General features: G+C 63.4%; 59 protein-coding genes and 2 tRNA genes (2 of these 61 cut by a window edge). 24 read left to right on the forward strand and 37 right to left on the reverse strand.

The features are described from left to right. A tRNA-Arg gene (locus ACT535_RS07815) sits at window positions 1–2 on the forward strand (it extends 75 nt beyond the left edge of the window). Between the two features lie 190 nt (window positions 3–192). Here the strand turns inward: ACT535_RS07815 and ACT535_RS07820 are convergent. The 5 genes from ACT535_RS07820 to ACT535_RS07840 form a co-directional block, all read right to left on the reverse strand. Continuing rightward, window positions 193–759 carry a terminase small subunit gene (locus ACT535_RS07820; protein ID WP_476363909.1) on the reverse strand — a complete coding sequence of 189 codons (567 nt, stop codon included), beginning with the start codon at window positions 757–759 and terminating at the stop codon, window positions 193–195. A gap of 138 nt (window positions 760–897) precedes the next feature. Then, complete coding sequence (locus ACT535_RS07825) at window positions 898–3,414, reverse strand: DUF3987 domain-containing protein (protein ID WP_476363910.1); 2,517 nt, start codon at window positions 3,412–3,414, stop codon at window positions 898–900. A 362-nt stretch (window positions 3,415–3,776) separates the two neighbouring features. Then, entirely contained in the window at window positions 3,777–3,998 is a 222-nt protein-coding gene (locus tag ACT535_RS07830; RefSeq protein WP_476363911.1) for a helix-turn-helix domain-containing protein, read from the reverse strand. A 43-nt stretch (window positions 3,999–4,041) separates the two neighbouring features. After that, entirely contained in the window at window positions 4,042–4,821 is a 780-nt protein-coding gene (locus tag ACT535_RS07835) for a hypothetical protein (protein ID WP_476363912.1), read from the reverse strand. Window positions 4,822–4,944: 123 nt separating this feature from the next. Then, window positions 4,945–5,340, reverse strand: a complete 396-nt coding sequence (locus ACT535_RS07840) for a hypothetical protein (RefSeq protein ID WP_476363913.1) — start codon at window positions 5,338–5,340, stop codon at window positions 4,945–4,947. A gap of 259 nt (window positions 5,341–5,599) precedes the next feature. On the opposite strand from ACT535_RS07840, the gene ACT535_RS07845 reads away from it, so the two are divergent. From ACT535_RS07845 to ACT535_RS07870, 6 genes are all read left to right on the forward strand, one after another. Then, window positions 5,600–5,842 (forward strand): helix-turn-helix transcriptional regulator, encoded by a 243-nt coding sequence (locus tag ACT535_RS07845; RefSeq protein WP_476363914.1) that lies wholly within the window; start codon window positions 5,600–5,602, stop codon window positions 5,840–5,842. A gap of 295 nt (window positions 5,843–6,137) precedes the next feature. Next, entirely contained in the window at window positions 6,138–6,437 is a 300-nt protein-coding gene (locus ACT535_RS07850; protein WP_476363915.1) for a helix-turn-helix transcriptional regulator, read from the forward strand. A 72-nt stretch (window positions 6,438–6,509) separates the two neighbouring features. After that, a complete protein-coding gene (locus ACT535_RS07855) occupies window positions 6,510–6,764 on the forward strand; it encodes a helix-turn-helix transcriptional regulator (RefSeq protein WP_476363916.1) in 255 nt (84 codons plus the stop codon). 155 nt (window positions 6,765–6,919) lie between these two features. After that, complete coding sequence (locus ACT535_RS07860; protein ID WP_476363917.1) at window positions 6,920–7,180, forward strand: hypothetical protein; 261 nt, start codon at window positions 6,920–6,922, stop codon at window positions 7,178–7,180. A gap of 29 nt (window positions 7,181–7,209) precedes the next feature. Further along, entirely contained in the window at window positions 7,210–8,274 is a 1,065-nt protein-coding gene (locus tag ACT535_RS07865) for a radical SAM protein (protein WP_476363918.1), read from the forward strand. A gap of 13 nt (window positions 8,275–8,287) precedes the next feature. Beyond that, complete coding sequence (locus tag ACT535_RS07870) at window positions 8,288–8,470, forward strand: hypothetical protein (RefSeq protein ID WP_476363919.1); 183 nt, start codon at window positions 8,288–8,290, stop codon at window positions 8,468–8,470. 589 nt (window positions 8,471–9,059) lie between these two features. Here the strand turns inward: ACT535_RS07870 and ACT535_RS07875 are convergent. The 3 genes from ACT535_RS07875 to ACT535_RS07885 all read right to left on the reverse strand — a co-directional run bounded on the left by ACT535_RS07875 (window position 9,060) and on the right by ACT535_RS07885 (window position 10,907). After that, window positions 9,060–9,833, reverse strand: coding sequence for a hypothetical protein (locus ACT535_RS07875; protein WP_476363920.1), 774 nt, complete (start codon window positions 9,831–9,833; stop codon window positions 9,060–9,062). Between the two features lie 140 nt (window positions 9,834–9,973). Further along, window positions 9,974–10,216 (reverse strand): hypothetical protein, encoded by a 243-nt coding sequence (locus tag ACT535_RS07880; RefSeq protein WP_394027113.1) that lies wholly within the window; start codon window positions 10,214–10,216, stop codon window positions 9,974–9,976. 214 nt (window positions 10,217–10,430) lie between these two features. Beyond that, window positions 10,431–10,907, reverse strand: a complete 477-nt coding sequence (locus ACT535_RS07885) for a thermonuclease family protein (RefSeq protein WP_476363921.1) — start codon at window positions 10,905–10,907, stop codon at window positions 10,431–10,433. A 584-nt stretch (window positions 10,908–11,491) separates the two neighbouring features. Between ACT535_RS07885 and ACT535_RS07890 the strand changes: the two genes are divergently transcribed. The 6 genes from ACT535_RS07890 (at window position 11,492) to ACT535_RS07915 (ending at window position 17,558) form a co-directional block, all read left to right on the forward strand. Then, window positions 11,492–11,773, forward strand: a complete 282-nt coding sequence (locus tag ACT535_RS07890) for a hypothetical protein (RefSeq protein ID WP_476363922.1) — start codon at window positions 11,492–11,494, stop codon at window positions 11,771–11,773. A gap of 302 nt (window positions 11,774–12,075) precedes the next feature. Next, window positions 12,076–13,920, forward strand: coding sequence for an AAA family ATPase (locus ACT535_RS07895; RefSeq protein ID WP_476363923.1), 1,845 nt, complete (start codon window positions 12,076–12,078; stop codon window positions 13,918–13,920). Between the two features lie 94 nt (window positions 13,921–14,014). Continuing rightward, complete coding sequence (locus tag ACT535_RS07900) at window positions 14,015–14,800, forward strand: ATP-binding protein (protein ID WP_476363924.1); 786 nt, start codon at window positions 14,015–14,017, stop codon at window positions 14,798–14,800. Next, complete coding sequence (locus ACT535_RS07905) at window positions 14,800–16,239, forward strand: response regulator (RefSeq protein ID WP_476363925.1); 1,440 nt, start codon at window positions 14,800–14,802, stop codon at window positions 16,237–16,239. The genes ACT535_RS07900 and ACT535_RS07905 overlap by 1 nt, the downstream gene beginning before the upstream one ends. Next, complete coding sequence (locus ACT535_RS07910; protein WP_476363926.1) at window positions 16,240–16,761, forward strand: hypothetical protein; 522 nt, start codon at window positions 16,240–16,242, stop codon at window positions 16,759–16,761. Continuing rightward, a complete protein-coding gene (locus tag ACT535_RS07915) occupies window positions 16,758–17,558 on the forward strand; it encodes a hypothetical protein (RefSeq protein WP_476363927.1) in 801 nt (266 codons plus the stop codon). The genes ACT535_RS07910 and ACT535_RS07915 overlap by 4 nt, the downstream gene beginning before the upstream one ends. Window positions 17,559–18,238: 680 nt before the next feature. Here ACT535_RS07915 and ACT535_RS07920 read toward each other — a convergent pair. Genes ACT535_RS07920 through ACT535_RS07935 form a run of 4 tightly spaced genes read right to left on the reverse strand, consistent with a single transcriptional unit; the run spans window position 18,239 to window position 21,788 of the window. Further along, window positions 18,239–19,381 carry a tail fiber domain-containing protein gene (locus ACT535_RS07920; RefSeq protein ID WP_476363928.1) on the reverse strand — a complete coding sequence of 381 codons (1,143 nt, stop codon included), beginning with the start codon at window positions 19,379–19,381 and terminating at the stop codon, window positions 18,239–18,241. Between the two features lie 13 nt (window positions 19,382–19,394). After that, the gene (locus ACT535_RS07925; protein ID WP_476363929.1) at window positions 19,395–21,203 is read right to left on the reverse strand and encodes a hypothetical protein; all 1,809 of its coding nucleotides are present in this window, start codon (window positions 21,201–21,203) and stop codon (window positions 19,395–19,397) included. Window positions 21,204–21,205: 2 nt separating this feature from the next. Continuing rightward, window positions 21,206–21,589 (reverse strand): hypothetical protein, encoded by a 384-nt coding sequence (locus ACT535_RS07930; protein ID WP_476363930.1) that lies wholly within the window; start codon window positions 21,587–21,589, stop codon window positions 21,206–21,208. Then, window positions 21,558–21,788 (reverse strand): carbon storage regulator, encoded by a 231-nt coding sequence (locus tag ACT535_RS07935; protein WP_476363931.1) that lies wholly within the window; start codon window positions 21,786–21,788, stop codon window positions 21,558–21,560. Before ACT535_RS07935 ends, ACT535_RS07930 begins: the two co-directional genes overlap by 32 nt. A gap of 370 nt (window positions 21,789–22,158) precedes the next feature. On the opposite strand from ACT535_RS07935, the gene ACT535_RS07940 reads away from it, so the two are divergent. From ACT535_RS07940 to ACT535_RS07955, 4 genes are all read left to right on the forward strand, one after another. Further along, the gene (locus ACT535_RS07940) at window positions 22,159–25,500 is read left to right on the forward strand and encodes a type ISP restriction/modification enzyme (RefSeq protein WP_476363932.1); all 3,342 of its coding nucleotides are present in this window, start codon (window positions 22,159–22,161) and stop codon (window positions 25,498–25,500) included. Continuing rightward, entirely contained in the window at window positions 25,487–25,729 is a 243-nt protein-coding gene (locus ACT535_RS07945) for a hypothetical protein (protein ID WP_476363933.1), read from the forward strand. The genes ACT535_RS07940 and ACT535_RS07945 overlap by 14 nt, the downstream gene beginning before the upstream one ends. 416 nt (window positions 25,730–26,145) lie before the next feature. After that, window positions 26,146–27,003, forward strand: coding sequence for a HipA family kinase (locus tag ACT535_RS07950; RefSeq protein WP_476363934.1), 858 nt, complete (start codon window positions 26,146–26,148; stop codon window positions 27,001–27,003). A gap of 1 nt (window position 27,004) precedes the next feature. Then, window positions 27,005–27,922 carry a hypothetical protein gene (locus ACT535_RS07955; protein WP_476363935.1) on the forward strand — a complete coding sequence of 306 codons (918 nt, stop codon included), beginning with the start codon at window positions 27,005–27,007 and terminating at the stop codon, window positions 27,920–27,922. A gap of 27 nt (window positions 27,923–27,949) precedes the next feature. Here ACT535_RS07955 and ACT535_RS07960 read toward each other — a convergent pair whose 3' ends face one another. After that, entirely contained in the window at window positions 27,950–28,192 is a 243-nt protein-coding gene (locus ACT535_RS07960; RefSeq protein WP_476364012.1) for a hypothetical protein, read from the reverse strand. Between ACT535_RS07960 and ACT535_RS07965 the strand changes: the two genes are divergently transcribed. Next, window positions 28,160–28,378, forward strand: a complete 219-nt coding sequence (locus ACT535_RS07965; protein ID WP_476364010.1) for a type I restriction enzyme endonuclease domain-containing protein — start codon at window positions 28,160–28,162, stop codon at window positions 28,376–28,378. The genes ACT535_RS07960 and ACT535_RS07965 overlap by 33 nt on opposite strands. A 73-nt stretch (window positions 28,379–28,451) precedes the next feature. Here the strand turns inward: ACT535_RS07965 and ACT535_RS07970 are convergent, their stop codons facing one another. The 11 genes from ACT535_RS07970 to hisB all read right to left on the reverse strand — a co-directional run bounded on the left by ACT535_RS07970 (window position 28,452) and on the right by hisB (window position 37,129). Further along, on the reverse strand, window positions 28,452–29,261 hold the full coding sequence (locus ACT535_RS07970) for a hypothetical protein (RefSeq protein ID WP_476363936.1): 810 nt from the start codon (window positions 29,259–29,261) through the stop codon (window positions 28,452–28,454). After that, window positions 29,248–30,437, reverse strand: a protein-coding gene (locus ACT535_RS07975; protein WP_476363937.1) for an IS3 family transposase whose coding sequence is annotated in 2 segments (ribosomal slippage) — window positions 29,248–30,188 and window positions 30,188–30,437 — 1,191 coding nt in all. Because the reading frame shifts where the segments join, the coding sequence is not laid out codon by codon here. The genes ACT535_RS07970 and ACT535_RS07975 overlap by 14 nt, the downstream gene beginning before the upstream one ends. A 61-nt stretch (window positions 30,438–30,498) precedes the next feature. Next, on the reverse strand, window positions 30,499–30,729 hold the full coding sequence (locus ACT535_RS07980; protein ID WP_476363938.1) for a hypothetical protein: 231 nt from the start codon (window positions 30,727–30,729) through the stop codon (window positions 30,499–30,501). 221 nt (window positions 30,730–30,950) lie between these two features. Beyond that, window positions 30,951–32,162 (reverse strand): tyrosine-type recombinase/integrase, encoded by a 1,212-nt coding sequence (locus ACT535_RS07985; protein ID WP_476363939.1) that lies wholly within the window; start codon window positions 32,160–32,162, stop codon window positions 30,951–30,953. A 250-nt stretch (window positions 32,163–32,412) separates the two neighbouring features. Next, complete coding sequence (coaA, locus tag ACT535_RS07990) at window positions 32,413–33,384, reverse strand: type I pantothenate kinase (RefSeq protein WP_168460063.1); 972 nt, start codon at window positions 33,382–33,384, stop codon at window positions 32,413–32,415. Window positions 33,385–33,400: 16 nt separating this feature from the next. Continuing rightward, window positions 33,401–33,727: a phosphoribosyl-ATP diphosphatase gene (locus ACT535_RS07995; RefSeq protein WP_476363940.1), complete on the reverse strand. Its 327-nt coding sequence runs from the start codon at window positions 33,725–33,727 to the stop codon at window positions 33,401–33,403. Window positions 33,728–33,862: 135 nt separating this feature from the next. Further along, complete coding sequence (gene hisF, locus ACT535_RS08000; protein ID WP_476363941.1) at window positions 33,863–34,636, reverse strand: imidazole glycerol phosphate synthase subunit HisF; 774 nt, start codon at window positions 34,634–34,636, stop codon at window positions 33,863–33,865. Window positions 34,637–34,643: 7 nt separating this feature from the next. Further along, entirely contained in the window at window positions 34,644–35,381 is a 738-nt protein-coding gene (gene hisA, locus ACT535_RS08005; RefSeq protein WP_476363942.1) for a 1-(5-phosphoribosyl)-5-[(5-phosphoribosylamino)methylideneamino]imidazole-4-carboxamide isomerase, read from the reverse strand. Continuing rightward, window positions 35,369–35,968 carry an imidazole glycerol phosphate synthase subunit HisH gene (gene hisH / locus ACT535_RS08010; protein WP_476326387.1) on the reverse strand — a complete coding sequence of 200 codons (600 nt, stop codon included), beginning with the start codon at window positions 35,966–35,968 and terminating at the stop codon, window positions 35,369–35,371. Before hisH ends, hisA begins: the two co-directional genes overlap by 13 nt. A 60-nt stretch (window positions 35,969–36,028) precedes the next feature. Then, the gene (locus ACT535_RS08015; RefSeq protein WP_476363943.1) at window positions 36,029–36,514 is read right to left on the reverse strand and encodes a DUF2628 domain-containing protein; all 486 of its coding nucleotides are present in this window, start codon (window positions 36,512–36,514) and stop codon (window positions 36,029–36,031) included. A gap of 21 nt (window positions 36,515–36,535) precedes the next feature. Next, window positions 36,536–37,129: an imidazoleglycerol-phosphate dehydratase HisB gene (gene hisB, locus ACT535_RS08020; RefSeq protein ID WP_476363944.1), complete on the reverse strand. Its 594-nt coding sequence runs from the start codon at window positions 37,127–37,129 to the stop codon at window positions 36,536–36,538. A gap of 145 nt (window positions 37,130–37,274) precedes the next feature. Between hisB and ACT535_RS08025 the strand changes: the two genes are divergently transcribed. The 3 genes from ACT535_RS08025 to hslU are packed head-to-tail and all read left to right on the forward strand — an operon-like array spanning window position 37,275 to window position 40,024. Next, window positions 37,275–38,066 carry an alpha/beta fold hydrolase gene (locus ACT535_RS08025; RefSeq protein WP_168460090.1) on the forward strand — a complete coding sequence of 264 codons (792 nt, stop codon included), beginning with the start codon at window positions 37,275–37,277 and terminating at the stop codon, window positions 38,064–38,066. A gap of 60 nt (window positions 38,067–38,126) precedes the next feature. After that, entirely contained in the window at window positions 38,127–38,675 is a 549-nt protein-coding gene (gene hslV, locus ACT535_RS08030; protein WP_168460094.1) for an ATP-dependent protease subunit HslV, read from the forward strand. A gap of 41 nt (window positions 38,676–38,716) precedes the next feature. Continuing rightward, window positions 38,717–40,024, forward strand: a complete 1,308-nt coding sequence (gene hslU / locus ACT535_RS08035) for an ATP-dependent protease ATPase subunit HslU (RefSeq protein ID WP_476363945.1) — start codon at window positions 38,717–38,719, stop codon at window positions 40,022–40,024. Window positions 40,025–40,030: 6 nt separating this feature from the next. Here the strand turns inward: hslU and ACT535_RS08040 are convergent, their stop codons facing one another. Then, window positions 40,031–41,416 (reverse strand): sigma-54-dependent transcriptional regulator, encoded by a 1,386-nt coding sequence (locus ACT535_RS08040; protein ID WP_476363946.1) that lies wholly within the window; start codon window positions 41,414–41,416, stop codon window positions 40,031–40,033. 128 nt (window positions 41,417–41,544) lie between these two features. Then, on the reverse strand, window positions 41,545–43,419 hold the full coding sequence (locus tag ACT535_RS08045; RefSeq protein WP_476363947.1) for a tetratricopeptide repeat protein: 1,875 nt from the start codon (window positions 43,417–43,419) through the stop codon (window positions 41,545–41,547). Window positions 43,420–43,684: 265 nt separating this feature from the next. On the opposite strand from ACT535_RS08045, the gene aptA reads away from it, so the two are divergent. Beyond that, complete coding sequence (gene aptA, locus ACT535_RS08050; RefSeq protein ID WP_168460107.1) at window positions 43,685–45,040, forward strand: omega-aminotransferase AptA; 1,356 nt, start codon at window positions 43,685–43,687, stop codon at window positions 45,038–45,040. Between the two features lie 247 nt (window positions 45,041–45,287). On the opposite strand, the gene ACT535_RS08055 is transcribed toward aptA, so the two are convergent. Together ACT535_RS08055 and ACT535_RS08060 are read right to left on the reverse strand one after the other, a co-directional pair. After that, window positions 45,288–45,440: a DUF3309 family protein gene (locus ACT535_RS08055; RefSeq protein ID WP_168460109.1), complete on the reverse strand. Its 153-nt coding sequence runs from the start codon at window positions 45,438–45,440 to the stop codon at window positions 45,288–45,290. A gap of 127 nt (window positions 45,441–45,567) precedes the next feature. After that, window positions 45,568–47,469: an aminopeptidase P family protein gene (locus ACT535_RS08060; RefSeq protein ID WP_476363948.1), complete on the reverse strand. Its 1,902-nt coding sequence runs from the start codon at window positions 47,467–47,469 to the stop codon at window positions 45,568–45,570. Between the two features lie 130 nt (window positions 47,470–47,599). Between ACT535_RS08060 and ACT535_RS08065 the strand changes: the two genes are divergently transcribed. Continuing rightward, window positions 47,600–47,674: transfer RNA gene (locus ACT535_RS08065), tRNA-Gly, on the forward strand. Window positions 47,675–47,758: 84 nt separating this feature from the next. On the opposite strand, the gene ACT535_RS08070 is transcribed toward ACT535_RS08065, so the two are convergent. From ACT535_RS08070 to ACT535_RS08100, 7 genes are all read right to left on the reverse strand, one after another. Then, on the reverse strand, window positions 47,759–48,970 hold the full coding sequence (locus ACT535_RS08070; protein WP_476363949.1) for an integrase: 1,212 nt from the start codon (window positions 48,968–48,970) through the stop codon (window positions 47,759–47,761). Then, a complete protein-coding gene (locus tag ACT535_RS08075) occupies window positions 48,957–49,220 on the reverse strand; it encodes a hypothetical protein (RefSeq protein WP_476363950.1) in 264 nt (87 codons plus the stop codon). The genes ACT535_RS08070 and ACT535_RS08075 overlap by 14 nt, the downstream gene beginning before the upstream one ends. 4 nt (window positions 49,221–49,224) lie before the next feature. Beyond that, window positions 49,225–49,479: a hypothetical protein gene (locus ACT535_RS08080; RefSeq protein WP_476363951.1), complete on the reverse strand. Its 255-nt coding sequence runs from the start codon at window positions 49,477–49,479 to the stop codon at window positions 49,225–49,227. A gap of 1 nt (window position 49,480) precedes the next feature. Beyond that, a complete protein-coding gene (locus ACT535_RS08085) occupies window positions 49,481–49,669 on the reverse strand; it encodes a helix-turn-helix domain-containing protein (RefSeq protein WP_476363952.1) in 189 nt (62 codons plus the stop codon). Then, complete coding sequence (locus ACT535_RS08090; protein ID WP_476363953.1) at window positions 49,669–50,352, reverse strand: hypothetical protein; 684 nt, start codon at window positions 50,350–50,352, stop codon at window positions 49,669–49,671. The genes ACT535_RS08085 and ACT535_RS08090 overlap by 1 nt, the downstream gene beginning before the upstream one ends. Window positions 50,353–50,444: 92 nt before the next feature. Continuing rightward, complete coding sequence (locus ACT535_RS08095; RefSeq protein ID WP_476363954.1) at window positions 50,445–51,005, reverse strand: hypothetical protein; 561 nt, start codon at window positions 51,003–51,005, stop codon at window positions 50,445–50,447. Between the two features lie 22 nt (window positions 51,006–51,027). Next, the gene (locus tag ACT535_RS08100; RefSeq protein ID WP_476363955.1) at window positions 51,028–51,426 is read right to left on the reverse strand and encodes a hypothetical protein; all 399 of its coding nucleotides are present in this window, start codon (window positions 51,424–51,426) and stop codon (window positions 51,028–51,030) included. Between the two features lie 91 nt (window positions 51,427–51,517). Between ACT535_RS08100 and ACT535_RS08105 the strand changes: the two genes are divergently transcribed. Further along, a complete protein-coding gene (locus ACT535_RS08105) occupies window positions 51,518–51,754 on the forward strand; it encodes a helix-turn-helix domain-containing protein (RefSeq protein WP_476363956.1) in 237 nt (78 codons plus the stop codon). Between the two features lie 88 nt (window positions 51,755–51,842). Here the strand turns inward: ACT535_RS08105 and ACT535_RS08110 are convergent, their stop codons facing one another. Together ACT535_RS08110 and ACT535_RS08115 are read right to left on the reverse strand one after the other, a co-directional pair. Next, window positions 51,843–53,294, reverse strand: coding sequence for a P-loop ATPase, Sll1717 family (locus tag ACT535_RS08110; protein WP_476363957.1), 1,452 nt, complete (start codon window positions 53,292–53,294; stop codon window positions 51,843–51,845). Window positions 53,295–53,412: 118 nt separating this feature from the next. Next, window positions 53,413–54,676, reverse strand: partial view of a terminase large subunit gene (locus ACT535_RS08115; RefSeq protein ID WP_476363958.1) — the 3' portion only. The gene runs 347 nt beyond the window's last position; 1,264 of the gene's 1,611 nt are visible here — the last part of the coding sequence; its start codon lies beyond the right edge, outside the window; it ends in the stop codon at window positions 53,413–53,415.

Consider the following 54,676-nt stretch of genomic DNA (forward strand, 5'->3'; position numbering starts at 1 on the left):
CATGTAGACCAACTAAGCCACTGATTTACAAGGCGTCAGTCGGCGACGATCTGACTCAACCCCACGAATAACCCCACTTCTGGCGCTGGCTTCACTGGGACGCTGGTGGATGGTCTGGGATGGATGTGCCTCTGAATGAAGAAGGGGCCACCTTGCGGCAGCCCCCTCAGTCGGTGGTGGTGATGGTGGTGGTCAGTACGGTCCGTGGACGGCGACTGGCTCTTCCGCGGGCGCGATCTCGACCGGGCGGATCGCACTTCCTTGGAGTTGCTGCACAAGCAGCACCAGCGGGTTGTCGGGATCGCCTTTCAGCGTCAGTTTATCGTTCCACATCCCGAGATGGCGGCCGATCTTATCGAGTGCTGCCAGCTTGTCGGCCAGTTTCACCTTCTTGATGCGCCCCACCGGGTTTCCCTCGGCGTCGGACAGCTCGGTCACGTCGAGTGCGGCGATGACCGCTGCCGTGTCATCGTCCATCTCGTCGATGGGCTTCAGCGAGCCGTCCGGGTTCAGCGCGGACTTGATGTTAAAGAAGGCGACCTTCGCGAGCTCCTTCAACACGCGATCAGCCGTGATCTCGGTGCGGGCTGCCCGTTCGGCCATCGCCGCTTCGACGGCGGCCTTTACGTCAGGTTTAGTCAGGTTCTCCTCTCCGATCTGTCGGGCCGTCCGAGGGCTATACCCCGCCCGGATCGCGGCGCGCGTGGCGTTGAGGTCGATGAGGTACTCGGCGACGAACCGCTGCTGCTTGGGTGTCATGATCTCTTCCTTTCTCTATTTCCCTTGGCCAAATTGGCCGAAATCGACGAAGCTTGATTAATATTGATTTTCAATATGTTGACTGAGTTCGATTTGGCTTTGGGGCTTTGCCGCAATTGGACGTGCCCGCCATAATAATTATGGTCGCAGCATCGCCGGGTTGATCCGGAAGTCCTTGGGCTTCCGACCACGTCCAGCCTTCAGGGCACCGATAGGCCGGATCAGCCCGGCCTCGACCAATTCATCGCAGGCGGCATCCATATCGGCTGCCATCCGGAGAGGAGCACCCATCTCGCGGCCGACAGCGCGGGCATTGAAGGATGGAAGGCCCTTCTCGCGTAGGTGGCGGGCAAGCGTCGTCGCGTTTGTTTCCGCCACCGGGATGGCGGCGTCGCCGAAAACGCGCTCGGCCATCGGGGTGAAATATCGCAGCATCATCTCAACAGCCGTTGCGACGGCAGCCTCGCCAATCTCCCGCGGCTCGTCGAAGGGGTCACGCGAAGATGCCGCCCACCACAAATAGGAAAGGATCGTGGCGAGTCGGACCACGGCGCCCCGCACCTTGCCCAGCGCGCCTCGCATCAGGGGAGAGGCGCCTAACTCGCGCTCCTTCATCTCCCGCGCGATGCGCTCAACGCGATGGATCGCGACCTCCTCCAAGGGGACGAGGATGGGCGCGTCCGGCTGCCCCACTGTCTGTGGCGCCATGCCGAGGCGGGCGAGGCGGCTGATGGCTTGCTGCGCAAGGGTGTCGTCGATCGCACCGCGCGCGACGGCAAAGCCCGGCTCCGGGTCAGGCCAACACCAGAGGAAGCGCGCGGGCAGCCCATCATCGGCACCGGCCAGCAACTCGGCAGCCCGATCCGGCTGGATGCCGCCCAGCACTCCGACCGATAGGTGAGGAATACGGATCGGCTCGTCGGCCTTCACGCGATCAACCACATGACTGCGGCCGTTATATGCTTGCAACCAGAAGGCCCGGTCCGATCCACCGTTCCCACTATACCGGCCAAAGCTGGAGAGTAGGCCAGCAAGCTCATCGTGGAATGAGAGAAAACCTTTCGGATTCCCGGCCGCGATGTAGGCAAGCTTCTCGACGGTTGCGTCCTGCACTATGACCCGACCGAGAAATGGCTTCGTCGGTTCCTCCATCCCTTCCGGCGTCGGCACCGGCACCGCCTCGGCAAGCTCCGGGCTGCCGCGCAAGGCTTCGCGGCACGCAACTTTGTATGCGGAGCGCGCCGCCTCCGAGGCGGCTTTCCGGCGCTCGTATTCTACAAGCTGCTCGCGATAGATGCCGGCGAGCCGCGCCTCCTCCTCGGAGGCGAGGGACATAACGGCACCAAGGGCAGGGCTTTTGCCGGCGGACGGGAAGCCGACAAGCGCAGTGAACAGGATCGGCGGCTCCGTCCACTTTGCGCCAACCAGCGCGCGGCGCTGGTTGCCAATCATGCTGCCGGCGAGGGTCAGCAGCGCGACAGCGACATAATCTGCCGGTGCTGAAGTCGCTTTCGCGGTCGCGCGCACCCAGCCGGCGAGCGCGGGGCCAAGCCACTCGGCATCAAACTTCGGAGGTGCGCGGCGGTTCTCGGCGAGGATGCTGAGGTCGGGGTCGGCCCACGACGCGCCACCGGGGGCTGGCAGATGGGGCGCCCCATCGACCCCGTCCACGAGGTGGGCGTTGAGAGCAATCGCCGCATCGGCTTCGGCCAGCTCGTGTTGCCATTCGGCTGGCCAACGGGGCTCCTTCCGCACGCCGGCGACGAGGCCGCTGCGGATGGTCTTCATGATCTCGCTCCCCACCAACCCGGCCTCAAGAGCAGCAGCGCTGAGGGTTTGGACCACCTCACCTTCGCCTAGAGCTCCGGCCTGGACGAAGTTCCCCAACGCGTGGGCGGCTTGGTTCAACCGCGCATTCCGTCCGCCTTCCGGCGCGGTGGCTACCGCTTCCGCCTCGCGGTCGAGGGCGGCGAGGGCATAGGCGCGGCGGCGCGGATCGAGGTCGGGGGGCTGGTGACAGGCGACGGGAGCAACAGGGACTGGAGGAGCGGCCTTCGGCCGGTCGGCGAGGTCGTGGAGCCAAGTAGGCAGGTCGGGAAAGTCGAGGTCGGCGAACGGAGGAGTGATCCATTCGTAACGCGCCCCATCGGACCGAATGGACGGGGCGAGGACGACGAAACCGCCATCGGCGCGTACGTCAATGCCTGGGGCAATGCGACCAGTGGAGCAGCGCAACGGTCTGTCAGGATCATGCTTGAAGAACAGGTGCGCGCCGCCGCGCGGCGTGGTCGCAGCAGGGCCATCTGGTAGACGGGAATGGGCGGCTTCCAGCCGTTCGACTTCGGCGATGCCGTTGAATCCCTTTGTAGGATCAACATCGAGGTCGATGACGAATACGCCCGAGGCCGCGCCGGTTGGCAGCCCCAGCATCGCATCGGGCCAGCGCGTCCACCATTGGCGTATGCGGGCCGGGTCGGCGCTAGCATCGCGGAAGCCATGCGGTGTCAGCGGCGCCTTCGTCTCGGGGGCGCAAGGAAATACTGGCCAGCCTTGTGCGGCGTATCCGAGCGCGGCGGTCAGAACAAGCGAGACCGATGGGGTGTTGGAAGCCGCCGCGGGCGCGCTTTCGGTTGGCGTGATCGTCGCGTTCATCATGCACCACACTGAATTTCTGGAGAGGCCGACTTTCGTGGGGCTGGCCCCTCTGCGTTCTGCTTCACGGCCGTGGGACTAGCGCCCGCGATCGATCTCTTTTGCGATCTCGCCGTGAGTTTTGTTGGTCCAGTCCGGTAGGGGGCCCGCTGTAGGGTCGAGCACCCACTTGCTGCACCAGTCGCGCCGAGACTCGACGCGTGGCCAGCGGCGTTCACCCCGCGTCGGAGCGGATATCCTGCACTCTCCGGACGGCCATGGGTCGCGCGGATCAAGGGGGGCAAAATGGATGCAAGTCGTACAAGAGGCGTCCGAAGGCGAGCCGTTCCAGCGGCGCCCGGCGAACTTATCGGAGCGGGACATAATCAGCCCTCCACGCCGACGAGTGCATCGAGGTCGTCGGCGAGAAGCACGCGCCGCCCACCGACCTTGCGGTCACGAAGCTTGCCTTCCTTCAGCAGTACGTAGAGGACGCTTCGGCTGACGCCATAGGCTGTTACTGCGTCTTTCACCGTGTAGGCGCGTCTGACAACCCTATTTTCCGAGGGGGCGGCGCAAGAAGTGTTCGGGTTCATCGGGATCACCATCAGTGTTGATGGTCCCGAATTATTCACATGCATCCAGGGATGTCTAAAGCAACAATTCCGCCAAGCCGCTCTTCGCAGCGCAATTTCTCCGGCGCAATTCCCGGGCCGCTTTCTCAGCCCTGGGCAAGCGTCCGCTGCCGGTCCGACCAGGGAACAGCTTGGAATGGGCCGCACGCACGTCTTCGCGCTTCACGTTCGCGCGGCGGCCTTTCATTGCGCGGTTGATCTCCTTGCGCAATTCCTCGTCGCTCACCGGATGCGGATCAGTGCCGCCCAACCACTGGTTTGCCTTGCGAACCATGTCCAACAATTCAGCGTCCGACACCCTCGGTAGGACGACACGGGGCGCGATTTCCATCCCCTCGGTCGTGACCGCGCCAAGGCGATCCCGCAGAAATGCGACGAACCCCTTTCGCTCGACGATGACGAATCGCCATTCATCGGCAGCGCCCGCTATGGGCTGGGTGCGGCGACGAACGAGCCGGTTGTAGCTATCCTCGCCATCTGATTCGAATGAAAATGGCAGGATGGAACCGTCCTCGTAGTCGAAGCCGGACACTCCGCTCAGCATGAAGTACGTGAATGGTATCGTCTGGCGAGCGGTGGGGTCTTCCTCGAATTCATCTTCGTCGAACTGCTTTGGGATGCCGTGCAAAACAAGCGCCCCATCCCTCGCCGCCTCATGCAGCGCGAGTTGAAACGCGGCGACACTTTCATCCCACTCCCCCTCGCCCTCAGAAAGCACGAACTGCATTGCCTCTTCCAGGCGCAGCCATCCCTCCCTGGGGAGCGTGTTCAGGTCGAAAGTTAGTTTCTGATCCATCTCTGCGTCTCCCGCCGCGTCCACCAGCGTCCACCATCATCCGGGACCGATGTTTCAGCGGCCTTTCAAAACGAAATACGTCAGTTTGAAGTGCTGCCGTGTCGTCATTAGATGGACGTGGGATCAGGCGCCCGGACGATACTCGCACAGCCGAGCGATGAGGTCGCCGACGCCCGCGGTCGTGAACTCATCGTCGGCCAGGTCGTCAGAGGTCGCAATATGTGTCCGCTTCATCATTGCCTCCTCTTCAGTCATAGGAGGCCTCGCGAGAAGTTCGTTGCGCGCCATCACCAATGTTTCAAACAGCTGCTTTATGTCTATGGACTGACTTTCGCACGCCGCCACGAAGCGCGCCTCCGCCAAGCGATGGGCCTCTATCAAATCTTTCATGCTCAGCGAGGATGCAGTGGGATGGGGTGCGGGACCGTCAGAACCGATCGCTAAAACAGGCGCACGAACGTTTGCTGTGGCTGTGTTCATAGTGGAATATTGAACGAGGAGAGCCACGGTAGTGAGCATGTTGTTTCCTTTTGGGTTGTGGGTGACGGGAGACAGATTTTGAGGGGAATGATGGGCTTAAGGATTGGCGAAACAGGCCGCCGGCTTAAATGGGCTGAACGGACTGGCGCAGGAGCGACTAGGCGCGGCGCATAATCTGAGAGGGGCTGTGTACAATCACCTCCACTTGAAATATTCTCAAGTAGGATGGAATTAACTCCAACTTTCAGAATCGTCAACCGCACTTGGGAAATTTTCAAGTTTGCGATATAGGGGCATCATGATAACGCCTCAGCAAATTCGCGGCGCTCGCGCCATGCTTGCCCTGACCCAGGCCGATCTGGCCAGAGCGGCGGACATCTCCGCGACCGCGCTCAACAATATCGAGAGGGGGTCATCCGACCCAAAAGCATCCACCCTTCAGGCGATCAAAAAGGCGCTTGAAGCAGCCGGGGTCATCTTCGTTGCAGATGGGGAGCTGAAGGACGGAGGACCCGGCGTGCGGTTGAGAAGCCGAGACTGAATACAGAGGCTGAAGGGTCAACTTCTGCAATGGCAATCGCGCAGCGGTTCTGTCCGGGCGAACCACTCGTGTGGCAGTTATCCCCTCCGCAACATCATTGAAGCGGGATCAAGCAGGCTCGCGTTCGGTTGGTATGTCCCAAATTCGTATTGGCAGGCGTCATCCTCACCGCGGGGCGGCAATGGACTCGGAAAACCTCTTAATGAACAGATCCTCTGACGTTGCCCCTCCGGCAGCTGTCTCGTCACAGCCCGGGCGTATGCTATCGGCGCCAACTTTTGCCGGGAGAACTCCAATGCCTTCTGCCAAATCGCAGCGCGCTCCCCAGGTGCCCGAAGTGATCCTCACCGGGGACGGCCGTAGAAACGTGCTGCCACTCTCTCTGCCGCCGCGAGGCCTGAGCCGCGTGATTGCTGCCGCATATCTCGGAATTTCGCCGTCGCTTTTCGACGATCTCGTTGCCGATGGGCGAATGCCCAAACCGAAACTCCTAAACGCGCGTCATGTCTGGGATCGGCTTCAGATCGATGCGGCTTTCGAGGCTCTACCGGAGAAGGCAGCACGAGACGATCCTTACGACAATCTTCGACTGTGAACAGCAGATGCTCATTCAAAGGCGCGGAACTGATAGCTTAGCGCTCCGATTCCCGCGCACCTTAAGAGCCCCATGGTCGAGCTGACCAGCCGCCGATTTGTCCTTCCGCCGTCGCTGACGCCGCGTGGTCTAAGCCGAGTGATTGCGGCGGCCTATATCGGGGTGGCGCCGTCCCTGTTCGACGATCTGGTCGCCGATAATCGGATGCCGAGGCCCAAGCGAATAAACGCGCGGCTCGTCTGGGGCCGGCTTCAGATCGACGCTGCGTTCGAGGCGCTTCCAGATAAGGAGGCCGCAGAGAACCCATTTCTGCATCCCCGCGTTTGATGGGATGGGCTAACCCGACAACTTCCTCGCTGCCCAGATGCAGCGCCGAAGCCCGCATCCGGATCAATAGGATGAGGCCGCGGTCTAGGTCGCCATTGACATCGTTTGGGCGAAGAGCGACTGTTATCGATCAATGCAAGAAGGGGGAAGATAAGATGCCATTTAACCGCGCTAATCCAATTACACTTAGCTACAATGCAATGTCGGATGGTCAACTACGTGAATTTTTGGCAAATCCTAAGGAATTTCTTGAGCCACTTAAAGATAGTTATGTTTCTCCTTCAATCATAAATCCTCAAACTAAGGCACGAATTGAATCAATACTTGGAAGTCAAGGATACTCGGACGAGGAGATCAAGAAAAAGCTCGACATAGTAGCCCTTGTTAAAGTTACTGAGGTGGTTATTGAAATTTAAATATCAATCCCAACGGTATCGGTGTCGCGATGTCAGAGCGAATTTCGCAGCCGGGGGCGCTGACTCGTGCCAGCAATTTGGCACGAGATCGAGTCTTCAGCGGATTGCGGCGAAAGAAGTTCCATGTTGCGTTGTCATTAACGAATAATTGCCCGCTGCAGTGCGCGCATTGTATTGTAAGCGCCAGTCATGGATCATATGATCGATCGGTAAAAACGAGGGAATTGGGGCGTTGGGTGTGCGATGGCCTCGTAGATAGTCATGAACGGGTGTCCTTTATAACGTTTACCGGCGGCGAAAGTGCGCTAGCTGATGAGGAATTTTACCGTATTGGGAAGGTAGCTAAATCCGTCAATGTAAATTGCGGATTGGTGACAAGCGGATATTTTGCGAAGACAGAAGCCGCAGCGGAACTTTTTTTTCAAAATGCTGATTTTATAAAATCCGTAACAGTCTCATTCGATGAATTTCACGAAGAATATTTGCCTATATACTTCCCTGAGAACTGTTTGCGCGCTGCTAGTAAGCTTGGAATTCGGATAGCCGCCCGTTATTCGGGGGCGTCGAGCGCATATATTAGTAAGATGCAGAATTTACTGAATCCGTTGTTTGGAGATATAATTGAAATTCAGAATATCGTTGGGGGCGGGCGAGCAAATATCATTTCGACAGATCCAATTAAGTCTGACGTTGTACTGTCCAATTGCTTATCAGATGGTCCCCACATTAGCGCGGAAGGAAATATACTTCCATGCTGCTCCAATATTGTGTGCAGGGAAACAAATGATGTTGTTGGAATAGGTCATATTTCTGGAATTTCGTTCGGTGAAATGCTGGATCGCTTTGAAGCTGCGCCGATTTTAGGCATTCTAAGAGCCTTTGGATGGGATCATGTGGTCGATAACCTGCCGCTCATAAAGGAAAAGATCCCGGACATCTCCACCTGTTCTGGTTGTGAGCAGTGCCAAAGGATCACTTTTAATCTAGCCCTTTCGGAGCAAGTTTCAAAATGGCTCGCTACGGACGAGGCGCTAGCGACAATACAAGTCGCGCACGCATATGCTGAGGCAGCATCTAGGAATATCGTCATCTAGTGGAGAGAGAGATATGAGTGAGGAAGAGCAAAAAATTGTCGTAGATCTGTCTGGGCTTGAATTGAGTTCGGAAGACAAGTCTTATCTAGAGCGGCTGTTTAAAGAAAAACTCGTCGAATTTTTGGCAAAGAAGTCAGGCGCACCAAAAAACGTTGCACTTAAAGGTCCAGGCTGGATAGGTATTGAGCCGCTATGAGGCCGAAAAAGATTCAGTGTCCAAGTGCTCCTATAGAGATCGCGAGCAATGTTCTCGGTGTGCTTGGGGTGGACGGAAGCCTCCGATATTTACCGTTTCCGATGCCGCCTGTGGTCGGAGCTTCTGACGGCGGCAATATCCGCTATACAACAAATTGCATTTCGCTAGAATGCGCTCATTGGATCGAGGGTAAGTGTGGCTGGCCGGAACGGCTTCTCAGCAGTGACGCCCCGAGGCAAGAAGATCGAGCTAACGCGGCTTGCAATATTTTTAAAAGCTGTCGGTGGCGGCGCCAATCGGGCGATCAGATATGCAGCACCTGCCCTTCCGTGCTTGGATCGTCTAGACTTTGATTGTAGACATATTGATTGGCTATTTTTGGTGGCGTTGACGTTGTGCCCTTCTGGCTGAATCCAGAATTAAGTTGGTTCTGGGCTATTGAGAGAACCAGAACATGAGGTCAGCCGCTTCACCGAGGAGCGAGAATTGGCATCCTGAACGAGCACGAGGCCGGTCTCCTATCTGCGTCGGAAGCGCGGGAAGTGACGCCAGAACGCCCTCGCTCTATGCGAATGCACACAAGAGGCGATCAGACACGGCTCGGCGCCTCTTGCGCCACGTCGACCTCATGACGCTCGCCACCCACGTTGATCGTGATCCGATAGGCCTTCTGATCTCCTGTCGACGTCTGTGGCGGATCGAAAACCACCTGCCCACCGTACCACTCGCCCGGCATCATGGTGTTGTCCTTGATCACGTCGCGCTCCAGAGCGGCCATGTTCTGTTGTCCGCGCTCCACCGCAGAATTGATCATCTGGGCATTCTGGTACGAGGCGTTCGCTTGGGCGATGGCGTTCGCCGTGGGGCTATAGCCAGAGGTCACGACCGTCGCCGATCCATAGGGCGAGTATACCCGTGATGTGCTGTTGTAATAGCCGGCGTTGGCCGCAGCGGCGGCGTTGGCACCCGCAGCGACACCAACGAGCACAGCGGTTATCACCTGGCGTGTCTGCTCCTCGCGCACCAGCTCTTCGTAGCTGTAGACCTTGAGCGGCTTCACCGGCTGACCATCGATCAGCTGCTCAACCGTGATGTCTTCGGCCCTGAGGGTGATCGCTGCGCCGGTAGCGTTGAACACGCCCACCACGTAGACGGGCCGAGCCCCCGGCCGGAGGCCGCGGGAGGCCGGCCGAACGAGGGCTACCGTCTTCGTCTTCTTGGACACGAGTGCCGGCTGCCCATCGCGCACGATGGCTTCCTGTTGGGCTTTGGGCTGAAACCGGGCCACTTCTGTCGTGACACACCCAGCCAACAAGAGCGCAGCAGTCGTCGCCGCGCCGATCCGAATTCCCCACCTCAGCATGATGTTCCCGCCCCCCAACCTTTGGGGGCATCGTCAGGGATATGCAGCCAGCTGTCGAGATGAGTTAACGTTAAGTTAACAACCTGAGGCAGCAGCGTGGCTGTGGTGCCACACCCCGGTGCGAGGCTGGAACTCCCGGTCTATTGCCCCACAGCATCCTTGACGCACTTGGTGGTGAAGCTGGTTTGCGCAGCGCCATGGAGCTTCTTTTCGGCCGCCTGGGTGTTGCAGGCCGTCGTCGCGTCCTTCTGGCACTTGGTGAGGAAGCTGGTGCGCGCCGCGCCCGCGAGCTTCTTCGCGTCGGCGTTGGCGACGCAGGTGTCCGCCGAGGCGGCGGCGGCAGAAAGTGACAGCAGGGCGAGCGCGATGGCGAGCGTCTTCATGATTCCCTCCCACAGGTGGTGACGGGAGGCTATCACCGGCCGAGACGACGTACGACGTTGCCGGAAGGTCAGACGCCGAACCACCAACGCCACAGCCGGACGATCGGTTCGAGGAGATAGAGGATCCACGCTCCGATGGCGCAGAGCACAAGGATCACGTTCCCAGCCCATCGCTTCCAGCGCGGCGCCCCGGGCGAGGTCCAGGGTTGATCCCTCATCGCGTGCCCTTTCGCCAGTCCCGCGGGGCCACGAACTCCATCGCCCACATGCCCGCGTCGGCGGTGCGCGCCTCTTCCTCTTGCGGCAGGTATTCCCGGCTGTACCGAACGAAGGCAAGGGCCCAGCCGCCACGTACCATCGCGGCGCCCACATCCTGCCCCTCCACCTCGCAGTGGGCAAGGGTCCGGCCGTAGCGGTCCTTTCCGGCCTCCGTGCAGGTGACGGCGTGCTCGGCCAGCAGGTCGGCGAGGAACAAGGCGGACTTCTGGTCGCAGCGAACCACTTCGCCAGTCTCCTTGGACGCGCAGGTCTGCCGGCTCTCTGGCGCGTCGATGCCCTCCAAGCGGATCCGGGTGCCATGGATCTCGATGGTGTCGCCGTCGATCACCGAGGCCCGGCCGGCGAGCGTCTCGCCTGAGAAAGCCGGGAAAGCCAACAACACACCGGCGGCCAACACCGCCGCCCGGATCATTGCCCCTTTCCCCGCGTTTGGGGTGTCGGAACTCTCGAAGCAGGCGGGTCCGAGTCGTCGGTGTCGTAGCGCCCGCCCTCGTAAGTTCGGCAATCCTGCTTGGAGGCGCTGGTGGAGCTGTCTTGGCAGACAAACAAGGCGCCGCCGCAATGCGAGATGCCACCCTTCTTCCCGGAGCACGGCGTATTCGTTGCTGCGGCTGGAGAGGCAGCTAGAGCGACGATCAGGGCAAGGATGGTACGCAACACCAGCCTGTCCGGTGACAGCCACAAGAAGCTCAGCGACGCCAAGACGCGCACTTGCCATTGGCCTTGCGGTAGCCCGGGCCACCGCGGGATCCACACGCAGCATGCTGCTCGCCAACAGCCCTCTTCGTGACCCCCGTCGGCGCTTCGCTCCCTGGCAAAGCCAGAGAAGCTTCCGCTGACGGCACCCACACCAGTGAGATCAACACGACGGCGAACACAGCCCTGTCCATTTGCGCCCCCAAATTGCAGCGACGTCAAAGCTCGCGTGAAACTTCGGGCGCGTCTACCCTCACGTTCGCCTAGCCGCAGCGCACCAGCTCGCCTTGCGAATGGCGCATGAAGGCTCGCGCCTCATCCTCCTTGCCGAAGCACACCACTATGCGATGCTTTCCGCGGACGGGCCTGGAAACGCTCGACCTTTTCAGTTTTCTGACCACGGAGACGAGCGAGCCGGTTGCCAGCATCCACCCCAAGGCAGTGCCAGTGATTCTGACGGAGCCGGAGGAGATTGATGGGTGGATGCGGGCACCGTGGCAGGAGGCGAAGGTACTGCAGCGGCCGCTCTCAGCCGGGGCGCTGCTGATCGTGGCGCGGGGCGTCAAGCTCGATGGGCATTAACAATGGGGCCCAATTGGAACAATACAAAACGCTTCGAATGCTGGCGCTTCTGACCCATTGCCGTCCCTCGACTTCCCTTTCAGCGACTTCCGCGACGCGCCCCAAGCCGGCTGTTTAGGTCCGTTTGCCTGATCCCGTGTTCTGACGTTCGTTGAGGTCGCCGGAGTTGCTCAATTAAAGCCGAGCGATCGCGGAAGCTGCCTAACGAGGCATGGCGGCGTAGAAACAGACGCTTTCGAGACGCGGGCCAAGGCGCTATATAAATCTGGGTAAACTGAATTTGACAGGGAGGGCATTCTAGAGTGTGGATCGAATCCATTAACATCGAAGGGGGAGCATTAGATGGATTCCGACAAAACCTAAGCCCTGGCCTCAACGTCCTGATCGGCGGTCGCGGGACGGGAAAGAGTTCCGTGATCGAGCTGATCCGCTTCTGCATGGGAGCCCCATCTTCGTCCGACGCAATCGGCAAAGACGCTCTCGAACACGCGTTGGGTGTACTCGGCGACGGCAAGGTCGTAATCACCCTCACGAACGGGAGCGACCGGATTGAGGTCTCCCGGATCGCGACCGACAGCGATGACAATTGCCCGCCGGAAGTCTCCCCACCATTCGTTTTCTCGCAAAAAGAAGTGGAGCAGATTGGCGCTCGGTCCCAGTCGCGCTTGCGGTTGGTCGACGGGTTTATCGCGGGACGTAGCGGGGCTGCGGCGAAACGCGGGCCGCTGCACGCGAAGATCAAATCGGCGTCTGTCGAAATTCGGGGCCTCTTGGTGGAGGTCGCAGACATCGCTGAAAAGCTTCAGGCGCTGCCCAAACAGCAAGAGCGGCTCGCCGAGCTTCAACGGCACGCAGCCGTCCAGCGGACCCGCAGTGCTGAGCTGGACAGGTTGCGTAAGCAACTTGATGAACTGACGCCGCTTATTAGCGCAGCCGGTGTACGCGCCGGCTCGATCGGCCGCTCGCTCGAGCTTCTTGTCCAGTGGACGGACGATCTCGATCTCGTCGCGGACCGCCAGCCGTCCATTGAATTGTGGCCTGCCCAGGCGATGGCGCCCGACCAGCTCCAGCCGCATCGGGTGCGCCTGAAGACTGCGCATGAGCGCCTGTCTGCTATGATCGCAGAATATCGCTCCATCATCGATGATTTGGACCAGCTTCGGCTGATGGCGTCCGATGAGAAATCGGTGCTCGAAGCCAAGGGCCGCGAAGTCCGCCAGAAGATCGAGGTGCAGCAAAAAGGCGCGAGCGTTCTCGACCGTCAGATTGCAGACCTCAGTCAGGAAATCGCTGCGCTGAGCGCGCTGGCCGATCTGCGAACGGCAAAATTTCACCAGATCGATCGACTGAACGTGCAGCGCAAGGCCGCGCTCGACGAGATGCACGATCATAACGTCGCGCTGACGGCAGCTCGCCAACAGACAGCCGCTCGGCTAACCGCGGGGCTGGCGCCGTCAATCCGCGTGACCGTTAAGCCGCTCGCCGACTACCGCACATATGTGAGCGTGCTGAACGGCGCTTTGCGCGGCAGCGGCCTGCGGTATCGCGAGCTTGCCGAGCGGATTGCCAAGACGTTTAGCCCACAGGAGGTCGCAGTGCTTGCCGAACGGGGCGAGGTGTCGGTCATCGGCAAGGCGCTTGAGATTAACGAAGAGCGGGCATTGCGGCTTGCCGAAGGGCTGCGCGGCGATCCCGGCGCTGAGCTCTTGGTGACCGAGGTTGGTGATGAGGTCGTTATCGAGCTGCTCGACGGCACAAGCTTCAAAAGCAGTGATTTCCTGTCGATGGGTCAACGTTGCACGGCAGTCTTGCCCATAATCTTACAGCACAACGAACGTATTATAGTTCTCGACCAGCCGGAAGATCACCTCGACAATGCTTTTGTGGTCGGGACGTTGGTCAAGGCTATCCGCGCTCGAAGGGGTTCCGCGCAGACGATCATCGCCACGCACAATCCGAACATTCCAGTACTCGGTAGCGCCGACTTGGTCGTGCACCTTGAGTCCGATGGTGATCGGTGCTTCGTTCAGGTCGCGGGCGCGCTTGAGGAAGACGCAGTGGTCAACTCCATTACGAACATCATGGAAGGCGGCAGAGAAGCGTTCCAGCGGCGGGCCGCCTTCTATGCCGAGAGTGGCAGTGAGTAATGCGCTAGCGCGGAAGCTGGGGTCTGCAGATCCACGTGAGCGGCTCCAAGCCGCGCGACACTTGGCGGAGCATGCCGACGCCAAGCAAATAAAGTTGATCGAAGACGCTCTGGCAGTCGAGACAGTCGCTTGGGTGACAAGCGCATTGAAACGGGCGCTCCAGCGCGCTCGCCCGACGGTCAGCGCTGCGCCCATCCCCGAGCGTGTCGAGCTATCCGCGGATCAAACTGCCCAAATATATTCGGACGCATTGGAGACAACGGCCAAGCAGATTATCCACGAGATCGAGCCGATCCTAGGGGCGATTCGGCTGTCGGCCGAAACTGAAATGGTGAACTTCGACGGTTCCGATACGAAGCGTGGGCTCGAACGGATGGAAGCACTCGTTGCCGGGCTTGCCCGCCTGCGGAAGGCGGCCAGCGCGCCAAAACTCGAAGACTTTGCCCTCGACCACTCCATCTTCGCCTGGATCGACGAGGAGGTGAGCCAAAAGCCAATTGGGGTCCTTCGCGCTGGACCTCAGGACACGGTGGTTGAAGGCGACAAGGGCTTGGTGTGTTTGGCCTTTATGAACGGGCTTCGAAATGCCATAGAGGCTACTCTTGCCTTGCGCGTCGAAGACGGGAGCTACCCCGAGATCACGGTCAACTGGGGCGTAACGGACATCGACGTGTGGATCGCGATCGTCGATGCCGGCATTGGATTCAGGGGCAGCCTCTCGCGGGCGTTTGAGATCGGGTCGACTACTAAGGCTGGCCATCTCGGTATGGGTCTTGCGACAGCCCAACAGGCCATGACGTCGCTCGGAGGAAGCATTCGCCTCATCCCCGCGGACCGGGGAATGAGGTTTGAGATGCGCTGGCCGAAGGCGGCTGCCTAATGCGGATCCTGCTCGTCGAGGACAAAATCGACTTTGCTGCGGTGGTCGAGAAGGCGATACGAGCAATCCCTGGCTGTGAACTTAACTGGCAACGCAGCAAAGCCGGTGCACTAGCGGCTCTCGGTGAAGAGCATTTTGACGTCGTCATCCTGGACCGCCGTATTCCAACGGAGGATGACGTTCTCGACGACCATCCCGATCATGGCTGGGCGGTCTTTCAGACGGTTGCTGAGCAACAGCCCGGGACCTCTGTTTGGTTTCTGACGGGTACCATAGACCCGGATTTTCCTGCCGAGGTGCTCAGCGCCCACGGCAAACGCGGAGATATCCATTCTTGCGGTCGCGAAGACCCGCTCTACCGCGTGTTCTGGAAGGACAAGATGACCGGTTGCATCGCCGCGGTCCGTTCGTTCCGGAGTGAGGTTGAACAGACCGACTGCGTCCATCTCGTGCAGGTGGGCTCTCAAGTGAACCTCCGAGGTGAGGAGGTGCGCCTTATCAAACTCTTCAGCCGACTGCACCATGGGGCCCGTGTTGAAGTGCGGATATTGCAGGGCGGCTTGTCAGGGGCACGGGTGTTTCGAGTATCCGTGTTAAATCCCGCGGGCGCGGTGACAATTACGTCCGTCGCAAGGATCGGGAGTTTTGAAGAAATCGCTGCCGAGCAAGGGAAATACAGAACCGAGATAGTAAAACTAGCCAACGGAGCTTTTCCGCCGATTACCGCCGTGCTCAGCCATGGCGCGGCCGGCTTTGCAGGAATATTCTACCAAGTCGTCGGAAACGAAGTCCGATCACTGTTCGATGAACTGGTCGCCAATCCCAATCTCGCCGCCTCGGCCGTCGATCGTCTTCGCCTCGATCAAGTTATCTGGCACGGCGCGCGCCAAGTCGAGCGGGTGCGTGTGTCGACCGTTCGGCGCGCCCTGATCGGCGACGTTGCACTGCAAAATCATGTCCATTATCTCGACGGCATTGATCTTTCTGCCGTCGAAAATGTGGAGATCGACGTCGCGCGTTGTGTTCAGCACTGTGATCTACATTGCGGCAATGTCCTGTTTGATGACTGCGGCCGACCGATGGTGATCGACTATCCGGGAACAGGAGGGGCGTTCGCTTCACTTGACCCGGTTGTGCTGGAGCTTAGCACGATCTTCCATAAGGATGCGCCAGATCGAACAGGGTGGCCCAACGAGGAGCAAGCGGGTCATTGGACGGAGCTCGACGCGTTCTGCGCGGGCGCGACCTACGAGCCTTTCATTAGAGCATGCCGTGCATGGGCGCAGGGCGTGGCCGCTTCACCACAAGAAGTCCTTGCTGTTGCCTACAGCTTCGCCCTCCGCCAACTGAAATACGACGATACGGACAAGGATCTCGTGCGGGCGATCCTCAAAGCGTGCATCACCGCTCTTGCCGGCGAGACCATTGGAGATTGCTAGATGGCGATTTTAGATCCGCGCCTGCTTCCTCTGATCGAGACGCTAGTTGGCGTCGGAGCGGACTGGCTCGCTTTCGAGATCGTGGACGGCATCCGCCGTGGTCGCGAGCCGTTGGAGCCGGAAGAGCTGTTGGGCGCGGCGCGAGAGAACGTCCGTTCGCGCCAAGAATCCGACCGCCTATCGGCCGATATGCCGGTTTTGGCTGATCCAATACTCGGCGATGATCAAATCGTCTGGGCCGCAAACTATGTGGCGACCCGCTTGGACGGCGTATTGGCGGATCTCTGGGAGGGGTGTGCGATGATCGAGGCTGTCGCCGAGAACTCTGGCACCACTTTCAATCCTGACGATAGGGGCCCCTCTAAGGTGGCCCCCAGTGCGCCATTGGAGTTTGTGCTGATCGGTCAAGAAGGCCCTCCTATCGAGCGCAGCTCGATAACCTTCGCCAGGGAAGGGGTGAAAACCCTTAGGGATGCACTGACGCGCTGGTCGTTCGAGACACAAGGTAAGACCACTTTATGATACCGCAGATTCAGGCTGCATTGAACTCCATACTAGGAAGCGTCGCGACATTGCGAATGGCTGGCGGCGCTGGCCGGGCGTTCGAGCTCTTTCTGATGGGAGGCATCGCCCGTGCTCTGCAGGCCCGCAGCTACGATGTATGGCTGCAGCGTTCGGACGAGACGCAGATCCTGCCAGGGGACAGCAATCGCCGTTTCATCCAGCGCGGAGGCGCCCCTACGGGCATCGCTGGAGCTTCTCAGGGACCCGACAACCCCAGCGCTATCGGCTTTCGCTTCCAGCAGCGGCCCGCCTGGGAGCTTTGGAACGGGATCCAATTTGAAGGACGAAGCGGAGCGACCCACGAAATTGACCTTGCCATCGTGCCTGCCACCGTCGGCCAAGCCCTGAGGGCAAGACCGGCCGGAGGTCGGCCACTCGGACGTCCGAGGGTTGCGATCGAGTGCAAGGATGTTGCGGCGCCAGGTAGCGTTGACGAGATGAGGTCCTTCGTCGCCCGCTTATATGACATTACGCTGCTGGGTTCGCACCACCCGCATCTCGCCATCGGGGGAGCCGCCCAGACGATCCACCCCGGCTTACTCTCGAGTTCTGTGCATGCCCCAGCGCAGAGTTATTGGCAGGAAAATCGTCGCACGCTAAATGTGATTGCGCGCAAGAGCGGGTTTGTCGTCGGTGCAGCCGCCATGACCAGTTACCACTCCGTTGAGCCGCATGCCGGCATCACCGCAACATCGACTTCGGCACAAGGGCTATTCGACACGGTCGCTGACTGGATCGTAGCCAACGGCTACTGACTGCGGATCGGGGCGCGTTCAGCCTCGTTCGGCTCTGCGTCGAGCGCGGCATTGATCTCAGCTTCCGGTCTTTTGAAAGCGGGAGTATTCGCTTCCCCGCATTCTCCGGCATAGGAGCCCCAAGAATCTGGCTGCAACTCATGATCTCCCAGCAGGAGACCACCCGAGATCGACGTTGCAAGCTCGGCAATGTGAGAACACCTTGTTGGCCGACGACCCAGTGTGTGGTTGTATCGCATACTGGTCCATAACTACGAGCGAGTAGGCGATAAAGGCTCAACGCAGAGAATTTTACCGACTTACAAAGGCGCCGACCCCGGCTGGTCACCTGGGGAGGGTTCGGAGGAGCCGAACCGGTCCACCACGTTATGGGCCAGAGCCGGCGCCAAACCCCTCCGGGAAACCTGGGGACTACATCGGCATTGAGTGCCTAAGCATCGATCCAGCCTGCGGAAGGGCTGGAGAAACGGTACGTCCTCATCGGCCTTGGAGCAAGACGCCGTTCAGCCGCCAAACAGGCTGAGCGAGATGATGGCTATAGCGCGAATGTCGCGCCAACCATCTGCTCTCCGCTAATGGAGTCGTCGGACCTCCCCCATCAAGGGGGAATGAGCGCCCGTGCTGATCGTCAATCGGCTTGCGGCCACCGCCCGTGGACCGGGGAGGTCCGGCACCACGGCCTATGACGCACCTTGACGGATACCTCGACCACCGCGCCCCACGGCCCCGCCCTTGCGGTCATACGCGGGCAAGCCCTTCGCCAACTTCTCCACCTTGGCATCCAGTTCCTTGACCGCGCCCATGGTCACGCCGATCGCGTCGATGACCGGAATGGAGCGCCCATCGCCCTTGCCCGTCGCAGCCTTGAAGTGCTGGGCATAGGTGCCGATGTGACGCCCCCCATCGCCCATGCCGGGCTTGTAGTCCCATTCCTGCACGGGCATCGAGCGCACCGCTTCCAGCGTCCCGGTGGCCGGCTCCTTGTTCTCCTTGGCGTCCTCGTCGGAAAAGATGAGGCCCGCACCCGTGCCGATCGCCCCCATGAGGTCGCTATTGGACTGCGATGCGGCATTGTTCTGGGCGTTCCAGGCGGAGAGCTGGCCATTGTACAGGTTCGTCAGCACGCCGGCCTGCTTGGCATAGCCGTCGATCGCCGTCTGGGTGCCGGACTGCATGATGCCCGCGGTATTGATGTTGGCGGTATTGGCCGCCGCGACGTTGCCGGTCGCCGAATTGCCGATCTGGGCACCGGTGGCGAGCGCGCCGGTCGCCTGACTGGCCAACCCATTCCCCATTCCGATGGCGCTCGCCCGCAGCCCCATGCCCTGAAGCCGAAGATCGCTGCGGGCCTTGTTCTCCGCTCCGGCAGCGCCGAGGGCTGTAGCCGTGTCAGCGGCTCGGTCGGCCCCGGCCCATCGGCCCGAGTTCGGATTGACGCCCATGGACGCCTGCTGGCGCTGACGGGCTGCATCCTGGCTCGCCGCTGCCTTGACGACATCGCCCCGTGCTTCAGCCGCAGCCGCGGCCTGTCGCTCGGGGCTATCCCACGCCTGAGCATCGGCGATGTACTGGTCCTGAAGCGGCTGAAAGACCTTCTCCAACCGATCACGATCCGCTGCCGCCCATCCGTTCAGCGTGTCCTGCGCTCCGAGCTGGGAACCGACGACCTTCCCCGTCACGCTATCGAGGTTCGCCTGCCGGTCCTTGGCATCCGCATAGAACTGCTTCGCGAAGTCGAGGTAGCTCGATCCGAGGGATGCGATCTTGTTCGCCGCCTGCCCGATCTTCGGGCTGGGGAGCGGCATGTCTCCGCCATCATCCATGGTGTCTCTCCCGTCAACGTCCGTTGGAGTAAGCCGGGAGGCCGCGACTTTCCCGGTAGCGGCGTTCGGCCTCCTGCTGCTTCTCCCGAACGCCTCGGATGGCCTCGTCGCGCTCGCGGTTCTTTTTGTCCTGAGCTTCCCGCCTGAGGCGATCGCGGCGCTCCATCATGTCGGCATGCAGCTTGATGCGGGCACTGTTGGCCTTGCGCACCTCCTCAGCATTCCGGCGTTCCTGCTCCAGCATCTCATTGCCGGAGCGGATCGCGTCTTCAGCAAAGCGATCCATGGCCTCGTCGGCTGGCAAGTCCCGCCCGCGCAGATCCTCCACGGCGCGGATGCCGCGGGCGCCTGCCTGGGCGACGCCGCCAAGCGCCTTGCGACCATATCCCATGTACATGTTGCCGAGGCTGACGGTCGGCTCCCGCGCGGGAGGAGCACTCGCTGGGCTCGCCCCGACCGGAAGCCTCGCTTCATCCTCTGCGGGTGCAGGCGGCTGCTCCGGCGCCGAGCTGGATGAAGCAGGTTGTTCCCTGGGCTGGGGCGCCGATGGGGCGGCCTGATCTTCAGCGGTCGGCCGCCAGATCGGAATGCTGCGTGCCGCGCTTCCCACCGTCGGCGGAACGGCACTGCCACCACCCCCACCATACCCTGCAGCCGCGACCCCACGATCCTGGGCTCGCAACACCTCCACAGCCTTCGCGACCTTCTCATCGTCCGTGAGCCGGGCGTAGGTGAAGTCGTTCGCCAGAAGCGACTTCATGGTGCTGTCCAGCCGCTTGCGAAACTCGACTGTGCCCTGCGGACCCTCCAGGGCGGCCTGCTTCAGCGCGGCTTCCAGCATCATCTTGCCGGTCTCGCGCGCCTCGGTGCGCTTGTCCTTCGCGATCTCGGAGCGCGCCTTGTCGGCCGCCTCCACCTGCTGCAGGCCGAACTTGAACACCTGCTCCGGCGCCATCAGCTCGATGCCCATCCGGTAGATGTCCTCGCGGCCGTCGATGGAGCGGGTCCACTTCTTCCCCGTGGCCTTGTCCTCGAATTCGAGGTCCATGCCCACCGTGTTCCCGTCCTTGTCCTTGCGGAGCTTCGCGGTCGTGGTGCGCCCGTCCTCGAAATAACCTTGCTGGTTATAGGCGGCGGTGATGTGCTTCGCGAAGCCGTCAGGATCATCACGAGAGGCGGCCTGAAGCGCCTTCGCCCAGCTCTCCATGCCCTTCTGCACGCCCTCGGTCTTCAGCCAGTTGTTGTAGGCTTGAGCCTTCTCCGGCTGCCCGGCGCGCATGTAGGCCTCGGTCACGAGCGGGGCGCTCTTGGCCGTGTAGTAGTCCATGAAGGGCTTCACGTCCTTCTCCGCAGCCGCGCGCGCCTGCCCCTTGTCCGTGAAGGTCGCGTCACCAACCTTGAATGCGGGCAGCCTCTTGCCATCCGGCGTCGGCCCCTGCGCTTCGATCGGCTGGATCGCACCCTCCACGTCCGCACTCCGCGCCGCGCTGGCCTGATCTGCCGCCTGCGAGTACGCGCCCTTGATGGCATCGTCCCGCTGCCAGTCCTGCCGCTGACGATCCCGCTGTTCGTTGGTGAAGGCCTGGCTCTGGTTCTCGGCCGCGATGCGGCGCTGCCGATCCTCCTTGGCGAGGGACCGGTCCTCCCGGGCGAAGGAGCGGTCCTCATCCTGAAGCTGGATGCGCCGCGCCCGGTCTTCCTTGGCCAGCGACCGATCCTCGTCTTCAAGGGCTCGGCGCCGGTCCCGGTCTTCCACGCCAGCCCGAAACTCCATGCCGCCCTGAAGGCCGCGCATGAACGAACCAATGCCGAGGCTTGCCATTGTCAGGCTCCTATTCCGCCGAGTGCGGCTTCGATGTCGATGATGCGGGCCACGACGACCGGGTAGAAAATGTCGGAGAGGTCGGCACCGGCATCGAGCGCCCGTCGGAGCCGGCCCGCATTGGCTTCGATCTGGGAAAGGCGGCGGTCCAGCTCCACGTCCGCTACCGCCATGAGAACGGCAGGCGGGACGCCATAGAGGTGCGCAATGGCGTCGACGTCCGATGCGGACGCCTTTCGCTGCTGAGCCGGACGGGGAGCCCAGACGAGGAGGATGGCCGCACCGGCAGGGTCCGTGAACCGCTCAAACGCGCGAGCGCGCCGGCCGAAGGTCAGCCAATCGAAGGGGACAGGTTCAGCGCTGAGGAAAGGCGCGTTGCGGCACATCCTGTGCTCCGTCAGCGAGAGAGAAGGAGGCGCGCGCGCCGGCGCCGCGACCGGCGCGGTGCTCGATCTTCATGTCCTTGGGCGCGGTGATGCCCAGGCGGGCATGAAAGCCAGCTCCTCGGGTGGTCCGATCCACGAACACGATTTCCGCGTCGCCAATGCGGAGGCTTTCGCCGGGATGAAGCTTGATGAGCAACATGGTCGCAACATAGGGCGAAGAGAAAATTCTTTCAATATCAATTATTTAGAACACATTACGGGACAGAGTGAGACGGCCTCGGACGCCGATGGACAGAGCGCCCCATCCTCACCAATGCACGGGGGACATGGAATGGTGACGGCTGGGTTCCCCTTGCCGCTTTGTCAACAACCCTGAAGGGGGCTTTGGAACGCGAATGATCGCTTGTTGACGACACCAATCCCGTCAGCGGCGTCCACGAGGGCCGAACTGAACTCAGACTAGTGCTGCCTTTCCGGAAGCGAGCCGAGCGGCTGGGTCTTGCGCGGCAGCTTGAGATTGCACGGGAATGCGATACTCCTGACACGGCAGGCGTGGTCGGGAGGGGCGGGTGATTCCCACATTGGAGCAGGCGGTCTCGGCATTCGGCCGCAGCACTGCGGCGAAGCTCTCGAACATTGCCATCAGTGGCGCACCCGAGGATCAATTGCGCGGGCCGCTTGAGGCACTGGTCGCCGATCTTGCCCTGATAACCGGATGCGCGCCGGGCGCGTTGGCCATCGTCGGCGAGACCACCCTCACCGAGGATCGGACACGGCCGGACTACGCCGTCACGCTGAGGAACACGCTGGTCGGCTTCATCGAGGTCAAGGCGCCGGGGAAGGGAGCCAATCCGCGCCAGTTCAAGGACCGACACGACAAGGCTCAGTGGGAGCGGCTGAAGTCCCTTCCCAACCTGCTTTACACCGACGGCACCGCCTTCGCCCTGTGGCGGGACGGCGAGCGCGTGGGCGACGTGGTCCGCCTCATCGGCGATGTGGAGAGTTCAGGCGCCGCGCTCGCCGCGCCCCCGGCCCTGCTGGCGCTGTTCAACGACTTTTTCACCTGGACGCCGATCACGCCGAAGACCCCGAAGCGGCTTGCGGAAACCAGCGCGCGCCTGTGCCGCCTGCTGCGGGAAGAGGTGACCGAGCAACTGCGCCGCGGCAATGCCGGCCTCAGCGATCTCGCCCAGGACTGGCGCCGCCTGCTGTTTCCCGATGCCAGTGACGAGAGCTTTGCCGACGGATATGCGCAGGCTGTGACCTTCGGGCTGCTGATTGCCCGCGCCCGCGACATTTCCCTCGCGAACGGCATCGACAACGCGGCGAACGCGCTGCGCCGGTCCAATTCGCTCATCGGCACCGCGCTGCACCTGTTGATCGACGATCCAGACCACCAAAAGGCCCTTGCCACCTCTCTCGTCACCATGACCCGCGTGTTTCAGGAGGTGAACTGGGCGAAGATCAGCAAAGGCGACGCCGATGCGTGGCTTTATTTCTATGAACATTTTCTGGAAGTCTATGACAATACGCTGCGCAAACGCACCGGCTCCTACTACACCCCGCCGGAAGTCGTCACGGCCATGGTCCGGCTGGTGGACGAGGCGTTGCGGGGACCGCTGTTCGGGCGGGCGGACGGGCTGGCGGCGCAGGATGTGACCATTGCCGACCCTGCGGTGGGCACGGGCACCTTCCTGCTCGGCGTGCTGCGCAAGATCGCGCAAAGCGTCAGCGACGATCTCGGCCCCGGCAGCGTGCCGACCGCCCTGGAGAATGCCGCCGGCCGGCTGATCGGCTTCGAGCTTCAGTTCGGCCCCTTCGCGGTGGCGCAGCTGCGGCTGCTAGCCGAGTATGGGGAGCTGATGGAAGAAGCCGGCGCGCAGGGGACCCTGCCGGAGCTCAAGCTGTTCATCACCGATACGCTCGGAAACCCCTTCGCCGAAGAGGAACACATTCCGAGCTTCATGAAGCCGGTGGCGCAGTCACGGCGGGCGGCGAACCAGATCAAGCGGAACGACAAGATCACCGTGGTCATTGGCAATCCGCCCTACAAGGAGAAGGCGGACGGGCGCGGCGCCTGGATCGAGGCGGGCTCCGAGGGCTATGCCGCGCCCATGGACCGCTGGCGCCCGCCTGCGGCGTGGGGCGTGGGTGCCCATACCAAGCACCTGAAGAACCTCTATGTCTATTTCTGGCGTTGGGCGAGCCTGAAGGTGTTCGGGGCCGGATGGCGCGACGCCACCGGCCTGCCGGACGGCGACGAGGAGGGCATCGTCTGCTTCATCACCATGGCCCGCTTTCTTAACGGGCCTGGCTTTCAGAAGATGCGGGCGGACCTTAGAGCTAGTTGTACGGATATTTGGGTCATCGACTGCTCACCAGAGCCGCATCAGCCCGACGCAGTGACGAGGTTCTTTCAAGGCGTTCAACAACCAATTTGCATAGCCCTCGCCGCCCGGCGCAAGGGCAAGGACGCGACACGGCCCGGTCGCGTGCATTTCCGGGCGCTGCCGGAAGGCCGGCGCGAGGAGAAATTCGCGGCGCTGGCCGGCTTCTCCCTCGCCGGGCCGGGTTGGGCGGAATGCCCGCAGGAGTGGCGAGCGCCGTTTTTGCCGGAGGCGAGTGGGGCCTGGGCTGGCTTCCCAACGCTGAAGAGCCTCTTCGTCTACAACGGCTCCGGTGTGATGCCGGGGCGGACCTGGATTATTGGACCGGACAAGGACAGTCTGGCGAAGCGATGGGCGCGGCTCACAGCGGAAGCCGATCCGGTCGAGAAGGAGCGGCTCTTTCACCCGCACCTGCGAAATGGGCGGCCAGGCGACAAGCACATCCGGAAAGTTGTCCGCCAAGGACTTGGACGATTTCCGCCACCATCGGGGACGATCCTTCAGGATGAAGGCTTGCCCTTAGATGTCGTCCGTTACGCCTTTCGGAGCTTTGATCGGCAATGGATTTTGCCCGACGCCCGTCTAATCAATCAGCCCAATCCGACCTTGTGGAATAGCGCGTCAGAGGATCAGGCTTATCTAACGGTTCTTGACGCGAATTCTCCTGACGTAGGGCCTGCCGTCTCGTTCTCGGCATTGATTCCGGACCTCGACCATTACAATGGGCGGGGCGGCCGGGTTTTCCCCCTCTGGTCGGATGCCGACGCCACCCGCTCCAATCTCAACCCCGCCCTCCTCGCCGGCCTCTCCGACTTCTATGGTGAGGCCGTCGCCCCGCCCGACCTGATGGCCTATGTCGCCGCCGTGCTAGCCCACCCCGCATTCACCGCGCGGTTCGCGGCAGACCTGAAGCAGCCGGGCCTGCGCGTGCCCGTTACCGCCGATGCGGTGCTGTTCCACCGTGCGGTGGAGATCGGCCGGGAGGTGATCTGGCTGCACACCTATGGCGAGCGCTTCCACGACGCCGCCGCCGGCCGGCCGCATCAGGCGCCTCGCCTCGACAAGGCTCATGCGCCCGTCATCCCCGTCGGAGGCGGCATTCCCGGCGCCCCCGAGCCCTTGCCCGAGAGCATGGATTATGACCCCGCCACCCGTCGCCTCACAGTGGGCAAGGGTCATGTGGACAATGTGATGCCCGAGGTCTGGGCCTATGAGGTCTCCGGCAAGCAGGTGCTGAAGCACTGGTTCAGCTATCGCCGCCGCGACCGGACCCGCCCGGTGATCGGCGACCGCCGCCCGCCCTCGCCGCTCGATTCCATCCAGCCCGACCATTGGCTGGGCGAGTACACCACCGACCTGATGAACCTCCTTCATGTGCTCGGCCGGCTGGTTCTGCTGGAGCCGCGGCAGGCGGCGCTGCTGGAGGAAATCCTGGGACAACCCCTGCTCGGCATTGCCGACCTCGGCCTCGCGCCGGAAAATGACGGCGATTCGGGAAAGGATGCCGCCGATGGCCCAGCTTGACATGTTCGCCGCGGAAACCGTTCCGCACACGGACATCTCGGCCGATCCGGACCGCGTGCGCCGCAAGCTGGATGGGCTTCTGGCCGAGGCCCGGGACGCCGCCGTCCACGCCCTGCCGCAAAGCCGGCGCCGCCTGATAGAAACCGTCGTGCCGCAGATGACGCGCTGGCTTCCGGAGGATGAGGCCGAGGCAGTCCGCCAGACGCTCGCGGCCGCCCTGAAAAGCTGAGGCGACAGCCGCTACGCCTGCCGCCTTCCAACCCTCCAGCTTGTCCGCCCACCACTGCATCATCCCCACCCGCTCTTCTCGATGCTCCCCACCGGCATAGGCGTGGCGGATGGCGTCAGTGTCTTGGTCGGCGAGCAGGTCATGACGACGGTTGGAGGAGCTTGGTGGGTCCGCCGGAAACGGGCGCCTGTGCGAGGTGATCGGGTCGGCGGAAGAGACCTAGGGTGCGGTCAAGGCGGAGCTGATCTAAGAGGGCGTCATTCTTCCCGGCCGGGGACGGGGCGGTTCAGTCTGGCTCGCCAGCGCGGCGGCGTTCATCGAGGCGGTTGAGATTACCCCAGGTGACGCGTAGGGATGATTTGCCTTATCATCCCAGAAAATAAGGCCTTCTAAGGTGGTGGCTGGGGACGCTTGGAATGCACGACAATTCGAAGTCGACAGCCCACGAAAATAGACCTGCCGGCACTGTCGATTTTGCCCAAGTCATGTCGGGAGCGTCGTCGTTCAAAGATGTGGGTATCGCCAACATCACGGACACTTATCAGGGACAGATCCTCACTCGCGACCGGGAGCTGAAGACGGCGATTCTGAAAGACTTGGCCCCTAAGGAGCTTGCAAACGAGATTCTGGCAGCGAGCCTTGCGTTAGTGCTCGGTCTCCCCGTTCCTCCTGCCTTCATCGGCATTACGGAGCCGGGAAATCCGTGTGCAACCCGCGCAATCATGCGCGATGGTCGCGGCCTCATGTTTGCCAGCGTCGACGTAAGCAGTCCATCCATTGCTGCGCTCGTAAAAAGGCCTACCGATCTAGAGACGCTTACGTTGCTTCGGCCGATCGTCGAGCTTTTGGTAAAACAGTCTTGGCTCGGCGATTTGTATGGCTTCGACGCGTGGGTCGCGAACGTGGACCGGCATATCGGGAACGTGCTGTTCTCAACCGGGACGGGCGTCTGGATCATAGATCATGGCCGCTGTTTCACGGGCCCAACCTGGACCCAGGCTGATCTGATTGCTGCCGGCACATATAGGCACAGGCTGCGCGAATGGGTTACCCAGTTTTTGTCCCCCGCTGAGCGTAGGAGGCTGGCAAATGAAGCCGCCGACCTGCCGGTCCGACTCCGGGGCGTTAACGTGAGAGAAGCAGGCCGAAAGAACAGCGTGATTAACCTGATCGGCGCGTCAGATTTCGAGGCACTCGTCTCGTTTCTGACCGACAGAATTTCTCATGTCCCGAGCGCCGCGGGTGCCGCGCTCAACGAGCCTAGGATAGCGTGAAATGATCTCGCTAGACGTTCCGATTTTCCAAGACTTTGATCGCCTTCAACGGGCGGTCTGGTCTCCCGTGCTCTTTCGGCCGATTATGGGATCGCCAGAGCAATTCGTGATCGGAATCGCTGTAGTCGGCGAGAGTGGCATTCATTTGGAGCGCGCCAACCACCTTCGGCGTCTCGAGTGCATTTTTGCAGATGCGTCTGAAGTAGTGGTAACGCTCGCCGAAACTGCGCTCGACATAATCGAATCTGACTTATTGAAGCGGTCAAGGTCTGCATTAACCGATTTCAATCCCTCAATTTCCGGTGTTTTGCTGGGGGATATCCGGGAGGCGCAAGGCATTTCACTTCAACAGATTGCTGTATCATGGATGACCGCAATGTCTTCGCTTTACAAGCGAAGCATCGTCTTTGAGCTTTCTGGCGAGTTGGAGGAGGTGTTGGAAGAGGTTGGGGAGGCTCGGGAAGGTGGAGATCGGCTGCCGGCGCTCGTATTCGAATATGTGCAGATAGAGCGGCCGAACCTGGCGCGGTTCTTCAGCAATGAAATCAGGAACGGCCGACAGCGGCGCCGGAATGCTCATGGCGTGATCATTGATTTCGCGGGCTCGAAGCTGGTAGCCAATTTTGGCACGCTCGCCAGCAGCAACTTCACAGCGTCGATAGGCCGGATTAAGACTCGCCTATGGGACCTTAAGGTCGACCGGGACAGTGAGCCATCGGCTCTAGTAAAGCGGGAACATGAGATGATCGTGCAACACCCGCCGATGAACGATCCTCAACTAAGTCAGAAGCAGGTCGATCGCCTCAGGGAGGCTCTTGAAGCGTTAGAAGCGCAGGCTGATCAGGAAGAGATCAGACTACGGCCTCTAAACACTGTCGACGAGATCGGGAGGCATATTCTGTTTAAGGAAGCTGCCTAAGGGACGACATCCGCTCGCCCCACTTCGTTAAGGGACTTCCGCAAGGAGAGCGTCGTCGGCAGGAGGCCAGTGTCTGCCGGCGACCGCTGCCCATGCCACAATTAGCTCTCGCCGCTTCTCCAGCGCGATGTGGCCCGCGTTGTTACGCACGATGCCCTCGTTGCGCACCTCGACACGCAAGGCAGACGAAATCGCCTTTATGACGCGCTCGCGGAGAATGAGAGCGCGGTCCAGGTGATGGACAATAGTTCGCTGAAGGTGATCGCCCATGAACTGCTCGTCAGCCTCAAGGGTAGCGCCTCGGTGGATTGGTCGCACCGGGAGAGCGCCAGAGCCAGAATGCGGGTGCTGGTGAAGCGGGTTTTGCGGAAGCATGGATATCCGCCCGATCTTCAGGATGCGGCCGTTCAAACCGTTCTGCGACAAGCCGAGGCACTCTCAGCGAGTTGGGCGTAGGAAATTGAGCGAACGGTCACGCCAAGTCTGAGGCCATTTGCTGGATGTCGAGCTATTCGGCTCCGTCCACCGATCATTTGGTGGCGGCCTGTCCTAATACCCGTAATTGTGGCCGTCTTGTCCGTCGGCCGACCCACTGGCTCGCCATTCCATAGCGCAGCATCCACTCCTCCGGAATTTCGAGGGAGAGCAACATGCTTCGCTCCTTGTCGGCGACCTCCGTGCAGGCCGCAGGCAGCGGAACGGCGGCGCTGATCGCGGCGGCTACGAATTCGTTTTCAATCCGCCAATCGTCCGGAAAGCGCCCCACCTCCTGCCTGGCCTTCCATTCCGTCTCCGCTAGCGTGTCGACTCGGCTGTACTCCTCTTCGGGCAGTTGGCCGTTGCAGACATAATGATGCGCGAAATTGGGATGGTCCGCGATCGCGTTCGCAAGTGCGCGGAACTGCTCGGTGAGTTCCTCCCGATCGACCAGCATATCGATCATGCCCCCGTGATTTTCTGGCATGAAGGCATGGGGCCGGCTGATGAGATGGAAGCGGCAGACATCCGCGCCGTGATGATTGACCACGAAGGTCGCACGTCCGTTCTCGGCCAATGGCGCATGCGGCTCTCCGCCAGCCACCATGATCTGCACGAAACGAGCAAGCAGCACCATGGAGTCGCCCACGTCGTCGAAAGAAAGATCGAACGCCGCCTCGCCGGCATTGACCGAGACATGTATCCACCCGTTGGTGATCGAGACGAGGCGCAGCGCGAGATGGCCAAGCTGAGGTTCTCCGGCCAGCAACGGCAACCGCTCATCGATCGGCACCCAACCTTTGAGAACTTGGCTCCGGTTCCAGCCGCGATGACGTTGCCCCCAAGTTTTATCCAGCGTCACGTTCGTTCTGGCGGGTGGATTTGGCCTTGTCGGCCGGGTGAGCGACGGGATCTGTCGCGGAGCTTTTGGCCTGGCGCAGCGGCAGATCCCGTCGCGGATGGAAGGTGGCGGCGAAGGCGGAGGGGGTCTGCCAGCCGAGGGCGGAGTGCGGACGTGATCCGTTGTAGTCGGACCGCCACCTGCCCAGGGTCGCTCTGGCCTGGCCGAGCGCCGAGAACAGCGTCTCATTGAGAAGCTCGTCCCGCAGGCGGCCGTTGAAGCTCTCGATGAAGGCGTTCTGCATGGGCTTGCCGGGCGCGATGTAATGCCACTCGACCCGGGCCGCGTCCGCCCAGGCGAGGATGGCGTTGGAGGTGAACTCGCTGCCGTTGTCGCTGACGATCATCTTCGGCCGGCCGCGCTCGGCCACAAGGCGATCTAGCTCCCGGGCCACCCGCACGCCGGACAGCGATGTGTCCGCCAGCAGGGTGAGGCATTCCCGGGTGCAGTCGTCGACGACGGTGAGGATGCGGAAGCGGCGGCCGCAGGTGAGCTGGTCCGACACGAAGTCGAGCGACCAGCGCTCGTTCGGCCGCATCGGGATCATCATGGGCGCCCGCGTCCCGATGGCCCGCTTGCGGCCACTACGGCGCCGCACCTTGAGACGCTCCTCGCGATAGAGCCGGAACAGGCGCTTGTGGTTGACCGTGAAACCCTCCCGCTTGAGCAGCACGTGCAGGCGCCGATAGCCGAAGCGCCGCCGCTCGTGGGCGATGGCCTTCATGCGCTCGCGCAGGACGCCGTCGTCGGCCCGCTTCGCTCGGTATCGCATGGTCATGCGGCAGAAGCCGGTGGCTTTACACGCCCGCCGTTCGCTCATCCCGTGGTGCCCCATGAGATGGGCGACAGCTTTGCGCTCGGCAGCGGGCGTCACCACTTCTTTCCCAGGAGATCCTTCAGCGCGACATTATCCAGCATCGCGTCGGCCAGCATGCGCTTCAGCTTCGCATTTTCGTCCTCCAGCGCCCGCAGCCGCTTGGCTTCCGACACCTCCATGCCGCCGAACCGGGCCTTCCACTTGTAGATGCTGGCGTCGCTGACCCCGTGCTTGCGGCACAGATCGGAGACAGGCACCCCGGCCTCGTGCTCCTTCAGGATCGAAATGATCTGCTCTTCCGTGAAACGGCTGCGCCTCATGGTCTGGTCCTCGCAATGGGCCAGAACGAACTTCAAACTGGATTAGCCAGACGGGGCAACGTCAGCGATGCAGTGCGGCCTCCTCGGCCACCGCATCCCTGACCACGCGCATGCAATTGCCTGAACCGATCTGGCGATACTCCGCGCCTTCCAGGCCCAGGCCAAGCAGCGCGCTGTCAACGCCCCCCTGAGCGCAATCGAGCGAAAGCAGCCGCCATCCCACCCCGTCCTCATTGCGGAGCGCGACAACCACATAGGGTTCAAGAAGTGGGTAGGATTGCGAACTGGTCATGGCGACGGTTCCGGAAGAAGCAGCTTTGCGTGTGGCGAGAGCGCGCAAGCTTGCGGCTCCCCATCTCACCGGCTCGGTCAATTTTGACATTTCCAGCATTTCGTCTATGCCGAAATGGCCGCCATCAAGCCACTGAAATCACACTGATTTTTATTTCGTCGATTTTGGCAAATTTGGCATAGAGACACACTGTTTTATGAGTAGTAGTATTATAGTAGATGTTATCCCTCTTTCTCCCCCACCGGGTGGGTGCAGTGGGACGCCCAGGCGGCCATCATCTCCCGGCGCTTCTCCAACGCATCCCCTCGCCGGTAGGCGCGCTCGGTCGCGTCGCCCACCACATGCGCAAGGGCCGCCTCGGCAATCTCCCGTGGAAAGCTCGTCTCCTCGGCAGCCCAGTCGCGGAATGAAGACCGAAAGCCATGGACGGTGATCTCCAGCTTCTGACGGCGCAGCAGCATCTCCATGGCCATGCCACTCAACGGACGCTTGGGACGCTGGCCGGGAAACACGAAGCCGTCCCCGGTTTCCGGACGCGCCACCTCCAATGCCTTCAGGATGGCCATGGCTGGCTCCGTCAGGGGAACGCGATGCTCTCGCCCCGCCTTCATGCGGCTCGCGGGCACCGTCCACGTCCGGGCCTCCATGTCGATCTCGCTCCACGTGGAGCCTAGCACCTCGCCCGACCGGGCGGCGGTGAGGATCGTGAACTCCATGGCGCGTGCCGCCATGGCTTCCCTCTTGCGCAGGGATGTAAGGAAAGCCGGCACGTCGGTATAGGGCAACGCCGGATGATGGCCACGCTGGAGCTTCTGGCGTTTGGGAAGAAGGGTGTCGAGGTGACCGCGCCAGCGGGCGGGGTTCTCCCCGGTGCGCAGGCCCTTGGCCTTCGCCGCATCCAGCACCTTCTCGATGCGGCCCCGCAGACGGGCGGCCGTCTCGTTCTTCTCCGTCCACACGGGCTGGAGCACGGCCAGCACGTCATCGGTGGTGATGTCGGCGAGCTTCTTGTCCCGGATGCCGGCGCAATAGGTCGGGCCGAGGGTCATCTTCCACTGATAGATGTGCTTGTCATTGCGGAAGCCCCGTTGGAGGCTTTCCACCAGCGCATCGGCGAACACCCCGAAGGTGGGTGCGGCCTCGGCCTCCTTCCGGGCGGCCTTGGCGGCGTTCCGATGGGCGAGGGGGTCAGCACCGCTCCCCACGATCCGCCGGGCTTCCTCGGCCCTGTCACGGGCTTCCGCGAGCTTCACGTCTGGGTACGGCCCCAACCCCATCTCCCGGCGCCGACCATCGCGGGTGAACAGGAAGATCCATGCCTTGGTGCCGGTGGGGCCGATCTGAAGATAGAGCCCCCCACCATCCGCATGCCGACCCTTACCACTGAGGCTCTCCACCCCGCGCACGGTGAGCTTCTTCGTCGCCCGAGCCATATACCCCTCCCATGGGACGCCAACCCCAATGGGAGTCTAAACACCTCAACCCCACTTTCAACCCCACTAATTTAGCGCGCTTCCGGTGGACGCCTCTGGACGATTGAGGACAGATGGTCTCTCATATGCCTATGAATACACACATTTTAAGGACGCATACAGACGCGACGGGACGGCAGTTCGGTGGACTTCCGGGACACCATTTCCCCATCAATCAGCAGCTTACACGAGGGTTGGCCACATCGGCGGCCTACAGCCGCCTGAGGCTCACCTCGGCCACCTCGTGGCGGCCGGCCTTGCGCAGGATGAGGTCGGCGCGCTGGCGGGTGGGCAGGATGTTGTCCTGCAGGTTCACGAGGTTGATCCGCCGCCAGATGGACAGCGCGGTGGCCTGCGCTTCGTCGTCGGAGAGCTGCGAATAGCGGTGGAAGTAGGACAGGGGATCGGTAAAGGCGGTTTCGCGCAGGCGCATGAAGCGCTCCACGTACCAGCGCTCGATCACGTCCTCGTCGCCGTCGATATAGACCGAGAAGTCGAAGAAGTCGGAGACGAAGGGGATCGCCTTGCCGTCCTTGGGCGGGCGCGTGGTCTGCAGCACGTTCAGCCCCTCGACGATGAGAATGTCCGGCCGGTCGATCTCCACATACTGGTCGGGCATCACGTCGTAGAAGAAGTGCGAATAGAGCGGCGCGCGCACCGGCCGACGGCCGGCCTTGATGTCGGTGAGGAAGCGCAGCAGCAGCGCGACGTCGTAGCTCTCGGGAAAGCCCTTCTTCTCCATCAGCCCCTCGCGCTCGAGGATGGCGTTGGGCAGAAGAAAGCCGTCGGTGGTCACGAGATCCACCTTGGGCGTATTGGGCCAGCGGGCGAGCAGCGCCTGCAGCACGCGCGCGGTGGTGGACTTGCCCACCGCCACCGAACCGGCGACGCCGATGATGTAGGGCATCTTCTCCTCGCCGGCCGTCTCTCCCTCGCGATGGTCGAGGAAGTGGGTCATGGCGCGGTAGAGCTTCTGCGTCGCCGCCACATAGAGCGAGAGCAGGCGCGAGAGGGGGAGGTAGATTTCCTCCACCTCCTTCATGGAGAGGCGAACGCCGAGGCCTTCCAGCCGCGCGATCTCGTCCGGCCGCAGCGTCATAGGGGTGTCGCGGCGCAGCTTCGCCCACTCCTCGCGGGAGAAGGAGCGATACGGGGAGAGGCCTGGATCGAGGGGCCGGTCCATGGTCGCGATGTCTCTGTCAGGCCTGAGGACGGGCGGCTTTTTCGGCGAGACCGGACTGGGCGGTCCTCCGCGCAAGCTCGGCGTGGATGTCGGCGAGGGCGATCCCGCGCGCCTTGAGCACCACCATGAGGTGATAGAGGAGATCGCTCGCCTCCCCCACCAGATCCTTCTCGCTACCCGAAACGGCGGCGATCACCGTCTCCACCGCCTCCTCGCCCAGCTTCTGGGCGCATTTGCCGACGCCCTTGTCGAGCAGGGTGCGGGTGTAGGACGAGCCCGCGTCCGCAGAGGCCCGCGCCGCGACGATGGCTTCGAGGTCGGCGAGGGTGAAGCTGTCGCTCATCGGGTCGGCCCCACAGGAAGGGTCAGGAACGGAGGCACTGAAGCATTTTCAGCGACATGGGGTGCGGTTCGCATCAAGAAAATGCGAAAAACGGGTTAACCGGAAGCGCTGCTTTAGCAGTGCCCCCGGCGAAGCTCAGTCGAGCCGTACCGGAAGACCGGCCTCGGCCAGCCGGTCTTTGGCCTCGCGCACAGTGAAGGTGCCGAAGTGGAAGATGGAGGCCGCGAGCACCGCAGAGGCGCCCCCGTCCCGGATGCCCTCCACCAGGTGGTCGAGGATGCCGACGCCGCCGGAGGCGATGACCGGCACGTGTACCGCATCCGCCACCGCGCGGGTCAGCGCGCAGTCGAAGCCCTGCCCGGTGCCGTCGCGATCCATGGAGGTGAGCAGGATTTCCCCCGCGCCGAGGTCCACCACCTCGCGGGCATACTGGATGGCGTCGAGGCCGGTGGGGTTCCGCCCGCCGTGGGTGAAGATCTCCCAGCGGTTCTCCTCGCCCGGCAGCGACACCTTCTTGGCGTCGATGGCGACGACGATGCACTGCTCGCCGAACTTCTCCGCCGCTTCGCCCACGAAGGCACGGCGGTTCACGGCAGCGGTGTTGATGGAGACCTTGTCCGCCCCTGCGTGCAGAAGGGTGCGCACGTCGTCCACCGTACGCACGCCGCCGCCCACGGTAAGGGGCATGAAGCACTGCTCGGCGGTGCGGCGCACCACATCGAGGATGGTGCCGCGATTCTCGTGGCTGGCGGTGATGTCGAGGAAGGTGAGTTCGTCGGCCCCGGCGGCGTCATAGGCGCGCGCGGCTTCCACCGGGTCCCCGGCGTCGCGCAGGTCCACGAACTGGACACCCTTCACCACGCGGCCGTCCTTCACGTCGAGGCAGGGGATGACGCGGACCTTCAGCATGGCGCACCTATCGTCCGGCCACCAGCGCGAGGGCCTCGCGCGGGTCCAGCCGGCCGTCATAGAGGGCCCGGCCGGTGATGGCGCCTTCGAGCTTCTTCCCGGCCGGAGCGAGCAATCCCTCGATGTCGGCGAGGGAGGCGAGGCCGCCGGAGGCGATCACCGGCAGCGAGATGGCCTCGGCCAACGCGATGGTGGCTTCTAGGTTGAGACCCTTCAGCAGGCCGTCGCGGGCGATGTCGGTGTAAATGATGGCGGCGACACCGGCGTCCTCGAAGCGCCGGGCGATGTCCACGGCGGCAAGCTCGGACGTCTCCGCCCAGCCTTCCACCGCGACGTACCCGTCGCGGGCGTCGAGGCCCACCACGATGCGGCCGGGATGGGCTTTCGCCGCGGCCTTCACGAAGTCCGGATCGCGCACCGCTGCGGTGCCGAGGATGACGCGGGTGACGCCCTTCTCCAGCCAGCCTTCCACGGTCCGCATGTCGCGGATGCCGCCGCCGAGCTGCACCGGGATGGAAACCGTCTCCAGGATGCGGTCCACGGCGGCCGCGTTCACCGGCTTGCCGGCGAAGGCGCCGTCCAGGTCGACGAGATGCAAGTAGCGGAAGCCGAGTGTCTCGAACTCCTCCGCCTGGGCGGCGGGGTCGCGATTGAACACGGTGGCCCGCGCCATGTCGCCCTGTTCGAGGCGCACGGCGAGGCCGTCCTTGAGGTCGATGGCCGGAAAGAGGATCACGGATGCCACTTCAGGAAATTGGCGAGGAGCGCGAGGCCAAGGGTCTGGCTCTTCTCGGGATGGAACTGGGTGCCGGCCACATTGTCCCGCGCCACCGCGGCGGTGATGGTGCCGCCGTAGTCGGTGGTGGCGAGGAGGTCGATGCCGTCCGCCGGCTTGAGGTGGTAGGAGTGGACGAAATAGGCATGGAGGCCGGACGCGCCGGTGGGAATGCCGGCGAGCAGCGGGTGCTCGCGCGCCACTTCCAGCGTGTTCCAGCCCATGTGCGGAATCTTGAGGGTCGGATCGTTGGGGGTGATGCGGTCCACCTCGCCGCGGATCCATCCGAGGCCCTCGGTGACGCCGTGCTCCAGCCCGCGCTCGGCGAGGAGTTGCAGGCCGACGCAGATGCCGAGGAAGGGGCGCCCCCTGCCCTTCACCGCCTCGGTCATCGCCTCGACCATCCCGGGAACGGCATCAAGCCCGGCGCGGCAGTCGGCGAAGGCGCCGACGCCCGGCAGCACGACACGATCCGCGGTGCGCACCACATCCGGATCGCTGGTGACGATGACGCTCTGGCCGGCCTCATGCGCAAGGCTCTGCGCCGCGCGCTCCATGGCCTTGGCAGCGGAATGCAGGTTGCCGGAATTGTAGTCGATGATGGCGACGTTCACGCCTCAGGCTCCCGGAAAGGCGCCGATGACGCCGGATGAACCGCCCGGAGCCGGGAAGGACGGGCGGATGGCGGGAAGGGCGGAGGCGGCACGCGCCGCCGGGAACAGTCCGTCCCATTCCGCGAAGAAGCGGTGCTCGGCCTCGTCCCGGTCGGCGGCGACCACCACGGCGGCCTCTTCATAACCGAGCCGCTCCAGCTTGCGCTGCCGCAGGCGCGGCAATTCCAGCGCCAGCAGCACATGGAAGCCGATCATGACCGCGTCGCCGACCCCGTCGGCGAGGCCGCCCCAGATTTCCGCGAGACTGAATAGGACAGCCACCGCCGCATAGGCCGCGAACACCAGCCACAGGCGGAAGCGCAGCAGAACGATGGGGGCGAAGAACAGCGTCACCCAGGAGAATTTCTCGCGCACGAACACGGTGCGCCCTGCCGCCTGCTCGGCGGTGTCGCCGGCGACGGTGCGGGTCAGAACGGTCCAGCTGGCCATGGCTGCCTCACGTCTTCCGCGTCACGTGCCCAGGGCGCCCTTGGTGGAGGGGATTTCCCCCGCCGCCGCCGGGTCCACCGCCACCGCCGCGCGCAGCACCCGGGCGAGGCCCTTGAAGCAGCTTTCCGCGATGTGGTGGGCATTCACCCCGTACAGCGTCTCCACATGCAGGGTGACGCCGGCATTGGAGGCGAAGGCCTGGAAGAATTCCCGCACCAGCTCGGTGTCGAACTCGCCGATCTTCGGCACCGCGAACTCGGTGCGGAAGACGAGGAAGGGCCGGCCGGAAATGTCGACGGCGACGCGGGTGAGCGTCTCGTCCATGGGCAGGAGCACGTCGGCATAGCGCGTGATGCCGCGCATGTCGCCGAGCGCCTTCCTGACCGCCTGGCCGAGGACGATGCCCACATCCTCGGTGGTGTGGTGAAAATCGATGTGGAGGTCGCCCACCGCCTTGATATCGAGGTCGAAACGGGCGTGACGGCCAAGCAGGTCCAGCATGTGGTCGAGGAAGCCGACACCGGTGGCCACAGACGTCCGGCCCGTTCCGTCGAGGTCGACGGCGAGCGTGACGCTGGTCTCCTTGGTCTCGCGGACGATTTCGGCCTTGCGCATGGAACTCCTCCAAGGCTGCGGCTTCTATCAGCAACATCGCTGCAACGCCATATGGCGATGAGATGACGCCGCCCGCGCGCAGGCCGCCTCGCCTCGGATCGGCTTCTATGGCATAGCGGCACCGTCAACTCGACGGGGATCGCCGATGCCGACGACGCACAACGACGGGCTGGAGCTTGCCTATCAGGTCAGCGGCGAGGGCCCGCCACTTCTCATCATCTCGGGCCTGTCGGCCGAACGCTCCTTCTGGGCCCTGTCGCGCCCGCTGCTAACGGGCTTCACCCTCATCGAGTTCGACAACCGCGACATAGGCAAGAGCCAGCGCGCCAAAGCGCCCTACACGGCCGCCGACATGGCCCGCGATGCCCTCGCCGTGCTGGATGCCTCGGGTTTTCAAAAGGCGCACGTCATCGGCCATTCCATGGGCGGCATGATCGCCCAGGAACTCGCCATCGCCGCCCCGCAGCGGGTGAACCGGCTCGTGCTGTCCAACACCATCGCCCGCAACGATCTCTACACCACCGAGATCATGCGGCTTTTCAAGGAGCTGCGGCTCCAGCTCGACAACGAGCTGACGTTCGGCGCCGCGCTGACCTCGTTCGTGCTCGGCATGCGCACGCTGAACAAGATCCCGCTGTTTGCAGCGGTCCAGCAGTCGCTGGACGCGGGTCTTTATCAGGAGAAGGACGCCTTCATCCGCCAGGTGGAGGTCTGCGTCGCCTTCGACAGCCTCACCCGCCTCGGCCGCATCACGGCCCCGACCCTCGCCATCTATTGCGACGACGATCGCGTGTTCGCCCCCGCCATGGCCCGCGAGCTCGCGAACGGTATCCCCGGCGCCAAGCTCGATGAGATCATCGACAGCGGCCACTGCCCCATGGTGGAGGCGCCAGAGAACTTCTGCACCACCGTGCGTGCCTTCCTGAACGGAAGCTGAGCGGGAGGCGAGTTGCGCCGGCCGCGGAAGCGCATAAGTAAGCCCTAAGCGGAGCTTTTTATGCAGCATTCCCCTGATACCATTTACGGCACCACCATCGTCACCGTGCGCAAGGGCAACCGGGTCGCCATCGCCGGCGACGGGCAGGTCACGCTCGGCCAGACCGTGCTGAAGGCCAATGCGCGCAAGGTGCGCCGGCTGGGCCGCGGCGACGTGATCGGCGGCTTCGCCGGCGCCACCGCGGACGCCTTCACGCTGTTCGAGCGGCTGGAGGCGAAGCTGGAGCAGTATCCCGGCCAGTTGCAGCGCGCCGCCGTGGAACTCGCCAAGGACTGGCGGACCGACCGCTATCTGCGCCGGCTGGAAGCCATGATGATCGTGGCCGATGCCTCGGTGTCCCTCGTCCTCACCGGCACCGGCGACGTGCTGGAGCCCGATGCGGGCGTGGCGGGCATCGGCTCGGGCGGCATGTATGCCCTGGCCGCCGCCCGCGCCCTCCTCGACCGCGAGGAGGACCCGGAGGCCATCGTGCGGCGATCGCTGGAGATCGCGGCGGATATCTGCGTCTACACCAACCGGAACATCGTCGTGGAAACCATCGGGTCCTGAGCGCCCCCGGCCCCGCCACCGCCAGAAGGACACATGATTCCATGAGCGACTTTTCCCCCCGCGAGATCGTCTCCGAACTGGACCGCCACATCGTCGGCCAGGCCAAGGCCAAGCGCGCGGTCGCCATCGCCCTGCGCAATCGCTGGCGCCGGCAGCAGCTGGACGAAAAGCTGCGCGAGGAGGTTCTGCCCAAGAACATCCTGATGATCGGCCCGACCGGGGTCGGCAAGACCGAGATTTCCCGCCGCCTCGCCCGCCTCGCCGGCGCGCCATTCCTCAAGGTCGAGGCCACCAAGTTCACCGAGGTGGGATATGTGGGCCGGGACGTGGAGCAGATCGTGCGCGATCTCGTGGAGGTCGGCATCGGCCTGACCCGCGAGGCCAAGCGCAAGGACGTGCAGGCGAAGGCCCACCTCAATGCCGAGAGCCGCGTGCTTGATGCCTTGGTGGGCGCCAGCGCCTCTCAGGCCACCCGTGACGCCTTCCGCAAGAAGCTTCGGGCCGGCGAACTCGACGACAAGGAAGTCGAGATCGAGGTGCAGCAGGGCCAGCAGGGCATGCCCATGTTCGAGATCCCCGGCATGCCCGGCGCGCAGATGGGCGCCATCTCGCTGGGCGACATGCTGGGCAAGGCTTTCGGCGGCCGTTCCAAGCCGCGCCGCGTGACGGTGAAGGAGGCCCATCCCCTTCTTCTCACCGAAGAGGCGGACAAGCTGATCGACCAGGACGCCATCACCCAGGAGGCGATCCATGCCGTCGAGAACAACGGCATCGTCTTCCTCGACGAGATCGACAAGATCGCCGGGCGCGAGGGCCGCTCGGGCGCGGACGTCTCCCGCGAGGGCGTGCAGCGCGATCTGCTGCCGCTCATCGAGGGCACGACCGTGTCCACCAAGCACGGGTCGGTGAAGACCGACCACATCCTTTTCATCGCCTCCGGCGCATTCCACGTCTCGAAGCCGTCAGACCTGCTGCCGGAGCTTCAGGGCCGCCTGCCCATCCGGGTGGAGCTGGAGGCGCTGACCCGGGCCGATTTCGTGCGCATCCTCACGGAGACCGAGGCGAGCCTCGTCAAGCAGTCGGTGGCCCTCATGGGCACGGAAGGCGTGACGCTGGACGTGACCGCGGACGCCGTGGAGGCCATCGCCGATGCCGCCGTGGAGGTGAACTCCAATGTGGAGAACATCGGCGCCCGTCGCCTGCAAACGGTCATCGAGCGGGTGCTCGACGACCTATCCTTCTCGGCCCCGGACCGCTCCGGCGAGACGGTAGTAGTGGATGCGGAGTATGTGCGATCGCGCGTCGCGGACCTTGCCAAGAACGCCGACCTCAGCCGCTTCATCCTGTGAGGCGGCTCAGGAAAGGCGCGTGCGGTCACCCCAGGCCAGTTTCTTGCGGTAGAGCGTCGAGGGGCTGAGATCGAGGGCGGCGGCGGCGAGCGAGATGTTGCCGTCGAAGGCGGCGATGGCGGCCTCTATGGCCCGCCGCTCCACCACCGACAGGGGCTCCACTCGTCCCTGCCAGGAGAAGTTGTCGGACCAGCCCTGGATCAGCACCTCGGGGGAGCGGCCGGCGGCCGGTGCCTCGGGCGCGTCGGGCTGGGCCAGCAGACCGGGCGGAATGGTGCCGCCCTCGCTGAGGATCACCACCCGGCGCATCAGGTTCTGCAGCTCGCGCACATTGCCGGGGTAGCGGTGCGCGCGGAGCGCTTCCACCACCTCGGCCGTGAAGCGGGGCATCGGCCGTCCTTCCTCACCGGCGAAGCGGGCGAGGAAGGTTTCCGCCAGAAGCAGCACGTCGTCGCCCCGCGCGCGGAGCGGCGGCAGCGCCAGCGGCAGCACGGCCAGCCGATAATAGAGGTCCTCCCGGAGACGGCCGGCGCGCACCTCCTCCAGCGGGTCGCGGCTGGTGGCGCAGACGAGGCGGACGTCCGCCTCCCGCTCTGCCACCTCGCCCACGGGACTGAAGCGGCCGGTCTCCATGAAGTGCATCAGCCGGGCCTGACAGGCCGGCTCCATCTGCGTGATCTCGTCGAGATGCAGCGTGCCGCTCTGGGCCCGGTCCATGGCGCCCGCGTCCTCGCGGCCGAACAAGGCGATTTCCATGAGTTCGGGGGGAATGACGGCGCAGTTGAGGGCAACGAAGGGCGCATCGCGCCGCGACGACGCGGCGTGGACCGCCGCCGCCACCAGATCCTTTCCGGTGCCGCTCTCACCGGTCACGAACACCGCCGCGCGGGAGGCCGCAAGGCGCTCGATCTGGGCATAGACGGCGAGCATGGGCGCCGAACGCCCGTAGAGACCGCAGAAATCACCGCCCCGCGGCAGGGGGCGGGCCGCCCGGCGCCGACGTTCTGGGCGGCGCGCCGGGGTCGCGGCCAGCAGGCGGTCCATCACCTCCTCGACCACGAACGGCTTCTGCACCACGTCGTCGGCCCCTGCCCGCATCGCGGCGACCGCATCGGCCACCGAGCCTTCGGCCAGGGCCACGACGAGAGTGCCAGCAAAGCCGCTGGCCCTTACGCGCCGGACCGCCTCATCCGGATCGACCGTGCCGACCAACGCAGACGTGCAGCGCGGCAGCAGCGCCAGAGCCGCGGTGATATCGGCCGCCTCGACCATGTCGAGGGAATCACGGCGCGCGAGCGCGGCCCGAACCGTGGCGCGCACCGCTGGATCGGGATCGCATATCAGCAGGCGGGCCGGCCCGCCGGAGCGGCGGGCGAGGGAAAATTGAGACATGGAATGTGGATCGCGTAATACGAACATCCCTGGCAGTAAACGCCGGACAGGGTAAAGGAAGCTTTGCCGACCGCACAACCCATTTGCGTGGCGTCGCTTCTGCCGATCCGATCAGGCGAGATTGCCGTTCAACCCCGCGGGGGCTTGCCCCCGCCGGCCTCGGCGGACAGGCCTGCGCTTTCCAGCGCCGCGAGCGCACGCGCGGCGTGATCCTTCGACGGCAGCAGGCGCGTCACCAACCGGCGCACGCCATCCGCACCGTCGGAGGCCTGATGAACCATCAGGTTGACCACCTCCCGCTCCTCACTGTGGCGGCCGAGGGCGTGGAGGCTGAGCGCGAGCGCGATGCGGTTCTCCACCGTCGGATGGAGCGTCAGCTGGGGCAGCAGGGCCTGCGCCGCGATCAGGTCGCCACGCAGGAAGGCGGCCAGCGCCAGATAGGAATCGCGGAACGGCGTGGCCACGGCGCCCTCGCGGCGCGCGTTGGCCAGCAGCGTCTCGCCCTCGGCGATCCGTCCGGCGCCGATGAACACCACGCCCACCGTCGCCGCCACATCGAAATCCAGCGGATTGAGGCGCAGGGCGCGCTCGGCGGTCGCCACCGCCTCGTCCGGCTCACCGGCAAACAATTGCACCAGAGCAAGCGCGCGGGCCGCATACGCGCTGGCCGGGGCCAACTCGACGGCGCGCTCGGCCTCGTCGAGCATCACCTCGAGCTCGGCCTCGGAGGGGGCCGGGGTATCGTCGTGCAGGGTGCGCTGGAGCTGGGTCTCGGCCCGCACCGCATGGCCAAGCGCGAAGGCGGGATCGCGGCGGGTCAGTTCGGCGAGACACTCGTCCACATTGATGCCACGCGTCTCCTGCCGGGTCTCGGCCTTCATTTCCGGCCGCGTCTCCTGGCTGTCGCTGCGGCGCTGCGCGGCGGCGGCCGCCACGCAGCCATAGCCGGAGGCCGGTGCGCGGGCGAGGGCCTGGGAGCGGGCGCGCACCTGCACGACACCGTAGCCCTCCATCACCGCGACGGCGACGTCATGAATCACTCGCTGTTCGCTCTCCGCGAGCCGGCCGGCACCCGCCAGCCCGTCCATCATGGTGGACCAGACGATGGAACCGTCGCAGCGATCGGTGAGACGCACGGCGAGCGAGAAGGTGCCATCCGGCCGCCCTTCGGCAAGCCCGGCAAGGGAGAAGACGGAGCGCGGCACCTTGGCGGAGCAGGCCTCGGCGACGGCCCCCTCGTGAATGTCGGCCCCGGCCGCGCGCACCTGGGTGAAGTCGAAGCGGGCGAAGGCATCGCGCATCCGCTCCTCGATGGCCCGCAGCTCGGTGACGGGCGGCGCGCCGTCACCCGACGCCTCGAAGGTGCGGACCTCGACCAGCGGCAGCCGGATCCGGTCCGCTGTCGCAGAAGCCGATGCCGCATCATGCGGCGCCTTGATCTCGGAGTTCCAAAGGGCGAGGCCGATGCCCACGCTCACGACCACCGCGAGCCCGGCCGCCATGGCGGGGAGCAGCCGGCGGGGGCGGGCGATGTCGGCCGACAGCTCGGGGGCCTCCGGAAGCGTGCCGGTTGCATCCACGTCCGTCGGTGCCGCGTCCTCCGGCCCCCGGCTCCGGAACTGGGGAACATACCCCCCCTTCGGGACGTCGATGATGACCGGATCGTCCGCGCCGATGGTCGCGTAATATCGTTCCAGCGCGCGCCGCAGCCGGGTGGCTTCCACCCGGACGATGGGATCGGTCTGGGGATCGAAGGACGGCGGCCGCCCCAGGGCCTCCACCGCGATGGTGTAGCCTTTCAGCGCATCCGCCCGCCCGTCCAGCGTCGATTCGACCACGAATCTCAGGAATGCGGCCAGGCGTGGCGAGGAGGCGAAATCGGCCGAGGCGAGGATGCGGTCGAGGGCAGAGCGCACGCCGGCCGAGGCGTCGACCGCCTCGGTCACGCCTTCGGCAACGGCTTCCACCGCGCTCTCTTCGCCCGCATCTGCCGCGCTGCTCACCACGATACCGTCCTAACCTACGGTCACGACCTTTGTCGATCAGAACCCATGCACAAGCAAGAGGGCGGGATCATGGTCGCGCCGCACCCAGCGGCAAGTGTCCATCCGCCGGTTCCCACCGGCAGTTCGGGCTGATAGCCTTGCCGCGACGCGACCGCACCCAAGGCCGCCGGCCGGCAGGTGCCGGAGGCGTGCGACCCGCACCGTGCGCGCTGGCGCGTTGCAATTTGGCGCCGAAAGACAAGGCGCGCGGGAGAGGACCATCATGGCTCTGGACGATCTGGTGACGGACGGCGTGCGCGCGGACAGCGTTCCGAACGACCTCGAAGCCTTCTGGATGCCGTTTACCTCCAACCGGTCGTTCAAGAAGCGGCCGCGTCTCGTGTCCCGCGCCAAGGACATGCACTATTACACGCCCGAGGGCCGCCCGATCCTCGACGGCTGCGCCGGCCTGTGGTGCGTCAATCCCGGCCACAACCGCGAGCCCATCGTCGAGGCGATCCGCGCGGGCGCTGCCGAGATGGATTTCGGGCCGACCTTCCAGTACGGCCACCCGAGCGCGTTCCGCCTCGCCACCAAGATCGCCGACCTCGCGCCCGGCGACCTCGACCACGTGTTCTTCTGCAACTCGGGCTCCGAGGCGGTGGACACGGCGCTAAAGATCGCCCTCGCCTACCAGCAGACCATCGGCCAGGGCACCCGCACCCGCCTCATCGGCCGCGAGCGGGGCTATCACGGTGTCGGGTTCGGCGGGATTTCGGTGGGCGGCATGGTGGCGAACCGCCGCACCTTCGGCACCATGCTCGCCGGCGTCGACCACCTGCGCACGACGTACGACCGGGAGAATCAGGCTTTCTCAAAGGGCGAGCCGGAGTATGGCGCGCATTTCGCCGACGAGCTGGAGCGCATCGTCGGGCTGCATGATGCCTCCACCATCGCCGCCGTGATCGTCGAGCCCATGGGCGGCTCCACCGGCGTCCTCCCGCCGCCGAAGGGCTATCTCAAGCGCCTGCGCGAGATCTGCGACAAGTACGGCATCCTGCTCATCTTCGACGAGGTCATCACCGGCTACGGCCGCCTCGGCTATGCCTTCGCCGCCGAGCGCTACGGCGTCATCCCGGACATGATCTGCTTCGCCAAGGGCATCACGGCCGGCGCCGTGCCCATGGGCGGCGTCATCGCCCGCAAGCCCATCCACGATGCTTTCATGAAGGGGCCGGAGCACGTGGTGGAGCTGTTCCACGGCTACACCTATTCGGCGCATCCGCTGGCCTGCGCCGCCGGCCTCGCCACGCTCGACCTCTACGCGAAGGAAAGCACCTTCACCCACGCGCTGGCGCTGGAGCCGTTCTTCGCCGATGCGGTGATGTCGCTGAAGGACAAGCCCGGCGTGCTCGACATCCGCACCGTGGGCATCACCGGCGCGGTGGACCTCGCTCCGCGCGCCGGCTCGCCCGGCCTGCGCGGCTACGAGGCGCTGGAGAAGGCCTTCCACGAGGAAGGCTTCATGATGCGCATCGCCGGCGACACGCTCGTCATCACCCCGCCCCTGATCATCACCAAGGAGCAGGTCGGCGAACTGGTGGAGAAGCTGGGACGGGTGATCGAGAAGACAGCCTGACGGCATTATCCCGGCGTCCGTCTCCTGTTGGAGCCGGACGCCGGCCACCCCTAGACGCAGCCTGGCCGCCGGTCTGCAGCGTGTGCAGCCGACGGCCAGTTGCGTACGGGCCGCGAAGCAGGGGCGTCAGGCTCGCGAGCCGCACGTTCGCGGTCCCCGTGTCAGAAGCATTGCGTTTTGAAGTTGAGGCTCAGGCCTCGTTCCGCAGGCGCGGCCGGCTCCGGCCGAAGCGGGAGCCGGCGTAGGACTAGAGCCGCCCCGTGAGCGCCAGCACGATCACAATGATCAGCAGCACGCCCACGATGCCGCCGGGTCCATACCCCCACCCGGAGCTGTAGCCCCACGTCGGCAGCGCGCCGACGAGCAGCAGCACGAGGATGATGATGAGGATCGTGGACATCAGCGGCCTCCCTTTCGGTGAGACGGAGCCACGCTCCGCCTTGCGCATCTGGTAACGCGCACGAGGCCTTGCAGTTCCTTGTCTTGTGGAGGATCGCCCCAAGCTCGGCGGGCGACCCGGCCAACGCCTAGAGCGGCGCCGTGGCTCCCGCGAGCCAGTTCACGCTGCCCTCGTCCACCAGCGGCGCGAGGGTCGCCCGCACTTCGGCGTGGTAGGCATTCACCTGCGCTCGCTCGGTGTCGGTGAGGAGGCCGAGGTCGATGAGCCGCCGGTCGTAGGGCACGAGGGTGAGCGTCGAGAAGCCAAAGCACGGCCGCTCCCCCGCCTCCACCGGCCGGTCCTCCACCAGGATCAGGTTCTCGATGCGGATACCGTAGGCGCCCGTGCGGTAGAAGCCCGGTTCGTTGGAGAGGATCATCCCCGCGGCCAGCGGCAGGTGGCCAAGCTGCGAGATGCGCGCCGGCCCTTCATGTACCGAGAGCCCCGCGCCGACCCCATGCCCGGTGCCGTGATCGAAATCGAGCCCGTTCTCCCACAGGAACTGCCGCGCCAAAGGATCGAGCTGGGCGCCGGTGATCCCCTTGGGAAACACTGCGCGGGTAAGGGCCAGATGGCCCTTCAGCACCAGCGTATAATGGCGGCGCATGTCCGGCGTCGGCGTGCCGACGGCGAGGGTGCGGGTGATGTCCGTGGTGCCGTCCGGATATTGCGCACCGGAGTCGAGGAGGAACAGCTCGCCCGGATGGATCGCCCGGTTGGTCTTGCGGGTGACCCGATAATGCACGATGGCGCCGTTCTCCCCCGCGCCCGCAATGGTCGGGAAGGAGATGTCGGTGAGGCAGCCCGTGGCGCGGCGGAACGTCTCCAGCGCCTCCACCGCATCGATCTCGGTGAGCTTGCCGGTGGGGGCCTCGCGGTCGAACCACGCGAGGAAACGCACCAGCGCCGCGCCGTCGCGCACATGGGCCGCGCGCATCCCGGCGATCTCGGCCGGGTTCTTCGAGGCCTTGATGAGGGAGATGGGGTCGGCACCCTTGTCGGCGATGCCACCCGCCGTCTCGATGAGGGTGGCGAGGCGCACCGGCGCGGTGGCCTGATCGACGCGGATGCGCCCGCCCTTCCCGGCGTCCTTGCCCTCCCCCTTGGCGAAGGCTGCGAGCACGCGGTCGAGGTCGCCGACGCCATGCAGGCGCGCATGCCCCGCGAGAGCGGCGCGCACCTCATGGGAGAGCTTCAGCGCATCGAGGAACAGGTCCGGGAGCCCCTCGTGGGGCACGATGCACCAGGCGAGCGGCAGCGGCGTGTGCGCGACGTCTCCACCACGCATGTTGAACAGCCAGGCCGCCCCGTGCGGATCGGAGACGAGCACGCCGTCGAGCTTCTCCTCGGCGAGCTTCTCCTGCACCCGCCGGAGCTTGGTGGCGGTGTCCTCGCCCGCGACGGAGAGGTCGAGCAGGCGCACCGGCTCCCGCGGGGGCGCGGGCCGGTCGGGCCAGATGGGATCGAAGGGATCGGCCTCCAGCGGGGCGAGGATGCCGCCCGCCGCCGCCACCGCCTTCACCAGCCGCTCGCGGCCGTCGATGGTGGTCCGCCACGGATCAAAGCCGAGCCGGGCGCCGCGCGGCAGATGGCCCTCGATCCACTTGTCCGGCCGCGTCTGCGACAGCGGAACCACGGTGAAGGCCGCCTCATCCACTTGCGCCGGGGCCTGCAACGTGTAGCGCCCGTCGACGAACAGCGCGGCCTCCGTCGGCAGGACCACGCAGGTGCCAGCCGAGCCGGTGAAGCCGGTCAGGTAAGCAAGGCGCTCCTCGCACGCCGGCACATATTCGTTCTGGTGCGCATCCGCGCGCGGGATCACGTAGCCGTCGAAGCCGAGACGCGCCAGCTCCGCCCTGAGCGCCGCCAGCCGCGCCGGCCCCTCGGCGCCATCGGCGAGATCGTCGAAGGTCTGGAAATGCGCCTTGAAGGGAGCATGGCCATGGGATGCGGGATGAACAGCGGAATGGGCAGAAGACGAGGACGTCATGGGCGGGGCGCCGGGCAATCGTTGAAATCCCGCCGACCATAGGAGCCCCGCCGGACGACGGCAACGCAGTGGGTATTTCGCCAAACGCCCTTGAAGGCGCACCCCGCCTCCGATTATGGTCTGCGCCTGCGCGGGCGTAGTTCAGTGGTAGAACGACAGCTTCCCAAGCTGTATGTCGTGGGTTCGATTCCCATCGCCCGCTCCAAATTCGCGAGCTGTGACAAGAGCTTGTCGGCCTACCGTTGAACTAGACGTTCCTCGCGTTCCTCGCCGCGTTCCTCCGTTTCGTTTACGACTTGTTCCGGTGCTCCTGACGGAGCGCGGCAACCTTGCGACTCTTCCCGATCGTGCCCCGCACGTAGCGGATCGTCGTAGAAGCCTGTGAGTGCCCGGCGGCGGAGCGGATGGAGTCGAGGTCGGCCCCCGCGTCGTCCGCCTCCGATATGCCGCCCGCCCGCGCATCCATGTTCCACAGCGCGTCGGGGATGCCGGCCACTCGCGCGACCTTGCGCCACTCGCGCGCATAGGCGTGCTCGGCGAACGGCCGGCCGGCCAGCTCATCCACGATCAGCGGACCAACGCGCCTTTCGGAAGGGATGCGGGAAATCAGGTCCATGACCAGCGGGCACAAGGTCAGGTCATGGGCCACGTCTGCGCCGGTCTTGGTGGTGACCTTCCTCACCACGAGATCAGCGCCGATGTCGGCCCAAGTGAGCCCCCGCGACCACCTCCGCCCGCGCAGGACGATGCCGCCGCCCTCGGCTGCAGCGGGCAAGGTCTCCCACCGGCCGATCACGTCCCGCTGCCGCATCGTGGTCTCAAACTGAAAGGCCGTGCCCAGGGCGAGAGACAGCCGATCGCAGTCCAGCGCTTTGGCGATGAAGGCCTGCACATGGTGCAGTTCCAGTTTCTCGCGGCGGCGGGCGGGTTGCTGGAAGCGAGCCTTTGAAAGGATGGTCACGAGACGCAAGCATTCAGGCAGCTCGGCTGTGACGCCATAGGCCAGGACACGGCGCAGCATAGCGATGATGCCGTGAGCCTTCCGGACACGCTCCTGCCCGCCGGTGGCTTTCGGCTTCTTCGCCTCTTCATACCAGCGGTGGAAATCCGCGATGCCGAGCGCGGCGAGGGACCGTTGCCCGAATGCCTTCTCGATCACGCGCAGCACCTGATCGTAGGTGCGGCGCGTGTTCTCGCGCACCTGACGGTATGGGCTGGACTCGTCCGTCTGATAACGCCGCACCAGCCCCCTGATGGTGCCGTCGAAACGCTGGCGAACATCCTTTCGCCCCGCCGCCCATTCCAGGGCCTCGGCTTCCAGCCGCTTGCAGGCGGATTCGATAAGCGGGAGGTGGTCCGGCCGTTCGGCCTCGAAATGAAGCCGCACGATCCGATTGGGAAATCCGGCCGCAAGAGCGGCCTTCGGGGCCGCCCAATAGAGCCGCGTGGTGCCGTCGCGGTTTTTACGCCGCTTCAGGCCGGGTGCGTCATGCAAGGGCATTGAGGTTCTCCTCGCCGTCTGGTTGGAACGGCTGGAGGCTACCGAGCCCATAGCGACGGTGGAACCACATCCTGACGGCGGGCCAATAGCGCCCGCCCATCACGGGATCGATACGCGGGAGGCCATCGCGCTCCAACACCAGCGCCTTGGCGGGCCAGTCGCGGGGATCCTGACTGAGGCGCCGCGCGATCTCCTCTTCGCAGGGGAAGTCGCCCTCGCTCCTGTAGGTGGAAAGTGGCCGACGCGCCATGGCCTCAGCCCTTCCCGCGCTTCGTGACGAACGCATTGGCGGGCGTAACGCGCTTCCAAAGGTAGACGCGACAGACCATGCCGCCGGGCATCGTCATGCGCATGCCGTTTTCGGGGGGAAAGCGCAGCGCGCCAGACGCTGCCTGCTCATCAAGGTGGCGCTGGAATGCCATCACATCTTCGCCAGGACAGCGCGGCGACCGGCCGGTCAGCCACGGCCACACGCCCGCCGCGAAATGCCTGACTGGTAGCTGTTCCATGTCAGCGCGCCTTCTTCACGGTTTCCAGCGTCTTGCGCTCGATCACCAGCGGGCTCGTGCGCCCGCCGCAGCCGCCCTTGGTGGCGGGGAGGAGGCCCTTGCGAACCATGCGGCTCACGGTGCGCTCGGAGACGCCGAGCGCGTGGGCGATTTGCTTCGCTGTCTTGAGGGGCGGCACGACCGAAGACATCACTGCTTCACCTTGCCCGCGACCAGCGCGCCGATGCGCAAGATCGTCCGTCCGGTGAACTCACGCGTGAAGCTCATATCGCCGGGATACGAGTGCTCGGTTTCACTGCTCCAATTCGTCAGGGCATCCAACCCCTCATCCGGATCGAATTCCGAGAATAGTTCGCTCGGAATGCTCGAATAAGAGAGCGTTTCATGCCTGCCACCTACGAAGATATCGATACGCGCCTGAGGAAGAGGTCCCAGGATCGTGACTCGGATACTCCAGACCTTCACACGGCCCTCGGTAGAGGACAGGGCAGCGTTGATCGCCGATTGCAACGATCCTTGGCCGGCACAATCCAACAGCAAGGTGAGCGCGTCGGCGAAGGTGTGGCTGGCCGGCAAGTCATCGAAAACCGAGAGCAGGGGAGTTTCCTGTCCCCGCGCCCTGGAACGATTGACAAGCGGGATCAACCCCATGGCCAGCGTCCGCTCTGCCGCCGTTTTAGCCTCGTCCGAAGCCGCTACGGCAAGCAGGAGAAGCGCAGCATCGCGCGGGCTCATCTGCGCGGCGCTGGTGCCACGCCCGCCCTTGGTCACGAGCCCGGCCTCGCGGAGATGGCGATAATAGGTTGAGATCGTCACCAGCGGATAGCCGAGCACCGCCGCCACAGCCGCAACCAAATCTCCGGGGGAAGCCATAAGAAGATCCTCTTCGAGTCTCCATTAGATATCATAGCCAATGGGGGTCGGAAACCCCATTGGAAGTAAAATCCAATAGACCGAGGGTTTCCTTACCGAGGCAGGATCCGCGTCGAGATGCACCAGTGCGATCCGGGCTTCCGGCCGGTGGCTTTGGCGATCTGCGCGCGAGTGGCTTCACGGGCCTTGAGCCGGGCCGGGCGGGTGTCATCCATCCAGCCATGGAAGGCCAACTCTTCCTGTAGGAGGACCGCCGCGTCCTGATCCGCGATGACGCCGTCAAAGGTGTCTTCGTCGTGCGGCTCGTCGAGGATGTCGCCGCCGCCGGGGTCACTGTCCTCATCGTCGTCGGGGCCGACATCGATGAAGCCTTTCCCGCACCGCTCGGGCGCGGTGTGCTCCTCGTCCTCGGTATGCGGAGTGAAGCGGCCGATGTGTTGCTGCCGAGCCCCCTCGATCCAGGAGCCGAGTTCGGCTTCATCGGTGAAGGTCGGGCACAGGCCGTCTCCCCCGCGGGCCTCTCGCCAACCGAGGGAGGGCTCATCGTCATTGTCGGGTTCAAGGTCCGGATCGTGGTCCAGCTCGTCGAGGAGATCCACGAGGGTTTCGATGGCGGCGACGACGCGGGCGCGGAAGCGGGTGCTCTCCACCATCTCGAAGGTGCGGGGCGAGGCCCTACGCATGGCGGGCCTCCGCGAAGGCGCGGATGGTCTTGAGGATCGCGGGCATCTCCTCATCGGATGGCCCGTCCTCGCCGAAACCCATGGGCGAGCCGAGATGATCGATGTAGGCGAGCAAGCCTGTTCTGGTAGTGGGGACGGTTGCAAGGAACCGGTGCAGGGCTTCTCCTTCCCGAAGGGAGGCCGTCTTCACCTGATCGGTCAACCCGGCTTGGCAGCAGACCTGCTCGACGGCGCGCCAAAGCTGAGAGTGCAACGCGATCGCGGCGAAGACCGGATCCGGCTCGGCCGCGACCCAAATGCCAAGGGGCATCCCGACCAGCCCAGCCGCAACGCCCTTGAGAAAAGGTCGCCGAAAGGCACACTTCTTCTGTTCGCGAACATGGGTGCCCATGCGCGTGCTCCTGTGGTAAGAATCTGAACGCAGATCAGAAAATGCAGATACATTTTCTGACTGTCAATCAGATTCTGAACGGGAGTCAGATTTGCTTGGCGTCCAATGTAAGATGGCCCGGGCGGCGCTCGGGCTCACGGTTCGCGCGCTTGCTGGGCTTGCCGGCGTTTCGCACGATACCATCGTGCGCCTTGAAGCCGGCGAGGAGCTGAAGCCGCGCACCGTCGAGTCCATCCAGCATGCCCTCGAAGCCGCCGGCATTGAATTCATCCCCGAGAACGGCGGCGGGGCCGGGGTGAGGTTGCAGAAGGCGTCGTCGGGTGTTTGAAAATAGATCGACTGACCGTCGCTGCAGAACGGCCGGATGATCTGTAACGTACAAGGACCGAACCAAATCTCGCTGCCACGACTGCTTGCTAAGATGTCAGATCAAGTCGGTCAAAGATGGAATTTGCATCCTCCGGCTGCAACGCCCAGCGATAAGCCGGGTGCACTTCCCATGAAAAGCCAAAATCTCCGTATTGAGACTGTAAAAATCTATTTTGATCGAAAAATTGCCTGATTATCTCCCCCGAAGGGCTTGTTTTTCTGGCGGTAATAAAATCAATTTTGTACAGGAATTCCGCAACCGTCTTCGGCGTTACGATCTGATTATTCGAAAATCTAAGATTATTGCTTGATATTATGTTTTGTATTTTCTTAGATAGTTGATCATATGAGAACAAATAGCTATCACTGGCCTGCCTTTCTTTGCGGGCCGGCTTCATGCTAACCAGCAGGTTCCCAATATTCGGCATTTCCGTCTTGAACTCATTAATAATATCTTGCATTCTCTCGTTTGAATAGTTTGAGAATGTCGATTTTAGATCCTCAGTAGTTATCAGATCGTGCCCCTTATTGTATGCTTCCTTGGCGCCGCCATAGAGCAATTTGATTAAATCGCGCGGACGCCTGCGCGTTAGCGATAACAGCACCCTGTACATCGGCGCCCCGCTCCATTTTCCAGAACCATGGAAAACGGGCTCAATGACGCTATCAAGATGCCTCGATATGTTTTGCTGAGAAAGCCTGATCAGCTGCTTCTCATCAACAGTATTTCCTAAAAAAGTTGCAATTCTCTTAGCAATAGCTATCAATATTTCATGGTTATCCCAGTTTACCCAAATTATATTTCTCTCAATTTTATCTGTAGATTCATCCGCTGTTCGGACTAGAAAATATACATCTGATCTAAATCCAATTCTAACCTGAAGTTTGTTGTCGCTTCCGCAAAGATCTCTTATAGCATTTAAAAGAGCGGAAATGAGAACAATGCCCTCTCTCTTGGCCTCCCATCCTCTATCTATGTCATCTATATATATTCTTATCTTCTCATCTCGAAGGTAGCTTCCGATCAACGCAGTCCCAGCGGCGTCAACTACCTTAGAGCTACTGTCCTTAATGTAGTTCCTAACGGAATCAAAAAGTGCATCTAGGGAATATCGCGTGAGTTGGCTGGATTCATCAGCATCAGACCGCCCAATCTTATCAATTGCCTTTTTATAAATTAGATTTGTCAGACCAACTTTCCATAATTCGATAAGTGCATTGAGATTTTGACCTTCATAATTTACGACACCCTTTATGTCGTCAGGCCTAAGAAATATAGAAAAAAGATTTTCTTCTTTGTCTTCAATAAACCTCATCTTTAAAAGAGCACTCTTTCCTACGCCCTTATGTCCAACCAGTATTCGTATCGGAAGATCGGCTGAAAGCCTTTCATATGCCTTGTTTCTAAAAAAATACTCTTTAAGACGTTCGGGCCGTTCGTTCTCTGCATCTTCCGCCCCGAACATCCGCTCAAGCGTTTCGTCGTCGAACCGAGGCATTTTGTGCTCCGCAGAGTCGGAATGACAAGCTAAGCTGCTCACGATAGGGGTTTTCATTTGTCAGTCAATTGATCTGCCTCATTCAAGCTTCCCCGGTATTGACCCCTAGGCATTTGAATCACAGCACCATCATCTCGGCCGACCATTCGTCGCTCTCATAGACCGACGATCCGCCATCACCGGCTGCCGCCCGCGCCACGGCCATGGCGCAGGCCACGGCGCCGTCAATGCGGTCCCGGCTCTTGCCCTTGTGGAACATCCTGTTGCCGGCGGGATCGGTGTGGACCGCGATGTTCTCGAAGTTCCAGCGCAGCACCGGGTGGGCGCCGTGGGTCAAGCGGGTGCCCACGATGGCACGCTCCAGCTCCTTCACAGCCGGCGCCATGGTGACCCAGCCCTGCCGCATCTCCACCGCTGGTAATCCCTCCTCGAGGAGGGTGTTCAAGGTGTTGCGGGCAAGGTGCGGGTCAAAGGCGATCTCCTGCACGCGGAAGCGGGTGCAGAGGTCACGGATGGTGTCTTCCACGGCGCGGAAGTCCACCACGTTGCCGGGTGTGGGCGTGATGAAGCCACGCTCGGCCCACACCGGATAGGGCACGCCGTCGCGCTCGGCGCGGGCGCGCAGGTTGTCGGCTGGGCAGAAGTACCAGGGGTGGACGATGTAGCCGTCTTCACCATCGCGCCAGGCCGCGACGATGCAGGTGAGGTCGCCATTGGACGATAGGTCGACGCCGAGCCAGCAGGGTTCGCCCTCCAGGGCGTCGAGGTCCACCAGCGCGGCGCCCTCGTCGTAAACGCCCATGTCGACGAACGGGTCGGCGGAGTGATCCAGCCACACATTGAGGTTCAACTGGCGGAAGGCCTCACGGTCGCCCGGCCGGCGGGCGCCCTCGCGCGCCAGCTGGCGCATGCCCTCGATGTCCGGATAGCCATGGGCGAGGCCGGGATTGACGCGGTGCCAGATGGCTTCGTCGCGCCAATCCTCATCTTTCTCCGCCTCGAACAGGATAGGCAGGATCGACGGGTCATCGACGGCGCCGCGGGCCACCTTGCGGGCGTCTTCCACGATGTCGTGGGCGATGTTCTCCTGCCCCCGGCCGGCCGTGGTGGCGACCATGAGAAGGGAGCCGGGCGTCTTCACGAGGCCGGACTTCAGCACGTCCCACAGGTCGCGCTTCTTCCATGCGTGCAGTTCGTCGGCGATGACGAACACGGGCGTGCGCCCGTGCTGCGTCCCGGCATCGCAGGAGATGGCTTCATAGAAGCTGCGCCGGCGGGTGTTGAGGATCCGGTTCTTGTACTCCTGCGCAGCTGTGATCTGCTTGATGGGCGGAACCATGCCGATGATGCCCAACGCCTCATCCAGGGCGATCCGCGCCTGT

Source organism: Xanthobacter sp. DMC12, from assembly GCF_056314105.1.

What these genes read in the sequence shown, in the direction of transcription:
- ACT535_RS07980 (WP_476363938.1), bottom strand. Translation starts at nt 30,729, where the DNA reads ATGACCAGTTCGCAATCCTACCCACTTCTTGAACCCTATGTGGTTGTC.
- ACT535_RS07870 (WP_476363919.1), top strand. Translation starts at nt 8,288, where the DNA reads ATGAGTGAGGAAGAGCAAAAAATTGTCGTAGATCTGTCTGGGCTTGAA.
- ACT535_RS07930 (WP_476363930.1), bottom strand. Translation starts at nt 21,589, where the DNA reads ATGTGCCGCAACGCGCCTTTCCTCAGCGCTGAACCTGTCCCCTTCGAT.
- ACT535_RS08100 (WP_476363955.1), bottom strand. Translation starts at nt 51,426, where the DNA reads ATGGGCACCCATGTTCGCGAACAGAAGAAGTGTGCCTTTCGGCGACCT.
- ACT535_RS08110 (WP_476363957.1), bottom strand. Translation starts at nt 53,294, where the DNA reads ATGCCTCGGTTCGACGACGAAACGCTTGAGCGGATGTTCGGGGCGGAA.
- ACT535_RS07985 (WP_476363939.1), bottom strand. Translation starts at nt 32,162, where the DNA reads ATGGCTCGGGCGACGAAGAAGCTCACCGTGCGCGGGGTGGAGAGCCTC.
- aptA (WP_168460107.1), top strand. Translation starts at nt 43,685, where the DNA reads ATGGCTCTGGACGATCTGGTGACGGACGGCGTGCGCGCGGACAGCGTT.
- hisH (WP_476326387.1), bottom strand. Translation starts at nt 35,968, where the DNA reads ATGGAGCGCGCGGCGCAGAGCCTTGCGCATGAGGCCGGCCAGAGCGTC.
- ACT535_RS08075 (WP_476363950.1), bottom strand. Translation starts at nt 49,220, where the DNA reads ATGGCGCGTCGGCCACTTTCCACCTACAGGAGCGAGGGCGACTTCCCC.
- ACT535_RS08070 (WP_476363949.1), bottom strand. Translation starts at nt 48,970, where the DNA reads ATGCCCTTGCATGACGCACCCGGCCTGAAGCGGCGTAAAAACCGCGAC.
- ACT535_RS08095 (WP_476363954.1), bottom strand. Translation starts at nt 51,005, where the DNA reads ATGGTGGAGAGCACCCGCTTCCGCGCCCGCGTCGTCGCCGCCATCGAA.
- ACT535_RS08040 (WP_476363946.1), bottom strand. Translation starts at nt 41,416, where the DNA reads ATGTCTCAATTTTCCCTCGCCCGCCGCTCCGGCGGGCCGGCCCGCCTG.
- ACT535_RS07965 (WP_476364010.1), top strand. Translation starts at nt 28,160, where the DNA reads ATGGACAATAGTTCGCTGAAGGTGATCGCCCATGAACTGCTCGTCAGC.
- ACT535_RS07820 (WP_476363909.1), bottom strand. Translation starts at nt 759, where the DNA reads ATGACACCCAAGCAGCAGCGGTTCGTCGCCGAGTACCTCATCGACCTC.
- ACT535_RS08060 (WP_476363948.1), bottom strand. Translation starts at nt 47,469, where the DNA reads ATGACGTCCTCGTCTTCTGCCCATTCCGCTGTTCATCCCGCATCCCAT.
- hisF (WP_476363941.1), bottom strand. Translation starts at nt 34,636, where the DNA reads ATGCTGAAGGTCCGCGTCATCCCCTGCCTCGACGTGAAGGACGGCCGC.
- ACT535_RS07960 (WP_476364012.1), bottom strand. Translation starts at nt 28,192, where the DNA reads ATGGGCGATCACCTTCAGCGAACTATTGTCCATCACCTGGACCGCGCT.
- ACT535_RS07875 (WP_476363920.1), bottom strand. Translation starts at nt 9,833, where the DNA reads ATGCTGAGGTGGGGAATTCGGATCGGCGCGGCGACGACTGCTGCGCTC.
- ACT535_RS07920 (WP_476363928.1), bottom strand. Translation starts at nt 19,381, where the DNA reads ATGGATGATGGCGGAGACATGCCGCTCCCCAGCCCGAAGATCGGGCAG.
- ACT535_RS08055 (WP_168460109.1), bottom strand. Translation starts at nt 45,440, where the DNA reads ATGTCCACGATCCTCATCATCATCCTCGTGCTGCTGCTCGTCGGCGCG.
- ACT535_RS07935 (WP_476363931.1), bottom strand. Translation starts at nt 21,788, where the DNA reads ATGTTGCTCATCAAGCTTCATCCCGGCGAAAGCCTCCGCATTGGCGAC.
- ACT535_RS08090 (WP_476363953.1), bottom strand. Translation starts at nt 50,352, where the DNA reads ATGGCTTCCCCCGGAGATTTGGTTGCGGCTGTGGCGGCGGTGCTCGGC.
- ACT535_RS07945 (WP_476363933.1), top strand. Translation starts at nt 25,487, where the DNA reads ATGGCCCAGCTTGACATGTTCGCCGCGGAAACCGTTCCGCACACGGAC.
- ACT535_RS07925 (WP_476363929.1), bottom strand. Translation starts at nt 21,203, where the DNA reads ATGGCAAGCCTCGGCATTGGTTCGTTCATGCGCGGCCTTCAGGGCGGC.
- ACT535_RS07955 (WP_476363935.1), top strand. Translation starts at nt 27,005, where the DNA reads ATGATCTCGCTAGACGTTCCGATTTTCCAAGACTTTGATCGCCTTCAA.
- hslU (WP_476363945.1), top strand. Translation starts at nt 38,717, where the DNA reads ATGAGCGACTTTTCCCCCCGCGAGATCGTCTCCGAACTGGACCGCCAC.
- ACT535_RS07880 (WP_394027113.1), bottom strand. Translation starts at nt 10,216, where the DNA reads ATGAAGACGCTCGCCATCGCGCTCGCCCTGCTGTCACTTTCTGCCGCC.
- ACT535_RS08025 (WP_168460090.1), top strand. Translation starts at nt 37,275, where the DNA reads ATGCCGACGACGCACAACGACGGGCTGGAGCTTGCCTATCAGGTCAGC.
- ACT535_RS07995 (WP_476363940.1), bottom strand. Translation starts at nt 33,727, where the DNA reads ATGAGCGACAGCTTCACCCTCGCCGACCTCGAAGCCATCGTCGCGGCG.
- hisB (WP_476363944.1), bottom strand. Translation starts at nt 37,129, where the DNA reads ATGCGCAAGGCCGAAATCGTCCGCGAGACCAAGGAGACCAGCGTCACG.
- ACT535_RS07905 (WP_476363925.1), top strand. Translation starts at nt 14,800, where the DNA reads ATGCGGATCCTGCTCGTCGAGGACAAAATCGACTTTGCTGCGGTGGTC.
- ACT535_RS07915 (WP_476363927.1), top strand. Translation starts at nt 16,758, where the DNA reads ATGATACCGCAGATTCAGGCTGCATTGAACTCCATACTAGGAAGCGTC.
- ACT535_RS07835 (WP_476363912.1), bottom strand. Translation starts at nt 4,821, where the DNA reads ATGGATCAGAAACTAACTTTCGACCTGAACACGCTCCCCAGGGAGGGA.
- ACT535_RS08015 (WP_476363943.1), bottom strand. Translation starts at nt 36,514, where the DNA reads ATGGCCAGCTGGACCGTTCTGACCCGCACCGTCGCCGGCGACACCGCC.
- hslV (WP_168460094.1), top strand. Translation starts at nt 38,127, where the DNA reads ATGCAGCATTCCCCTGATACCATTTACGGCACCACCATCGTCACCGTG.
- ACT535_RS07840 (WP_476363913.1), bottom strand. Translation starts at nt 5,340, where the DNA reads ATGCTCACTACCGTGGCTCTCCTCGTTCAATATTCCACTATGAACACA.
- ACT535_RS07850 (WP_476363915.1), top strand. Translation starts at nt 6,138, where the DNA reads ATGCCTTCTGCCAAATCGCAGCGCGCTCCCCAGGTGCCCGAAGTGATC.
- ACT535_RS08080 (WP_476363951.1), bottom strand. Translation starts at nt 49,479, where the DNA reads ATGGAACAGCTACCAGTCAGGCATTTCGCGGCGGGCGTGTGGCCGTGG.
- ACT535_RS07950 (WP_476363934.1), top strand. Translation starts at nt 26,146, where the DNA reads ATGCACGACAATTCGAAGTCGACAGCCCACGAAAATAGACCTGCCGGC.
- ACT535_RS07855 (WP_476363916.1), top strand. Translation starts at nt 6,510, where the DNA reads ATGGTCGAGCTGACCAGCCGCCGATTTGTCCTTCCGCCGTCGCTGACG.
- ACT535_RS07885 (WP_476363921.1), bottom strand. Translation starts at nt 10,907, where the DNA reads ATGATCCGGGCGGCGGTGTTGGCCGCCGGTGTGTTGTTGGCTTTCCCG.
- coaA (WP_168460063.1), bottom strand. Translation starts at nt 33,384, where the DNA reads ATGGACCGGCCCCTCGATCCAGGCCTCTCCCCGTATCGCTCCTTCTCC.
- ACT535_RS07830 (WP_476363911.1), bottom strand. Translation starts at nt 3,998, where the DNA reads ATGGTGATCCCGATGAACCCGAACACTTCTTGCGCCGCCCCCTCGGAA.
- ACT535_RS07865 (WP_476363918.1), top strand. Translation starts at nt 7,210, where the DNA reads ATGTCAGAGCGAATTTCGCAGCCGGGGGCGCTGACTCGTGCCAGCAAT.
- ACT535_RS07910 (WP_476363926.1), top strand. Translation starts at nt 16,240, where the DNA reads ATGGCGATTTTAGATCCGCGCCTGCTTCCTCTGATCGAGACGCTAGTT.
- ACT535_RS08085 (WP_476363952.1), bottom strand. Translation starts at nt 49,669, where the DNA reads ATGTCTTCGGTCGTGCCGCCCCTCAAGACAGCGAAGCAAATCGCCCAC.
- ACT535_RS07845 (WP_476363914.1), top strand. Translation starts at nt 5,600, where the DNA reads ATGATAACGCCTCAGCAAATTCGCGGCGCTCGCGCCATGCTTGCCCTG.
- ACT535_RS07890 (WP_476363922.1), top strand. Translation starts at nt 11,492, where the DNA reads ATGAAGGCTCGCGCCTCATCCTCCTTGCCGAAGCACACCACTATGCGA.
- ACT535_RS07860 (WP_476363917.1), top strand. Translation starts at nt 6,920, where the DNA reads ATGCCATTTAACCGCGCTAATCCAATTACACTTAGCTACAATGCAATG.
- ACT535_RS07825 (WP_476363910.1), bottom strand. Translation starts at nt 3,414, where the DNA reads ATGATGAACGCGACGATCACGCCAACCGAAAGCGCGCCCGCGGCGGCT.